53 protein-coding genes and 1 tRNA gene (1 of these 54 only partly in view) are annotated in these 56571 nt (G+C 69.7%); 20 read left to right on the top strand and 34 right to left on the bottom strand.

The annotated features are described in order from the left end of the window. Nucleotides 1-44: 44 nt before the first annotated feature. The 3 genes from ACWF9G_RS28035 to ACWF9G_RS28045 form a co-directional block, all read right to left on the bottom strand. Nucleotides 45-1202, bottom strand: coding sequence for a branched-chain amino acid ABC transporter substrate-binding protein (locus tag ACWF9G_RS28035; protein WP_379310096.1), 1158 nt, complete (start codon nt 1200-1202; stop codon nt 45-47). Nucleotides 1203-1475: 273 nt separating this feature from the next. Continuing rightward, nucleotides 1476-2093, bottom strand: a complete 618-nt coding sequence (locus ACWF9G_RS28040) for an ANTAR domain-containing response regulator (protein WP_189033992.1) — start codon at nt 2091-2093, stop codon at nt 1476-1478. A gap of 241 nt (nt 2094-2334) precedes the next feature. Further along, nucleotides 2335-2421: transfer RNA gene (locus ACWF9G_RS28045), tRNA-Leu, on the bottom strand. A gap of 425 nt (nt 2422-2846) precedes the next feature. Between ACWF9G_RS28045 and ACWF9G_RS28050 the strand changes: the two genes are divergently transcribed. After that, nucleotides 2847-3467 carry an arsenate reductase/protein-tyrosine-phosphatase family protein gene (locus ACWF9G_RS28050; RefSeq protein ID WP_379310097.1) on the top strand — a complete coding sequence of 207 codons (621 nt, stop codon included), beginning with the start codon at nt 2847-2849 and terminating at the stop codon, nt 3465-3467. A gap of 95 nt (nt 3468-3562) precedes the next feature. After that, nucleotides 3563-3970: an RNA 3'-terminal phosphate cyclase-like family protein gene (locus ACWF9G_RS28055; protein WP_379310098.1), complete on the top strand. Its 408-nt coding sequence runs from the start codon at nt 3563-3565 to the stop codon at nt 3968-3970. Between the two features lie 9 nt (nt 3971-3979). On the opposite strand, the gene ACWF9G_RS28060 is transcribed toward ACWF9G_RS28055, so the two are convergent. From ACWF9G_RS28060 to ACWF9G_RS28110, 11 genes are all read right to left on the bottom strand, one after another. Beyond that, on the bottom strand, nt 3980-4849 hold the full coding sequence (locus ACWF9G_RS28060) for an acyl-CoA thioesterase (protein ID WP_452501147.1): 870 nt from the start codon (nt 4847-4849) through the stop codon (nt 3980-3982). Nucleotides 4850-4890: 41 nt separating this feature from the next. After that, nucleotides 4891-6309 (bottom strand): pyruvate kinase, encoded by a 1419-nt coding sequence (pyk, locus tag ACWF9G_RS28065; RefSeq protein WP_379310099.1) that lies wholly within the window; start codon nt 6307-6309, stop codon nt 4891-4893. A 146-nt stretch (nt 6310-6455) separates the two neighbouring features. Beyond that, nucleotides 6456-7127 (bottom strand): amino acid ABC transporter permease, encoded by a 672-nt coding sequence (locus tag ACWF9G_RS28070; protein ID WP_452518968.1) that lies wholly within the window; start codon nt 7125-7127, stop codon nt 6456-6458. A gap of 3 nt (nt 7128-7130) precedes the next feature. Further along, nucleotides 7131-7883 (bottom strand): amino acid ABC transporter substrate-binding protein, encoded by a 753-nt coding sequence (locus ACWF9G_RS28075; protein ID WP_379310122.1) that lies wholly within the window; start codon nt 7881-7883, stop codon nt 7131-7133. A gap of 186 nt (nt 7884-8069) precedes the next feature. Beyond that, nucleotides 8070-8606, bottom strand: coding sequence for a TM2 domain-containing protein (locus ACWF9G_RS28080; RefSeq protein WP_452518970.1), 537 nt, complete (start codon nt 8604-8606; stop codon nt 8070-8072). Between the two features lie 224 nt (nt 8607-8830). Continuing rightward, on the bottom strand, nt 8831-9928 hold the full coding sequence (gene lgt, locus ACWF9G_RS28085; RefSeq protein ID WP_379310102.1) for a prolipoprotein diacylglyceryl transferase: 1098 nt from the start codon (nt 9926-9928) through the stop codon (nt 8831-8833). 179 nt (nt 9929-10107) lie between these two features. Further along, nucleotides 10108-10920, bottom strand: coding sequence for a tryptophan synthase subunit alpha (gene trpA / locus ACWF9G_RS28090; protein WP_452518973.1), 813 nt, complete (start codon nt 10918-10920; stop codon nt 10108-10110). A gap of 73 nt (nt 10921-10993) precedes the next feature. Beyond that, nucleotides 10994-12253: a tryptophan synthase subunit beta gene (gene trpB / locus ACWF9G_RS28095; protein ID WP_452518975.1), complete on the bottom strand. Its 1260-nt coding sequence runs from the start codon at nt 12251-12253 to the stop codon at nt 10994-10996. Further along, a complete protein-coding gene (trpC, locus tag ACWF9G_RS28100) occupies nt 12250-13071 on the bottom strand; it encodes an indole-3-glycerol phosphate synthase TrpC (RefSeq protein ID WP_110040403.1) in 822 nt (273 codons plus the stop codon). Before trpC ends, trpB begins: the two co-directional genes overlap by 4 nt. Before the next feature lie 172 nt (nt 13072-13243). Next, a complete protein-coding gene (locus tag ACWF9G_RS28105; protein WP_379310107.1) occupies nt 13244-13930 on the bottom strand; it encodes a TIGR02234 family membrane protein in 687 nt (228 codons plus the stop codon). A gap of 70 nt (nt 13931-14000) precedes the next feature. Further along, entirely contained in the window at nt 14001-15539 is a 1539-nt protein-coding gene (locus ACWF9G_RS28110) for an anthranilate synthase component I (protein WP_379310123.1), read from the bottom strand. Between the two features lie 135 nt (nt 15540-15674). On the opposite strand from ACWF9G_RS28110, the gene ACWF9G_RS28115 reads away from it, so the two are divergent. The 6 genes from ACWF9G_RS28115 to ACWF9G_RS28140 all read left to right on the top strand — a co-directional run bounded on the left by ACWF9G_RS28115 (nt 15675) and on the right by ACWF9G_RS28140 (nt 20749). Then, complete coding sequence (locus ACWF9G_RS28115; protein WP_452518976.1) at nt 15675-15947, top strand: hypothetical protein; 273 nt, start codon at nt 15675-15677, stop codon at nt 15945-15947. Between the two features lie 119 nt (nt 15948-16066). Beyond that, nucleotides 16067-16537, top strand: a complete 471-nt coding sequence (locus ACWF9G_RS28120; RefSeq protein WP_379310109.1) for a peroxiredoxin — start codon at nt 16067-16069, stop codon at nt 16535-16537. Between the two features lie 67 nt (nt 16538-16604). Then, the gene (locus ACWF9G_RS28125) at nt 16605-17180 is read left to right on the top strand and encodes a permease (RefSeq protein ID WP_452518978.1); all 576 of its coding nucleotides are present in this window, start codon (nt 16605-16607) and stop codon (nt 17178-17180) included. A gap of 63 nt (nt 17181-17243) precedes the next feature. Next, on the top strand, nt 17244-18428 hold the full coding sequence (locus ACWF9G_RS28130; RefSeq protein WP_452518980.1) for a 4-hydroxybenzoate 3-monooxygenase: 1185 nt from the start codon (nt 17244-17246) through the stop codon (nt 18426-18428). A gap of 14 nt (nt 18429-18442) precedes the next feature. Continuing rightward, complete coding sequence (locus tag ACWF9G_RS28135; RefSeq protein ID WP_452518981.1) at nt 18443-20110, top strand: methyltransferase; 1668 nt, start codon at nt 18443-18445, stop codon at nt 20108-20110. Between the two features lie 171 nt (nt 20111-20281). Beyond that, complete coding sequence (locus ACWF9G_RS28140; RefSeq protein WP_379310113.1) at nt 20282-20749, top strand: MarR family winged helix-turn-helix transcriptional regulator; 468 nt, start codon at nt 20282-20284, stop codon at nt 20747-20749. On the opposite strand, the gene hisI is transcribed toward ACWF9G_RS28140, so the two are convergent. Beyond that, complete coding sequence (gene hisI, locus ACWF9G_RS28145; RefSeq protein ID WP_189033976.1) at nt 20746-21090, bottom strand: phosphoribosyl-AMP cyclohydrolase; 345 nt, start codon at nt 21088-21090, stop codon at nt 20746-20748. The genes ACWF9G_RS28140 and hisI overlap by 4 nt on opposite strands. Then, the gene (locus ACWF9G_RS28150; RefSeq protein ID WP_452518983.1) at nt 21087-22394 is read right to left on the bottom strand and encodes a PucR family transcriptional regulator; all 1308 of its coding nucleotides are present in this window, start codon (nt 22392-22394) and stop codon (nt 21087-21089) included. The genes hisI and ACWF9G_RS28150 overlap by 4 nt, the downstream gene beginning before the upstream one ends. A gap of 202 nt (nt 22395-22596) precedes the next feature. On the opposite strand from ACWF9G_RS28150, the gene ACWF9G_RS28155 reads away from it, so the two are divergent. From ACWF9G_RS28155 to ACWF9G_RS28185, 7 genes are all read left to right on the top strand, one after another. Then, a complete protein-coding gene (locus ACWF9G_RS28155) occupies nt 22597-23355 on the top strand; it encodes an ABC transporter ATP-binding protein (protein ID WP_379310115.1) in 759 nt (252 codons plus the stop codon). After that, nucleotides 23352-24086 carry an ABC transporter ATP-binding protein gene (locus tag ACWF9G_RS28160; RefSeq protein WP_379310116.1) on the top strand — a complete coding sequence of 245 codons (735 nt, stop codon included), beginning with the start codon at nt 23352-23354 and terminating at the stop codon, nt 24084-24086. The genes ACWF9G_RS28155 and ACWF9G_RS28160 overlap by 4 nt, the downstream gene beginning before the upstream one ends. Then, on the top strand, nt 24083-24961 hold the full coding sequence (locus ACWF9G_RS28165) for a branched-chain amino acid ABC transporter permease (RefSeq protein WP_379310117.1): 879 nt from the start codon (nt 24083-24085) through the stop codon (nt 24959-24961). The genes ACWF9G_RS28160 and ACWF9G_RS28165 overlap by 4 nt, the downstream gene beginning before the upstream one ends. Further along, on the top strand, nt 24958-26004 hold the full coding sequence (locus ACWF9G_RS28170) for a branched-chain amino acid ABC transporter permease (RefSeq protein WP_379310118.1): 1047 nt from the start codon (nt 24958-24960) through the stop codon (nt 26002-26004). Before ACWF9G_RS28165 ends, ACWF9G_RS28170 begins: the two co-directional genes overlap by 4 nt. Next, complete coding sequence (locus tag ACWF9G_RS28175) at nt 25994-27244, top strand: ABC transporter substrate-binding protein (RefSeq protein WP_379310119.1); 1251 nt, start codon at nt 25994-25996, stop codon at nt 27242-27244. The genes ACWF9G_RS28170 and ACWF9G_RS28175 overlap by 11 nt, the downstream gene beginning before the upstream one ends. A gap of 66 nt (nt 27245-27310) precedes the next feature. Further along, nucleotides 27311-28063, top strand: coding sequence for a hypothetical protein (locus tag ACWF9G_RS28180; protein WP_452518986.1), 753 nt, complete (start codon nt 27311-27313; stop codon nt 28061-28063). Between the two features lie 84 nt (nt 28064-28147). Continuing rightward, nucleotides 28148-29305: an acyl-CoA dehydrogenase family protein gene (locus ACWF9G_RS28185; RefSeq protein ID WP_452518988.1), complete on the top strand. Its 1158-nt coding sequence runs from the start codon at nt 28148-28150 to the stop codon at nt 29303-29305. Nucleotide 29306: 1 nt separating this feature from the next. On the opposite strand, the gene hisF is transcribed toward ACWF9G_RS28185, so the two are convergent. From hisF to ACWF9G_RS28210, 5 genes are all read right to left on the bottom strand, one after another. Beyond that, nucleotides 29307-30122 (bottom strand): imidazole glycerol phosphate synthase subunit HisF, encoded by an 816-nt coding sequence (gene hisF, locus ACWF9G_RS28190; RefSeq protein WP_379308764.1) that lies wholly within the window; start codon nt 30120-30122, stop codon nt 29307-29309. Nucleotides 30123-30127: 5 nt separating this feature from the next. Further along, entirely contained in the window at nt 30128-30949 is an 822-nt protein-coding gene (locus ACWF9G_RS28195; RefSeq protein ID WP_379308763.1) for an inositol monophosphatase family protein, read from the bottom strand. Between the two features lie 8 nt (nt 30950-30957). After that, nucleotides 30958-31689, bottom strand: a complete 732-nt coding sequence (priA, locus tag ACWF9G_RS28200) for a bifunctional 1-(5-phosphoribosyl)-5-((5-phosphoribosylamino)methylideneamino)imidazole-4-carboxamide isomerase/phosphoribosylanthranilate isomerase PriA (protein WP_379088469.1) — start codon at nt 31687-31689, stop codon at nt 30958-30960. A 331-nt stretch (nt 31690-32020) separates the two neighbouring features. After that, nucleotides 32021-33241 carry an RNA-guided endonuclease InsQ/TnpB family protein gene (locus ACWF9G_RS28205; protein ID WP_452518990.1) on the bottom strand — a complete coding sequence of 407 codons (1221 nt, stop codon included), beginning with the start codon at nt 33239-33241 and terminating at the stop codon, nt 32021-32023. Between the two features lie 290 nt (nt 33242-33531). Further along, nucleotides 33532-34134 (bottom strand): maleylpyruvate isomerase family mycothiol-dependent enzyme, encoded by a 603-nt coding sequence (locus tag ACWF9G_RS28210; protein ID WP_452518991.1) that lies wholly within the window; start codon nt 34132-34134, stop codon nt 33532-33534. Nucleotides 34135-34358: 224 nt separating this feature from the next. Between ACWF9G_RS28210 and ACWF9G_RS28215 the strand changes: the two genes are divergently transcribed. From ACWF9G_RS28215 to ACWF9G_RS28225, 3 genes are read left to right on the top strand one after another with little or no spacing between them, the layout of a single operon-like run. Next, nucleotides 34359-35597 carry a DUF2786 domain-containing protein gene (locus tag ACWF9G_RS28215; RefSeq protein WP_452518993.1) on the top strand — a complete coding sequence of 413 codons (1239 nt, stop codon included), beginning with the start codon at nt 34359-34361 and terminating at the stop codon, nt 35595-35597. A gap of 52 nt (nt 35598-35649) precedes the next feature. Next, nucleotides 35650-36426 (top strand): helix-turn-helix domain-containing protein, encoded by a 777-nt coding sequence (locus ACWF9G_RS28220; RefSeq protein WP_452518994.1) that lies wholly within the window; start codon nt 35650-35652, stop codon nt 36424-36426. 54 nt (nt 36427-36480) lie between these two features. Then, nucleotides 36481-37464: an alpha/beta fold hydrolase gene (locus ACWF9G_RS28225; RefSeq protein ID WP_452518995.1), complete on the top strand. Its 984-nt coding sequence runs from the start codon at nt 36481-36483 to the stop codon at nt 37462-37464. A 17-nt stretch (nt 37465-37481) separates the two neighbouring features. Here the strand turns inward: ACWF9G_RS28225 and hisH are convergent, their stop codons facing one another. The 10 genes from hisH to ACWF9G_RS28275 form a co-directional block, all read right to left on the bottom strand. Continuing rightward, nucleotides 37482-38117 (bottom strand): imidazole glycerol phosphate synthase subunit HisH, encoded by a 636-nt coding sequence (gene hisH / locus ACWF9G_RS28230; protein ID WP_452518996.1) that lies wholly within the window; start codon nt 38115-38117, stop codon nt 37482-37484. Further along, nucleotides 38114-38728, bottom strand: a complete 615-nt coding sequence (gene hisB, locus ACWF9G_RS28235) for an imidazoleglycerol-phosphate dehydratase HisB (RefSeq protein ID WP_189033963.1) — start codon at nt 38726-38728, stop codon at nt 38114-38116. The genes hisH and hisB overlap by 4 nt, the downstream gene beginning before the upstream one ends. A gap of 18 nt (nt 38729-38746) precedes the next feature. Next, nucleotides 38747-39874 carry a histidinol-phosphate transaminase gene (locus tag ACWF9G_RS28240; RefSeq protein ID WP_452518997.1) on the bottom strand — a complete coding sequence of 376 codons (1128 nt, stop codon included), beginning with the start codon at nt 39872-39874 and terminating at the stop codon, nt 38747-38749. After that, nucleotides 39871-41208 (bottom strand): histidinol dehydrogenase, encoded by a 1338-nt coding sequence (hisD, locus tag ACWF9G_RS28245; RefSeq protein WP_379308754.1) that lies wholly within the window; start codon nt 41206-41208, stop codon nt 39871-39873. The genes ACWF9G_RS28240 and hisD overlap by 4 nt, the downstream gene beginning before the upstream one ends. Before the next feature lie 153 nt (nt 41209-41361). Then, entirely contained in the window at nt 41362-42960 is a 1599-nt protein-coding gene (locus ACWF9G_RS28250) for a serine/threonine-protein kinase (RefSeq protein WP_379308753.1), read from the bottom strand. Between the two features lie 88 nt (nt 42961-43048). After that, entirely contained in the window at nt 43049-44830 is a 1782-nt protein-coding gene (locus ACWF9G_RS28255; protein WP_452518999.1) for a penicillin-binding transpeptidase domain-containing protein, read from the bottom strand. Nucleotides 44831-44838: 8 nt separating this feature from the next. Beyond that, nucleotides 44839-46920 (bottom strand): acyltransferase family protein, encoded by a 2082-nt coding sequence (locus ACWF9G_RS28260; RefSeq protein WP_452519000.1) that lies wholly within the window; start codon nt 46918-46920, stop codon nt 44839-44841. 131 nt (nt 46921-47051) lie between these two features. Beyond that, nucleotides 47052-47915, bottom strand: a complete 864-nt coding sequence (locus tag ACWF9G_RS28265) for an arylamine N-acetyltransferase family protein (RefSeq protein ID WP_452519002.1) — start codon at nt 47913-47915, stop codon at nt 47052-47054. Between the two features lie 82 nt (nt 47916-47997). Continuing rightward, nucleotides 47998-48987 (bottom strand): TAXI family TRAP transporter solute-binding subunit, encoded by a 990-nt coding sequence (locus tag ACWF9G_RS28270; protein ID WP_452519003.1) that lies wholly within the window; start codon nt 48985-48987, stop codon nt 47998-48000. 33 nt (nt 48988-49020) lie between these two features. After that, a complete protein-coding gene (locus ACWF9G_RS28275) occupies nt 49021-51147 on the bottom strand; it encodes a TRAP transporter permease (protein WP_452519004.1) in 2127 nt (708 codons plus the stop codon). A 157-nt stretch (nt 51148-51304) separates the two neighbouring features. Between ACWF9G_RS28275 and ACWF9G_RS28280 the strand changes: the two genes are divergently transcribed. Next, the gene (locus tag ACWF9G_RS28280; RefSeq protein ID WP_452519005.1) at nt 51305-52483 is read left to right on the top strand and encodes a winged helix DNA-binding domain-containing protein; all 1179 of its coding nucleotides are present in this window, start codon (nt 51305-51307) and stop codon (nt 52481-52483) included. A 51-nt stretch (nt 52484-52534) separates the two neighbouring features. On the opposite strand, the gene nadC is transcribed toward ACWF9G_RS28280, so the two are convergent. The 3 genes from nadC to nadA form a co-directional block, all read right to left on the bottom strand. Then, the gene (nadC, locus tag ACWF9G_RS28285) at nt 52535-53395 is read right to left on the bottom strand and encodes a carboxylating nicotinate-nucleotide diphosphorylase (RefSeq protein ID WP_379308746.1); all 861 of its coding nucleotides are present in this window, start codon (nt 53393-53395) and stop codon (nt 52535-52537) included. A 97-nt stretch (nt 53396-53492) separates the two neighbouring features. After that, entirely contained in the window at nt 53493-55148 is a 1656-nt protein-coding gene (locus tag ACWF9G_RS28290; protein WP_452519008.1) for an L-aspartate oxidase, read from the bottom strand. A 38-nt stretch (nt 55149-55186) separates the two neighbouring features. After that, nucleotides 55187-56224 (bottom strand): quinolinate synthase NadA, encoded by a 1038-nt coding sequence (gene nadA / locus ACWF9G_RS28295; protein WP_379308744.1) that lies wholly within the window; start codon nt 56222-56224, stop codon nt 55187-55189. A 78-nt stretch (nt 56225-56302) separates the two neighbouring features. Between nadA and ACWF9G_RS28300 the strand changes: the two genes are divergently transcribed. Further along, nucleotides 56303-56571, top strand: partial view of an NUDIX hydrolase gene (locus tag ACWF9G_RS28300; RefSeq protein WP_379308743.1) — the start only. 460 nt of this gene lie beyond the right edge of the window; the window shows 269 of its 729 coding nt (coding positions 1-269); the start codon lies at nt 56303-56305; its stop codon lies off the right edge, out of view.

Here is a 56571-nt window from a genome sequence, read left to right on the forward strand (position 1 = left end):
GCGCGTGGCATGGCCACGCGCACCGCTACACACTCTCGTGGGGACTACTTGACCTCGTACATCCAGATCTGGATGTTGGCCAGCTCGCCGGTCCCGCTCCACTGGTACTGGCGGGCGACACCGGTGCCGTTGTAGTTACGGACGTAGTCGACGAGCTCGGCGCGGGTGACCTTGCCCGAGTCGATGCCCTTGAGCAGGATCGTGGTCAGGTCGTAGCCTTCGACGGAGTAGACGCCGGGCGCCTGGCCGTTGAGCGCCTTGTACTCGGTCGCGAACTTCTCCGGCGCCGGGCTGCACGGGCACGACAGCAGCGCGCTCTCCGAGGAGCTACCGGCCTGGCGCACGAACTCGGGGTCGTTGCTGCCGTCGGCGGAGACGAAGGTCGCGGTCACGCCGCCGGACCGCAGCTGCTGCACGAACGGTGCCGCCTCCGCGTAGTAACCGGCGTAGAAGATGGCGTCGGGCTTGGCCGCGGACAGCTTCGACACCGCGGCCGAGAAGTCTTTGTCACCTTCCTTGACGCTGACCGCGCAGGACGCGTCGGCGGCCGGGCCTGCGGCGGTGTTGAACGCCTTGGCCAGACCGGCGCCGTAGTCGGTGTTGTCCTGCACGACGCAGATCTTCTTGTAGCCCTTCTCGCCGGTCAGGTAGTTGGCGACGGCCGGGCCCTGCGAGTCGTCGTTGCCCAGGCCGCGGAAGAAGGTCTTCCAGCCGTTCTGGGTCAGCGTCGGGTTGGTGGCCGATGCGGTCAGCGTGGGCATGCCCGCCTCGCTGAGGATCTGGCCGGTCGCCTTGGTCTCACCCGAGAAGGTGGGGCCGACCAGCGCGACGATGCTGGGATCGCTGACGATCGTCGGGATCACCTGGCTGGCGATCTGCGGCTTGCCCTCGGTGTCGAACTGCTTGACCGACACCTGACAATCCGGGTTGGCCTTGTTGTGCTGGTCGAGCGCCAGCTTGACGCCGTTGATGATGTTGATGCCGAGCGCGGCGTTACCGCCGGTCAGCGGGCCCGCCATCGCGATGGTCTGGGGCGCGCACTTGGCCTTGCCGTCACCCGCGGGATCGGCGGCCGCGCCCGCGTCGGTCTGCGCGACGGCCTTACCCTGGGTGTCGAGCTGAACTACCGGCTGGATCGAGAGATCGGTGTTGCCGCCACCGCCGCCGTCGGACGACTTGTCGCTGCATCCGGACAACACCAACGACGCGGCAGCTCCGATTACCAGAACTCCTCGCGTCGAACGACTGCGCCATGTCGAACTGAGCACGTCTCACCTCTATGTCCTGTGCTCCCCGGGGTCACCGAGGGGGCCGACCACGTTCAGCCCGGACAGAACATATCGCCGGTTTGTTAGATCCGCATCACATTCGCATCATGTCGGACGCTTCGAGTCCAGTCGTAGTTCACATTATTGTTTCGCTTACGTAAAGTTTTTCGGCTTTCGACGCGAGACCCGAAGCGGCGCGTTCCGGCGTCACTGCGGGGTGAGGTTCTCCAGCACGACTTCGGCGACCGCCTTCATGGTCGTGCGCCGATCCATCGCGGTGCGCTGAATCCATTTGAACGCCTGCGGTTCCGACAGGCCCTGGGTCTGCATGAGCACACCCTTGGCCCGCTCGACCAGTTTGCGCGTCTCCAACCGGTCCGACAGATTCGCGACTTCTGTTTCCAGCGCGGTGATTTCGTGGAAACGGCTCGCCGCGAGTTCGATCGCGGGCACCAGATCGGATTTGGTGAACGGCTTGACCAGATAGGCCATCGCGCCGGCGTCGCGGGCCCGCTCGACCAGGTCGCGCTGACTGAACGCGGTCAGGATTACCACGGGCGCAACACGTTTCGACGCGATCTCGGCGGCGGCGTCGATGCCGTCGCGGCGCGGCATCTTCACGTCCATGATCACCAGATCGGGGCGCATCTCCTCGGCCAGCTCGACGGCCTGCTGACCGTCGCCCGCCTCACCGACAACCTCGTAGCCCTCTTCCTTGAGCATCTCCACGAGGTCCATCCGGATGAGGGCCTCGTCCTCGGCGACGACGACGCGCTTGGCCGCGGCCTCACGCGTAGCGCCGGCGCCCGCTGCATTCGTGCTCATAGGTTCGACCCCTCTGGATTCCGATGCCTGTCGATCACACCACGACAGACGACGGCACCAACCGGGCGAGCCGGCCGGGAACCCGTCGTGGGTGACCGAGTGATGTAAAGAGTACCTTTCGCTTCCGCACAGAATGCAGTGAGCGGTCCGAAACCGCCGGTGAACGCGAGCGCGGTGACGTCGCGCACACCCCGCGACCGATACTCCCCCGCGGAGCGCGGCCGATGCCGCGCTACCGCCGTGGTGCCGAGTGTGGGACTCGAACCCACACGTCCTTTCGGACAACGGTTTTTGAGACCGTCGCGTCTGCCAGTTCCGCCAACCCGGCGCACCGCGGTCACTATAGCGCCTCGGCGCGCCGGGAAGCGAACCGCCGGTCGAACCCGCGTGAACGGCCACGTCGTCGCACCAGCTCGGCACGCGCCGGTGGCACCTCGGCCGGCGGGCCGCGTCCGCCCCCGAGGCGCCCGTGCGTGGCCGGATGTTCCCACTCGCGGCCGGGCGCACGGCGCCGCACCCTCAGCGCCGCCGGTTATTACCGAATCGAATTATTACACCACAAAAGAGTGATGATCGACACATATCGCTCGCAGGTTTCCGGTTCATATCTCGCGGGTATCACGGTCACGCACAACGGATTTCGCACCGCATTCATGTACAGGATTCAACCGAGAGGTGAATAAGTAGCGCCGCGCCTGTGATGGTTGTAATTCTGACCCACTACACGACAATCGACCCGATTACGGTATCGGTATGCACGTGTTGTTCGTCTGCAACTCCAACGTCTGCCGGTCGGTGATCGCCGAACGGCTCACCCGGGCGTTCGCGGCGGACAACGGCCTACCCGGGCTGACCGCGGAGAGCGCGGGGACGCGCGCGCTGGTCGGCTTCCCACCGGAACCGCTGGCCGCGGAGACCATCGCCAGCCTCGGCGGTGACGCCACCGGATTCAAGGCACGCAAACTCAAGCCAGAGATGGTCGACCGCGCCGACCTGGTGCTCGCGATGACCGAATCGCTGCGCGATCAGGTGGCCGAGCTCGCCTTCGGCGTCGCGCCGCGCACTTTCGCCCTCGCCGAGGCGCACCGCATCGCCAAGGTCACGGGCGCGAAATCCATTGCCGCACTGGACCGCGCCCGCAACGATCTGGCCTACGTCGGCCGGGAGAACATCGCCGACCCGATCGGCCTGTCCCCCGAGGCCTTCCTCGAGGTCGGCGACAAGATCGCCGACCTGCTTTTCCCCCTGTTGGAGGCGCTCGCGCCGCACGAGCAGACCACACTCACCGGCAACGACGAGCGCCCCGGGCTGGTCATCGAACCGGCGCCCGCGCGTCCGCTCTCGGCATTTCTGGCCGCCCAGCGCAGGCGCTGAGCGCAAGGCTGTTCGCCGGAGGGCCCGAGGGATTACACTTCGGCGCGGACGTGCTGTTCCCCTTGCTGGTTCGACACACGACAGGAACTTCAGACATGCCGAAACGCATTTCGGATGTTTCGCTCCATGTGTATGTGACACCGGAAATTCTCGACCGCATCGTCGCCAGTGTCCGGACGGTCCTCGACGACCACCTCCAGGACCGCGATGTGTTCGCCTGGCGGTTCACCCTGCCCGTCGACGCGGCCGATCCCGTCCATCAGGAACTCGAATCACACTGGCGCGGTGCGCATCCCGGCGCCGAACCGGGCGCCGAGACCACCTCCGAGATCGCGCTCAGCCTGGTCGGCGATCCGGCCGACCTCACCGACACCGATATCGCCGGCCTCGAGCACGGCCTGGCGCTGGCGGTGTACGGCGCGGCCACCGACGCCGTCCCGTTCGTGCTGCGCGCCCACCAGCGCACCGATGTCGAGCTCGAACTCGACCGCGAACACCGCTGAGGTGCTCGCTCAGCGGGCCGGGAAGTGCCGGATGACGCCTTCCTGGACCGTGGTCGCGAGCAATTCCCCACTGCGCGAATAGAATCGGCCGGTCGCCAGGCCACGCGAGCCGGCCGCGACCGGTGATTCGGTGGCGTAGAGGGTCCAGTCGTCGAAGCGGAACGGGCGATGGAACCAGATCGAATGGTTCACCGTGGCCGCCAGGATCCGGTCCAGACCCCACGACAATCCGTGCGTGGTGATGATCGAATCGAGCACGGTGGTGTCGGAGGAGTAGCCCAGCGCGGCCACGTGCAGCAGCGGATCGTCGGGCAGCGCGCCGTCGGTGCGCATCCACACGCGGTTGTGGTTGAGCTTCTCGCCGGTGCCCTTGAGGATCCACGCCGGATCGTTGGTGTAGCGCATGTCGACCGGGTGCGGGGCGTTGATGAACATCTCCAGCTTGTCCTCGAAGCCGGCGAAGCTCTCCTCGATCCGGGGCAGCGTCTCCGGATCGGGCACCTGCGGGCCCTCGTGGGCGTGCTCGAGGCCCTTGCCCCAGTCCTGGAACGCCGCCAGCATGACGAACAGCTCCTGGCCGTCCTGGCTGGCGGTGACCGTCCGGTTCGCGAGCGCGCGGCCGTCGCGATGCCGCTGCACGTGGTACTCGATCGGCTTCTTCACGTCGCCACCGCGCACGAAATGCGCGTTGATCGCGTGCAGCGGCCGCTCACCGGCGGTGCGTCCGGCAGCGACGATCGCCTGCGACACCAGCTGCCCGCCGAAGGTGCGGCTCCACACCTTCTCGGGATGGTTGCCGAGGAAGACGTCCTCGCCGATCGGTTCGAGGTCGAGCAGGTCGAGCAGCACCCGCAGATCGGGGGACGGCTCGCCCTGCACTGTCTCGACCTCGATCGATCCGCCTGCCGAACTACTCACGACTAGTGGTCCTCCTCGCCGATGCGATGAACGTGGATCAGGTTGGTGGAACCGACGGTACCCGGCGGGGAACCGGCCACGATGACCACCAGGTCACCCTTGCGGTACCGATCCATCGACAACAGCGCCTGGTCGACCTGATGAATCATCGCGTCGGTGCTCTGCACCATCGGCACGATGAAGGTCTCGGTGCCCCAGGTCAGCGTCAGCTGGCTGCGCACCTCCGGCAGCGGGGTGAACGCCAGCAGCGGCAGCGGGGTGTGCAGGCGGGCCAGGCGGCGCACGGTGTCACCGGACTGGGTGAAGGCCACCAGGGCCTTGGCGTTGAGCCGCTCGCCGATGTCGCGGGCGGCGTAGGAGATCACGCCACGCTTGGTGCGCGGGACGTGGGTCAGCGGTGGCACCCGGTGCGTCTCGGACTCCACCGCGGTGACGATGCGGCTCATGGTGCGCACCGCGTCGATCGGCCACGCACCGACGGAGGTCTCTCCCGAGAGCATCACCGCGTCGGCGCCGTCGAGCACCGCGTTGGCGACGTCGGAGGCCTCGGCGCGGGTCGGGCGGGAGTTCTCGATCATCGACTCCAGCATCTGGGTCGCGACGATGACCGGCTTGGCGTTCTCGCGCGCCATCTGGATGGCCCGCTTCTGCACCAGCGGGACCTGCTCGAGCGGCAGCTCGACGCCGAGGTCGCCGCGGGCGACCATCACCGCGTCGAAGGCGAGCACGATCGCCTCGAGGTTGTCGATCGCCTCCGGCTTCTCCAGCTTGGCGATGACCGGCACCCGGCGGCCTGCCTTGTCCATGATGTCGTGCACCAGCTCGATGTCGGACGGCGAGCGCACGAACGACAGCGCGATGAAGTCCACGCCCAGCTTCAGGGCGAATTCGAGGTCTTCGATGTCCTTCTCGGACAAGGCGGGCACCGACACGTCCATGCCGGGCAGCGACAGGCCCTTGTTGTTGCTCACGGGGCCACCCTCGGTGACCCGGCAGACGACGTCGTTGCCGTCGATGCTCTCCACCGTCAGGCCGACCTTGCCGTCGTCGACGAGCAGGCGGTCGCCTGCCTTGGCGTCCTGCGCGAGCTGCTTGTAGGTGGTCGAGACACGGTCGTGGGTGCCGTCGACGTCGTCGACGGTGATCCGCACCTGCTCGCCGTTGGCCCAGGTGGTGCGGCCGTCGGTGAACCGGCCGAGGCGGATCTTGGGGCCCTGCAGGTCGGCGAGGATGCCGACCGCGCGACCGGTCTCGTCCGAGGCCGCGCGGACCATCTTGTAGTTGTCGGCATGGTCGGCGTGCTCACCATGGCTGAAGTTCAGCCGGGCCACATCCATGCCGCTTTCGACGAGCTCACGAATACGGTCCTGGGTGGCCGTAGCCGGTCCGAGGGTGCACACAATCTTCGTCCGTCGCATCACACCGGCAAGCCTAGTACTGTCCCGCCGCTCCGCGTACTTCGCCGGTCGGGGGGTGCAAGGCCCCTACTCGACCGGACCGGCGGATATCGGCGGGGCATGGGCCGGGCGTTCCCGGCGAGTTACCCAGGTGTTCACGAAATGAGTTGTCACCGAACGGCGACGTGCCTCGACAGCCGCGTTTCCAAGCGGGTCTGGCCGACACCGAGGATCAGGCAGATGACCCAGTAGTAGAGGGCCGCGACGCCGTAGAGGGCGAAGAAGTCGAAGGTGGGCGCGGCCGCCAGCTGGGCGGTGCGCAGCAGTTCGGTGACCAGGATGGTCGAGGCCAGCGAGGTGTCCTTCACCAGGGAGATGAGCGTGTTCGACAGCGGCGGCACCGCGATCCTGGACGCCTGCGGGAAGACGACGTACCAGAGCGTCTGCGGGTAGGTCATGCCCAGCGACTCGGCCGCCTCCCACTGCCCGTGGGCGACGCTCAGGATCGCCGAGCGCACCACCTCCGCGGCGTACCCGCCGACATTGAGGCTGAACGCGATCACCGCCGCCGGGAACGGGTCGATGACGATCCCGAACTGCGGCAGCGCGTAGAACACGATGAACAGCTGCACCAGCAGCGGGGTGCCGCGGATGATCGAGATGTAGAAGCGGGCGGGCAGTGACAGCGCCCGCTTCGACGACATCCGCGCCAGCGCGACCCCGACCGCGATCGCCAGGCCGATGACGAAACTGATCGCCGTCAGCGGCAGCGTCGCGGTCACCGTGGCCTTCAGCATCGGCCACAGGTTGTGCCAGATCAGCTCCCTGGTTGCGGGATCCATCCGCTATTTGCTGACGTCGGTGCCGAAGTACTTCTCCGACAGCCTGGTCAGCGTGCCGTCGGCGCGCAGCTGTTCGAGCGCCTTGTCGATATCGGCGATCAGCGCCGCGTCGTCCTTCCGGGCGGCGAAGGCCTGCTTGCTGGTCTCACCGGTCCTGGCCGCGATCTTGATGCCGGTGTCGCCGGTCTTCTTGGTGTACTCACCGACCGCCAGGGTGTCGTTGACCGTGGCGTCGACGCGACCGGCCTTCAGCAGCTGCACCGCCTGCACGAAGCCTTCCACCGCTTCGACTTTCGCACCGGCGCCCGCGGCGACCTTGCTCCAGTTGCTGGTCGCGGACTGCGCGGTGGTCTTGCCCGACAGATCGGCCAGCGAGGTGATGGTGGTGTTGTCGGCCTTGGTGACGATCACGCCCTCGGAGGTCGTGTACGGCTGCGACAGCGAGTACTTGGCCGTGCGCTCGGGGTTGACGGTGACCTGGTTGGCGACCAGATCGAAGCGCTTGGACTCCAACCCGGCGAAGATCGAATCCCACGGCGTCTGCACGAATTCCACCCGCTTGCCGAGCTTCTCGCCGATCGCCCGCGCGACCTCGACGTCGTAACCGGTCAGCGTGCCGCTGTCCTGGTAGCTGAACGGCGCGTAGGTGCCTTCGGTGCCCACCTTCAGCACATTCGGGTCGGCATCGGACGAGCAGGCCGACAGACCCGTCGCGGCGACAACGGCGAGTACGGCGGCGGCAAGCAGTTTGCGCACGGTCAATCCCTTCCTTCGCTGCGCGCATCAGGGCACGCGCAGGCCAAGCGACGCTACGGCGCCACCACAGACGGAGACAGAGTATCGCTCACCGTGATCGCAATTCCGGTGGGGAAACACACTGAGCTTATTCGAGAAACGGGCACTCCGCGCGACGCGGAGCACCCGTTCGACGGTGCCGGGCGATCAGTCGCGCAGCGGACGGCCCTGCGCGTCGGGCACCTTGCCGGTGAGCATCATGATGCCGTCGATCAGCGGCCAGATGGCGCCGATGCCACAGGTCAGCCAGACGACCGCGATCTGGGCGATGCCCAGACCGGTGTAGCCCAGGTAGAAACGGCCGACACCGAAGCTGCCGAGGAAGATCTCCAGCAGACCGGCCATCAGCTTCTGCTTGTCCGAGAACGGGACGCCGTACATGTCACGGCCGTACGGCGCTTCCGGATCGGCCGGGTTATAGCCCTGCGGCATGGCGCCGTACGGCGCGGCGCCGTAGACGGGCTGCGGCTGGGCGTACGGGTCGGCGGGCTGACCGTACTGGGGCTGGCCGTACTGCGGCTGACCGTACCCCGGCTGCTGCTGCTGGCCGTAGCCCGGCTGCTGCGCGTACGGATCCGAGGGCTGGCCGTAGGCGGGCTGGCCGTACTGCGGCTGGGAGCCGGAGTCGGGCTGCTTGCTCAGGTCGGGGCCGTACTGGGGATTGGGGTTGTAGGGGTCGGTCACTCATGTCCTCCATCATTCGTGCGGGTACCCGTCGTGGCCCCCGGCCAGTGGCGATCGGCCGAACGGCGGTGCGCCCGCGACGATCACCGGTCATTGTGGTCATAAGGACCGGCCGTTGTCTCCTCGGGCCCCTACGATCGGTCCTCGACACTCTGCCCGGAATATCGCGACGGGCGCCCGGAATGTTGCCGGACGCCCGTCGTATTCGAGTCGAAAGCTGTCGATCAGGCCTTCTTCGCGCCGGATTGCTCCGGCTCAGCGGTGTCTGCCGCGTCGTCGGCGGTCGGCGCCGGGTCGGTCTTCTTCAGCTCCGGCTCGGCGTCGGCGCCGTCGGCCGCGTCATCGGCGGAGTCCTTCGCGGTGTCCTCGGTGGAATCCGTTGCCTCGGTGGACTTGCCCGCCGCCCCGGCGGCACGCAGCGCCGAGAACTGCCACGGCCACGGCCGCGGCTCACCACCGGGCTGCAGCTGCGCCGGTGTCTCGCGGCCCTTGGTCGCCAGCGCGAAATAGGCCATGGCGCCGAGGAATACGAGGGCGGCGGTGAACGAGTTGATCCTGATGCCGAGGATATGGGTGGCTTCGTCGCTGCGCATCAGCTCGACGAAGAAGCGCCCGAAGCTGTAGCCGGCGACGTAGAGCGCGAACAGGCGGCCGTGGCCGATCTTGTAGCGCTTGTCCAGCTGCACCAGCGCGACGACGACCAGCACGTTCCACACCAGCTCGTACAGGAACGTCGGGTGCACGACCTCGAGTACCCGGCCGGTCGACACGCCGTTCATCATGTCGCGCGCGCCGGTCTCCGCGTCGAAGCGCTCGTAGATCTCGAGGCCCCACGGCACCTCGGTGGTGCGGCCGTAGAGCTCCTGGTTGAAGTAGTTGCCGAGGCGGCCGATCGCCTGCGCGAGCAGCACCGCGGGCGCGATCGCGTCGCCGAGCGGGGGCAGCGGGATCTTGTAGACCCGGCAGCCGATCCAGGCGCCGATGCCGCCGAGGAACACCGCGCCCCAGATGCCGAGGCCGCCCTGCCAGATGTAGAGCGCCTCGATCGGGTGCTTGCCGGGACCGAAGTACTTCTGCCAGTCGGTGGCCACGTGGTACAGCCGGCCGCCGATCAGGCCGAACGGCACCGCGAACATCGCGACGTCGAGCACAGCGCCCTGCTGGCCGCCACGCTGTTGCCACCGGCGCTCACCCCACCAGATGGCGACGACGATGCCGAGAATGATGAACAGCGCGTATGCCCGGAGCGGGAAGGGCCCGAGTTGCCAGACACCCTGCGGCGGACTCGGAAGGTAGGCCAGGACTGAGTTCACGGCCCCCACGTTAGTTGAGTGCCGTACCAAGGAGTGACCGTGACCCTGACGTGGGTGGTCCACCACATGAAGAGGGCACCGATACAGGCTCCGCACAACCCATTTCGCGAGAACATGGGTAACTCACCGGGGACGGGCTCCCCCGCCTCCCGCCTGACCGCCGGCCGCGTGGCCGTCCGACCCCGCGCCTAGATCTGGCCAGAAGTCGCGGGGAGGCGGGACCGCACGCCTTCGGCGAGCTCGCTGGTCAGGGCGCGTACGGCGTCGAGACCCTCGGCCGCGGCCGTCACCAGCGCCGATCCGACGATCACGCCGTCGGCGTACGCGGCGATCTCGGCGGCCTGGGCACCCGAGCGCACGCCCAGGCCGACGCCGATCGGGATGTCGGAATGCGCGCGGACCCGCGCGCACAGCGCGGGCGCGGCCGAGGAGACCACGTCACGCGCGCCGGTCACACCCATGGTCGAGGCGGCGTAGATGAATCCACGCGAGGCCTCCAGCGTCTTCACCAGGCGCTCCTCGGTCGACGACGGCGCGACAAGGAAGATGCGGTCCAGGTTGTGCGTGGCCGAGGCGATGAACCAGTCGTCGGCCTCGTCGGGGATCAGGTTCGGCGTGATGATGCCGGCGCCACCGGCCGCGGCCAGGTCGCGGGAGAAGGTGTCGACGCCGTACTGGAGCACCGGGTTCCAGTAGCTCATCACCACGGCCTGACCACCCGCGTCGGTGATCGCCTCGACGACGGAGAACACGTCGCGCACCCGCACGCCACCGCGCAGCGCCTGCTCGGCGGCGGCCTGGATGGTCGGGCCGTCCATCACCGGGTCGGAGTACGCCACGCCGACTTCGATGATGTCGCAACCGGATTCGACCATGGCCTTGCACACGTCGATGGAACCGGCCAGATCGGGGTAGCCCGCGGGGAGGTAGCCGATCAGGGCGGCCCTGTTCTCCGCGCGCGCGGCGGCGAAGGTGTTGGCCAGACGGGACTGCTGACTCACGGCCGCTCCTCGCTGACGCTCGTCGCGGCCGACGTCATGGACGCTGTGTTGATGGTGCCCTCGCTTCGCTCGGTCACTGCTGGTTCTCCTCGGCGGCGTCGTCGAACAGACCGAACCAGCGGCCCGCGGTGTCCATGTCCTTGTCGCCGCGACCGGACAGGTTGACCAGGATGATCGCGCCCTTGCCGAGTTCCTTGCCGAGCTTCAGCGCACCGGCCACGGCATGCGCGGACTCGATCGCCGGGATGATGCCCTCCGAGCGCGAGAGCAGCAGCAGCGCGTCCATCGCCTCGACGTCGGTGATCGGCTCGTACTCGGCGCGCCCGATGTCCTTGAGGTGGGCGTGCTCGGGGCCGACGCCCGGATAGTCGAGACCGGCCGAGATCGAATGCGATTCGATGGTCTGGCCGTCCTCGTCCTGCAGCAGGTACGAGTAGGCACCCTGGAACGCGCCCGGCGTGCCACCGGTGAAGGTGGCCGCGTGCCGACCGGTCTCGACGCCGTCACCGGCCGCCTCGTACCCGATCAGCCGCACGCCCGCGTCGGGGATGAAGGCGTGGAAGATGCCGATGGCGTTGGAGCCGCCGCCGACGCAGGCAACGACCGCCTCGGGCAGCCTGCCCGTGCGCTCCTGGATCTGCTGGCGCGCCTCGATCCCGATGATGCGCTGGAAATCGCGCACCATCAGCGGGAACGGGTGCGGGCCCGCGGCGGTGCCGAAGCAGTAGTAGGTGTCGTCGGCGTTGGAGACCCAGTCGCGCAGCGCCTCGTTGATGGCGTCCTTGAGGGTCTGCGAGCCGGTGGTCACCGAGATCACCTCGGCGCCGAGCAGCCGCATGCGGGCCACGTTCAGCGCCTGACGCGCGGTGTCGACCGCGCCCATGTAGATCACGCAGTCCAGGCCGAGCAGCGCGCACGCGGTCGCGGTCGCGACGCCGTGCTGGCCGGCACCGGTCTCGGCGATGACGCGGGTCTTGCCCATCCGCTTGGCGAGCAGCGCCTGGCCGAGCACATTGTTGATCTTGTGCGAGCCGGTGTGGTTGAGGTCCTCGCGCTTGAGGAAGATCCGCGCGCCGCCCGCGTGCTCGGCCAGGTTGAGGCACTCGAACACCGGCGAGGGACGCCCGGTGTAGTCGCGCTGCAGCCGGTCGAGCTCGTCGAGGAAGCTGTGGTCGGAGCGGACCTTGTCGTACTCGGCGGTGACCTCCTCGATCACCGCCATCAGCGCCTCGGGGACGTGCCGTCCGCCGTAGACGCCGAAGTGGCCACCCGCGTCGGGTTCGTAGTCGCTGTGCTGGGCGACGCCCGCACTGGCCTGGGGCAGAGCGCTCACCGGATGCTCCGCCTTGCCGGCTTCGGGCAGGACGGGTGGGTGCCCGCGGTCACCAGCTCCGACACCGCCGCGCGCGGGTTGCCGCTGGTCACCAGGCCCTCGCCGACGAGCACCGCGTCGGCGCCCGCGCCGGCGTAGGCCAGCAGGTCGGCGGTACCGCGGATGCCGGACTCGGCGACCCGGATGACCTCCGACGGCAGGCCGGGGGCGATCCGCGCGAAGACGTCGCGGTCCACTTCCAGGGTCTTGAGGTTGCGCGCGTTGACACCGATCACCGACGCGCCCGCTTCCAGCGCGCGATCGGCCTCTTCCTCGGTGTGCACTTCTACCAGGGCGGTCATGCCCAGTGATTCGGTGCGGTCGATCAGCGAGGACAGCACGTCCTGCTCGAGCGCGGCCACGATCAGCAGGATCACGTCGGCGCCATGGGCACGGGCCTCGTGGATCTGGTACGGGCCGACGACGAAGTCCTTGCGCAGGACCGGGATGTTCACGGCGGCGCGGACGGCATCGAGGTCGTCGAGCGAACCACCGAAGCGGCGGCCCTCGGTGAGCACGCTGATGATGCGCGCGCCACCGTCTTCGTAGGCCTTGGCCAGGACGGCCGGGTCCGGGATGTCGGCCAGCGCGCCCTTGGAGGGGCTGGCACGCTTCACCTCGGCGATGACACCGATCCCGTCCTCGTGCAACGCGGCGGCCGCGTTCAGCGGCGCCTTGGCGGCGGCCGCTGCGGCTTTGATCGCCTGAAAATCGAGGAGGGCTTCGCGAGCGGCAACATCCGCCCGAACCCCGTCGAGAATCGAGTCGAGTACCGTCATCTGGCTCGAATCCTTTCTGGGGAGACGAACTTCTCACCTGAGAGTCCCCTCAGGCGCTGTCTCACCGATGCTGGACAAGAATAAATGGCCGCCGCGCGTGTCACTGCGGCGGGGGTGCCGGGGGTCACTGCCGCGGAGCAGGCCGGCGTCACTGTGGTGGATCCGTGGCGGGTCACGGCGTGCCGCCGGGCGACTTGCCGTCGTCGTCCGGTCCCTCGGCGGTGTCGGTCGGGTCGGTGCCCGCGTCGAGCGCGTCCCACAGCACGCGGTCCGACAGCGGCGCCGCGGTGCCGGTCTCGTCGCGCTGCTTGCTCACCTGGGCGCTGGCGTCGGCACGCCGGAAGACCGGGTTGTCGTAGGCGCCGGAGAGCTGGGCGTTCTCCCCGGTCCGGCGGGTGAGCAGGACTCCGGCGAACAGCGCGAGCGCCGCCGCGACGATCGATAGCACCGCGGGCGCCGGGTGCACGTCGGCGCTGCTGACGACGGCGCGCACCGGCAGCTCGGCCAGCTGGCCCGCCCGCTCCGCGGTCCGGCCCTCCCCCACGACCAGCGCGAACCCCGGCACGGCGGCGACCGCGGCGACCACCGCGATCACCACACCGAGCAGCTGGCGCAGTCCGCCCTTCACCGCGAACACCGCGGCGATCGAGGCGACCAGCACCAGCGCCAGCGGGGTGAGCGCGCCGAACCAGGTGGCACCGTCGAGATCGTCGGTGCGCGGTTCGGTGAGCCCGTCGGCGGAGTGCACCGTCACCCAGGTCATCCGCGACGACGCCCACAGCCCCGCCGCCGCCAGCGCCAGCAGCGCCACCGGGACGACCGGTTTGGCGGCGGGCGCGGGGGCGGCAGCGTCGGTCATGCTGTCTCCATTCGGCATGCTCGGGCGCCCTGCGTGGTTACGCAAGCTGCCTCCTCCGGGCGCTGACCGCTCATGCCAGGCCGCCCTCGTAGGTGCGCAGGGTCTGGGCCGCCGCGATCGCCTTGAGCACCGCCATGGCCTTGTTGCGGGCCTCGGTGTCCTCGTAGACCGGATCGGAGTCGGCGACCACGCCCGCACCGGCCTGCACGTAGGCCGTGCCGTCCTTGAGCAGCGCGGTGCGGATGGCGATGGCGGTGTCGGCGTCACCGGCGAAGTCGAGGTAGCCGACGACGCCGCCGTAGATGCCGCGCCTGGTCGGTTCCAGCTCCTCGATCAGCTCCATTGCCCGCACCTTCGGCGCGCCCGACAACGTGCCGGCCGGGAAGCAGGCCTGCACCGCGTCGAGCGCGATCTTGCCCTCGGCGAGCTGTCCGGACACCGTCGAGACCAGGTGCATGACGTGGCTGTAGCGCTCGACGTGGCGGTACTGGGTGACCCGCACGGTGCCGGGGCGGCAGACCCGGCCCAGGTCGTTGCGGCCCAGGTCGACGAGCATCAGGTGCTCGGCGTTCTCCTTCTCGTCGGCGAGGAGGTCCTTCTCGAGCAGGATGTCGTCCTCGGCGCTGTGCCCGCGCCAGCGGGTGCCCGCGATCGGATGGGTCGTCGCGACCCCGTCCTTCACGGTGACCAGCGATTCGGGGCTGGAGCCGACGATCGAGAACGCCGTGCCGCCGTCGCCGTCGGGGATGTGCATCAGGTACATGTACGGGCTCGGGTTCGAGGCCCGCAGCATCCGGTACACAGCCAGCGGCGAGCCGGTGTAGTCCATCTCGAAGCGCTGCGAGAGCACCACCTGGAACGCCTCGCCCGCCTCGATCTCCTTGATCAGCCGCAGCACGCCCGCACCGAATTCCTCGGTCGTGCGCCTGCGCAGGAACTGTGGCTCCGGCTGGTCGAAGACCGACACCGTCGACGGCGCAGGCGTGGCCAGCGCGGCGGTCATCCGGTCGAGCCGGGCGACGGCGTCGTCGTAGGCGGCGTCGGCGTTCTCGTCGGTGCCGTTCCAGTTCACCGCGTTGGCGATGAGGGTGATCGCGCCCTCGTGGTGGTCGAACGCGGCCAGGTCGGTGGCCAGCATCAGGACGAGTTCGGGCAGTTGCAGATCGTCGGTGGCCAGCTCGGGCAGCCGTTCGATCCGGCGCACCGCGTCGTAGCCGAGGTAGCCGACCAGGCCGCCGGTCAGCGGCGGCAGACCGGGCAGGCGCTCGGTGCGCAGCAGTTCGAGGGTCTCGTGCAGCGCGCGCAGCGGATCACCGCCGGAGGGAGCGTCGGCCGGTACCGCGCCGAGCCAGGTCGCCTCGCCGTCGACGACGGTCAGCGCCGACGGACTGCCCGCGCCGATGAACGACCAGCGCGACCACGATCGCCCGTTCTCGGCGGACTCGAACAGGAAGGTGCCCGGCCGGTCGTCGGCCAGCTTGCGGTAGGCCGAAAGCGGAGTTTCGGAGTCCGCCAGCACCTTTCGGGTCACCGGGACGACCCGGTGCTCGGCGGCGAGCAGCCGGAACTGGTCGCGGGTCGTGGTGGTTGGTGTCGACGCGCCCTGCATGAACCCATCATCCCAGGCGTGCCGCAGCACCTGTGCGCTGACCCGACCCGCGCCGCGAGACGGGGTGATCGGCATCACTACACTCGCGCGCGTTCCATGTCGCATGCGGTATCCCTTTTCCCGAGAGGAGCACTGTTGAATCCCTCGCTTCAGGGCGCACAGGACGGCCGGCCGGCCGTCATGTCGCAGCAGCACTTCGGTCCCCGTCAGCAGTCCACGGCCAGCGCACTCACGTCGTTCGTCACCTACGCCAAAGAGGTGCAGGACCTGGACGAGAAGATCTACCCGGACGAGTACGCCGCGCACTGCCACCTGATCCGGCAGCTCGAGCCGATGCTGCGTGTCCACGGCATCCTCGACGTGATGGAGATCCGCAACCCGGCGATCGCGGCCCTGCTCGAGCGCTAGGCACCGCTCGGCGGGTGCGGTCCGTCGGGGGCGGTGCCCGCCGATCACGAATTCGATCCCCGTTCGTCTCGGCGGACGGGGATCTTTCGCGCTCGGCGGCAGGTCGATAGGGTCGGGTCATGCAGCCAGGCCAGCGCGCTCCGCAGTTCGAGCTCCCCGACCAGTCCGCCCAGCTCCGCACGCTCGACGGCTTGCTCGCCGACGGCCCGCTCGTGCTGTTCTTCTACCCGGCGGCCAACACCCCGGTGTGCACGGCCGAGGCCTGCCACTTCCGCGATCTGAGCGCGGAGTTCGCCGCCATCGGCGCCTCGTGCGCGGGCATCAGCACCGACAGCACCGAGGTGCAGGCCGGTTTCGCGACCAAGCAGCGCCTGGACTACCCGGTGCTCTCCGACGCCGACGGCGCGGTGGCCGCTGCGTTCGGCGTCAAGCGCGGTCTGCTCGGCAAACTCGCCCCGGTGAAGCGGCACACCTTCGTCATCGACACCGACCGGACGATCCTGAAGGTCGTGACCGGCGAACTCCGCGCGGCCGTGCACGCGGACGAGGCGCTGGCCTTCCTGCGCGCCCGCACGACTACGGGCGAGTAGCAACCTATCCGGAAACGCCGGGCGCCGGATCGGCGTCCGGCCCTATGACCGCATCTACGCTGAGGACATGACAACCGGCGAGGTGCGGTCGAGCGGTCAGAAGCCGACCGCGACGGTGTGGCGCAATCGGGCGACCGTCACGGTCGCCACGGCCGCTGTCCTGGTGATCGCCTACTTCATCCTGTCGTCGTTCATCCCGCGCTGGTGGGCACAGCGGCTGGCGAGCCTGGTGCACGGCAGCTTCAGCCAGGGCATCTGGTGGGGTCTGGTCTACGGCCTGGTGTTCACGCTGGTGCCGCTGCTGCTGTTGCTGCTCGCGGTGCGGATGTGGAACCGCAAGGGCGGCAAGTTCATCGCGGGCGCGGCGGTGATCATCGCCCTGCTCGGCGCGCTGCCCAACCTGATGACCCTCACGATCGTGCTCGGCGGCAACAACGCCGCCCATGCCGGTCAGCGCATCCTCGATGTCGACGCCCCCGCCTTCCGCGGCGCCTGCCTGGTCGGCGCCGTCGTGGCAGCGGTGATCTTCCTGCTGGTCCTCGCCCTGATGGGCAAACGGGGCCTCACCCGCCGCAAGGCGGCCAAGTCCGCCGCGACGTCGTCCACGCTGACGCCACCGGCGCGAGATAGCAATGTCACATAAGCCCGGCAACACGCCCTCGCGGCGCGCTTCCGATTCCGCCGAGGTGTCCTAAGCTCCGGTCTCATGCGCGTGGCGAGCACCGATCGCACCACCGCGGTCCTGGTCCTCGGCGCTGGTCCCGCCGGCTTGGTCCTCGGCAATATCCTGCAAGCGGCCGGGATAGATTCCGTGATCCTCGAACGGCGCGATCGCGCGCACATCGAGCAGCGAGCGCGGGCCGGTTTCCTGGCGCCAGGCAGTGTCGCGGTCCTGCGTGAGCACGGCCTCGACACCGGCTTGCGCGAGCGCGGACGCACCCATGGGACTTGCGAATTCCGTAGTGACACCGGACGTTTCGCGCTGTCCTACGACGAGCTCGGACGACGCGAGGTACACACCGTCTACCCGCAGCAGCACCTGGTGACCGATCTGGCCGCCGAGTATCTGCGCCGCGGCGGCGACCTGCGTTGCCAGACCACCGCCGAACGGATCGGTGACGAGCACGGTGACCGTCCGTGGGTCCTTGCCCGTGCCGCCGACGGCAGCGCGTATCGGATCGCCGCCCGCTATCTGGTGGGTTGCGACGGCGCGCGTGGCGTCGCCAGACACGCCGTCGCCGTTGCCCGATCGACGTGCGACTACGACATCACCTGGCTCGCCTTGCTGGCACAGGCCCCACCGACGTGCGAGACCGTCGTCTACGGCGTTCACGCCGACGGCTTCGCCGGGCAGATGCCGCGCAGTCCGGAGATCACCCGCTATTACGTGCAGTGCTCGCCCGACGAGGATCCCCTGAACTGGAGCGAGGACCGCGTCTGGGCCGCCCTGTCCACGCGACTTCGCGCCGACCGGTACGGGCCGCTGCGGACCGGCCCGATCGTCGAGCGCGGCCTGGTCCGGCTCCGGTCGGAGATCCTCGACCCGATCCAGCGGGGACGGTTGTTCCTCGCGGGCGACGCGGCCTCCTCGATCAGCCCGTCGGCCGCCAAGGGCGCCAATCTGGCCATTCTCACCGCGCAGTCGCTGGCGCTCGCGCTCGCCGCCGCCGTCGAACGCGGGGACGAGTCGGGCCTGCGGCGGCATTCGGCCGTGTGCGTGCCGCGCATCCGCCGGGCCCACGAGTTCTCGCACTGGATGATCGGCCTGCTCCATCCGCCCGCCGGACCACAGGCCGCCTTCGAACGCGAACTCCAGCGTGCCCGGCTGCACAGCCTGGCCACCTCACGGACACACCAGGACTTTTTCGCGGAGAACTACGTCGGCATCTGAATCCAGGAGGACGCGTGACCCGTTCGCCGGCAGTGCAGCCCCGGATCGACCCCCTCGATCACGACCGCGTGGAAGCGGCCGTGCGGTTCGTCAGAACGCAGGACACCGACAGCGTGCTCACCCGGCTGCTGCCCCACCTGGGCGAATCCGAACGCAGAGCGATCGCAGGCCGCTGCCGGTTCGACCATGTGGGGGTGCTGGTGTTTCCCCCCGACCTCGCGGCACTGGACGAGATGCTGGCGATGCACGATCTCGCCGTGGTATCAACCGGCCCCAGCGTGGTTGTCCGCCGGCGATTGGCGGCGCGGCACGGCCTGGATCCGCGGCACGTGCCGGTCCAGATCGTGCGGGCCGCACTGCGGGCCGCCGATGGAACACCCTGCGAGATAGAGATCTTCGCGCTGCTCGACGCACCGGCACAGGTGTCGGCCGCCGAGCGCGCCGACGCGCGCGAAGCCCACATCGCGTTGGCCACCGGCCCCATCGACGACGTCGCCCTCGCCGGGCTGTGCGCGCTGCTCACCGGGCCGGGCGGACTCCGTCCCGACGGCGGCGGCCACAACGACAGGGAGGACGCGACCAGCTTCTATTTCGCCCGGCCCGGCGCGGGAACCGACCGGATGGAACTCCACGTCGCCGGTGCCAACCCGCGCGCGCTGGCGAGGCACATCGGCGAGTCCGACGACCCGGCGACACGGCTGCTGCGGCTGCTCACCGGAGCCTGGGCCACCCAGGCGCTGGCCGTAACCGCCGAGTGCGGGATCGCCGACCGGCTCGCCGGGGCACCGGGCAGCCCGGTGAGCGAGCTCGCCGCACAGACCGAGACCGACCCCGGCGCACTCGCCCGGCTGCTGCGCTATCTGGTCCAGCTCGATGTCGTCGAGCCGAGCGGAGCGGGCTACGCACTCACCGATGTCGGCGCGCTCCTCGCCGCGGACGCCCGGCCCTCCCTGCATCCGCTGGCCCGCCTGTACGGCGGCGCGTTCTACGAGTCCTTCGGCGAACTGGGCTACGCCGTGCGCACCGGGCGGACGGCCTTCGACCACCACTTCGGCCTGCACCATTTCGAGTACTTCGGCGCCGACCCCGCCCGCGCGGACCTGTTCGACAGCGCGATGGCCGCAGGCGCGGCGATCTTCGGCCAGGTGGCGGATCAGATCGGTGCCGCCACGGCACGCACGGTGGTCGACATCGGCGGCGGCAACGGCGAACTGCTGGCACGCGTGCTGGCCGCGCATCCGCACCTGCGCGGAATTCTGTTCGAACGGGAGACGACCCTCCCGCGCGCACGAACCACCATCGATCGAGCGGGTTGTCTCCCGCGCTGCGAGTTCATCGGCGGCGACTTCTTCACCGCCGAGGTACCGACCGGCGGCGATATCTATCTGCTCTCGCGAGTACTGCACGACTGGGACGACGCCGACTCCCGGACCATCCTGCTCCGCTGCGCGGCGGCGATGTACGAAAACGCCCGGCTCTACCTCGTCGAACGGCTGCTCCCCGAGGACGAGTCCCGTTCCCTGGTACCCGCCTGGGACCTGCACATGCTGTGCAATGTCGGCGGTCGCGAACGAACCGGCGCGCACTACCGAGCCCTGCTGAAGTCGGCCGGGCTCGACCTGATCACCCGCGAGGAGTTGCCTCTCGGTTTCGCGATGCTGCATGCCCGACGCGCTGGTTGAGCATGCTCGCCGTGCCCCGCTGTGGCCCGTGCGATAGATCGCGCGGGCCGCTGTGAGTGACCTCACGACCACCGCCATCTCGCGGACGCCGCAGCGACGTCGTGGCAAACTTATTCCGGTGCGCGCCCCAGTACACCAGCCCTGCCGTCCGGCCGCGAGGCAGTGCAGGCGATGACCCAGTGGCTCGACCCCGTCGAACAGCGCGCGTGGCAGGCGATCGTGGCGCTCATGACCCGGATCCCGGGCGCATTGGACACCCGCTTGCAACGGGAGTCCGGGCTGACCCATTTCGAGTTCAGGGTGCTGAGCCTGCTGTCCGAGGAAGCGGGCCATCGCCTGCAATTGAGTGACCTCGCCCACAAAGCAAATGCGTCGCTATCGCGCCTGTCGCATGTGGTCTCCAAGCTGGAGCGGCTCGGCTGGGCCCGCCGCGACACGACCGCGGGCAGGCGCGGGGTGCATGCCGTGCTCACCGATGCCGGTTTCGAGAAGGTGCTCGAGGCGGCGCCCGGGTACGTGGACGCCGTGCGCAGACTGGTCCTGGACTGTCTCGACGCCGAGCAGACCGCCCAGCTGGCCGAGCTCGGGGAAACCCTGTCGGACCGGCTGAACCGGGTGCTCGCCGAGGACGGCGACTAGTCGGCGGCGAGCAGCACGTCGGTGTCGAAGCAGGTGTGCGTGCCGGTGTGGCAGGCCGCGCCCTCCTGGTCGACGATCAGCAGGATCGTGTCGCCGTCGCAGTCCAGGCGCACCTCGTGCACGTACTGGGTGTGGCCGGAGGTCTCGCCCTTGACCCAGTACTGCTGACGCGAGCGCGAATAGTACGTGCCCTTGCGGGTTTCGATGGTCCTGGCCAGCGCCTCGTCGTCCATCCACGCCATCATCAGCACGTCGCCGGTCGACTTCTCTTGGGCGACGGCGGCGACCAGACCCGCCTCGTTGCGCTTGAGGCGTGCGGCGATGGCGGGATCCAGGCTCATGCCTCGTTTATAACAGCCGCACCGTGGCGACCCGACTGCCCGGTCTGCAGCTCGATCGCCACCAGCAGTTCGACCAGGTCGTTGACGCTGCGCACATTGCGGCCGGTGAGTTCCTGGATCCGCCCGAGCCGGTACTTGGCGGTGTTCAAGTGGATCCGCAGGGTGTCGGCGGCCTCGCGCAGGTTCATGTCGGCGGCGGCGAAGGCGCGGATGGTCTCGGCCAGCGAGCCGCCGCGGGCGCGGTCGTCGGCCAGTGCGGTGCCGATGCGCGGGTCGACGAGCTGGCGGGTGGTGTCGTCGGCCCGCAGCAGCAGGTACCGGAACGGCGTCATCTGTGGCAGCGCGAGGACGCCGCCGTCCTCGGGCAGCAGGGCGAGTGCGGCCTGGGCCTGCCGGTAGGCGCGCGGGATCTGGGCGACCTCGGTGACCGCGGTGCTCACGCCGACGGCGAGCGCGATGCCCTCGGCGGCGAGTTCCGCGCGCATCGCGCGCAGTCGTTCGCACAGCTGCTCGGCCGAACCGTCGCGCCCGAGCGCGGGAATCGCCACGATCTCGCCGCCGCGCACCACCGAGAGCGTGCGCAACCCGTTGACGCCGACCCGCGCCGCGGCGGCCGACACCAGTTGCCGTGTCTCACTGAGCCCGTCGGCGGACGCGTCAAGCACGACAGCGGTCACGACTACCAGCGGTGTGGTGCGATCGGCGCCGATCCCGTGCGCGGTGGCCACCGACAGATGCGGCCCGCCCGCGGGCAGCGTTCCCTCCAGCAGCGTGTCCATCAGCGCCTGGCTGTCGCGGCCCGACTCGGCCGCCACGTACTGCTGGAACTCCAGGTAGGCGTCGGTGGCCTGAGTGCTGATCAGGTCGGTGTAGCGGGCCAGCGGACCGGCCAGCGACAGCACGGCCTCGCGGCCCGCCTCGGTGTCGCCCGCGTGGGCGAGCAGCGACTTCCAGATGGCGCGCTGACCCAGCCGGAACGCGGCGATGTAGTCGACCAGCGGCAGACCCGAGCGCGCCCTGCGCGCGGCGGCCTGCCTGGCGTAGGTGACATCGGCCGGGGTGACCCGCTTGCGTTCGAGCAGCGCGCCGAGACCGGTGCGGCTGAGCCGGGCCAGCTGGTCGTGCACGTCGGCGAGGAAGCCGGGGTCGGCGGTCCCGTAGCCGGGCAGCTCGGCGCGCAGCTTGGTCATCACGTCGTCGGCGATGTCGTCGGCGTGGTCGTAGGCGCAGGCGACGATCCGGGCACGTTCGGCGTGCAGCGGGTCCGAGACCGACGCGGTGAGCAGATGTGATCCAGCCGACATGTCCGGGGAGTTTGCATGTCCGGTTTCCCGGTGTCAACCAGGCAGTGTCCGATCGGCATGCTCGGGCGGCCTCCGCGGTCACGCTCCGCTATCGCCTCCGGCCGCTCGAGCCGGGACCATGTCCGCAGCGGACGAGATCGCGCGCAGAATTTGGTCCGCAACGTCCGATGTGGCCGGTGACCTGCGAACTTACCGTCATCGCATGCTCGAAATAACCAACCTGACGGTGCGCTTCGGCGGGATCACCGCCCTGCGGGAGGTCGGGTTCGCGGTCGCTCCCGGCGAGATGGTCGGCCTGATCGGACCGAACGGAGCGGGCAAGACCACCCTGTTCAACTGCATGACCCGGCGCAACCGCCCGACCTCGGGCACCCTGCGCTATCGCGACACCGATCTGTCGACCGTCCGGCCCGACGCGCTGGCCGGCCTCGGCATCGCCCGGACCTTCCAGAACCTCGGCCTGTTTCCCCGCCTGTCGGTGCGCGACAACGTCCTCGTCGGCGCGCACCACCGTGCCACCGCCGGTTTCGTCTCCGCGGGACTGCGGCTGCCGAAGGTCCGCCGGGAAGAACGGGCCCTGCGCGCCGAAGCCGACGATCTGCTCGAGCGGCTCGACCTGACCGCGGTCGCCGACCATCCGGCCTCGGGCCTCCCGTTCGGCACGCTCAAACGCATCGAACTGGCCAGAGCGCTCGCGGTCCGGCCGCGGCTGCTGCTGCTCGACGAGCCGGTCAACGGCCTCAGCCACGGCGAGGTCGACGAATTCGCCGAACGCCTGCGCGCGCTGCAGACCGACCTCGACCTCACCGTCGTGGTGGTCGAACACCACATGGGTTTCGTCATGGGCACCTGCGATCGCGTGGTGTGCCTCGAGTTCGGGCAGGTCATCGCCGAGGGCGAACCCGAAGCGGTGCAACGTGATCCGGCCGTCATCCGTGCCTACCTGGGAGCGGCGGCATGAGCGCGCAGAGCGAATTTCTGTCCATCACCGACCTGCACGCGGGTTACGGCGCGGCGAAAGTACTGCACGGCGTGAGCTTTTCGGTCGCCGAGGGCGCGGTCTGCGCGATCCTCGGCCCGAACGGCGCGGGCAAGACGACCCTGCTGCGCGCCCTGTGCGGCATGGTCAAGGTGCGCGGCACCCTGCGGCTGGACGGCACCGAGGTGACCGGCCGCGCTCCGGAGGCGATGGCCCGGCTCGGTGTCGCCCACGTCCCCGAGGGCCGTGGCACCTTCGCACCGCTGTCGGTCGAGGAGAACCTGCGCCTCGGCGCCTACACCCGGCGCGACCGCTCGGGCACCGAGGCGGACCTGCGCCGCATCTACGACTACTTCCCGATCCTGCGCGACAAGCGCCGCGATCCGGCGGGCGGGCTGTCGGGCGGCCAGCAGCAGATGCTCGCCATCGGCCGTGCGCTGATGCTGCGCCCACGGGTGCTGCTGCTCGACGAACCCTCGCTCGGGCTGTCCCCGCTGGTGACCCAGGAGCTGTTCGGGATCGTGCACACCATCAACGAGGAGGAACGCACCACCGTGATCGTCGTCGAGCAGAACGCGCATCTGGCCCTCGGGATCGCCCATCAGGCACATGTGCTCGAGACCGGGCGCATCGTGTTGTCCGGCACCGCCGAACAGATCAGGGCCGATGATCAGGTCACCCGCTCCTACCTGGGAATCCGGGTGCAGCCGTGACCGAATTCGTGCAGCAACTCGTCGAGGGACTCTCGGCGGGCGCGATCTACGCGGGCCTCGCGCTGGCCCTCGTCCTGATCTACCGGTTCACCGGCATCGTCAACTTCGCCCAGGGCGAGCTCGCCATGTTCTCGGCGTTCCTGGCCTGGCAGCTCAGCCAGACCATGCCGTTCTGGGCGGCACTGCCGCTCACGCTGGCGATCTCCTTCGTCGCGGGCATGCTCATCGAGCGGGTGGTGATCCGCCCGGTCGAGGGCGCTCCCGAGATCACCCTGGTGATCGTCACGGTCGGGTTGTTCTTCACCGTGCACGCCGTGGCAGGCTGGATCTGGTCGTACCAGGTGAAGTCGTTCCCGAATCCGTTCCCGGACGGCGCTTTGCGCACCGCGGGCATCAGCGTCGGCTACGGCAGCCTCGGCATCTTCGCTGTTGTCGGTGCGGTGATGGGACTGCTGTATCTGCTGTTCCGCTTCACCGGGATCGGCTTGGCGATGCGGGCGGTGGCCTGTAATCCCCAGTCCGCCAAGCTGGTCGGCATCCGGGTCGGCACCGTCCTCGCGCTCGGCTGGGGCCTGGCCGCGCTGGTCGGCGCGGTCTCGGGGGTGCTGTCGGCCCCGCTGCTGTTCCTCGAGCCGAACATGATGGGCGGCGTCCTCATCTACGCCTTCGCCGCGGCGACCCTCGGCGGCTTCGACTCTCCCGGCGGCGCGGTGGCCGGCGGCCTGATCGTCGGCGTCGCCGAAACCCTCACCGGCGCCTATGTCGACGCGATCGGCACCGAACTCAAGATCGGTGTGCCGCTGGTGATCATCCTGGGCGTGCTGTTGCTGCGCCCGCAAGGTCTGTTCGGACACGCGGCGGTGGAACGGGTATGAGCGAGTTGAACACGATAACGACGACATCGACTTCGGGCGCGCCATCGGCGGCTTCGTTCGCCGACCGGCTCGGACAGCTCCGCTGGCCGGTGATCGCCACCGCGGTGGTGATCCTGGTGGCCTGCGCGGCGCCGTTCCAGCTGGTGCCCTTCCGCACCTTCCAGCTCGCCATGGCCATGATCTACGCCGTCACCCTGCTCGGGTTGAACCTGCTGGTCGGCCACACCGGCCAGATCTCGCTGGGTCACGGGGCGTTCTTCGCGGTCGGCGCCTACACCGCGGCCGTGGCGATGGAACGGTGGGACACACCGTATTTCGCGACCATCCCGATCGCGGCGGCGGTGACCTTCGTCCTCGGCTTCGCGCTCGGCGTCCCGGCGCTGCGGCTGCGCGGGTTGTACCTGGCGCTGGTCACCCTGGCGATCGCGATCTTCCTTGTCCCGCTGCTCAAGCGATTCGACGGGCTGACCGGCGGCTCGATGGGACTCACCGTCACCAAGCCGGTGCCGCCCGCCTGGACCGGGCTGGCCGAGGATCAGTGGCTGTACTTCCTGGCGCTGGTCACCACCGTCCTGAGCTTCGTGCTGGTCGCCGGGATGCTGCGGTCGCGGGTGGGGCGCGCGCTGCACGCGGTGCGCGACAACGAGATCGCCGCCGAAGTGCTCGGCGTGAACCTCGCCCACTACAAGACGCTCGCCTTCGCCTGGAGCGCGCTGCTGGCCGGTGTCGCCGGCTGTGTCTACACATGGGTGATCGCGTTCGTCTCGCCGGACTCGTTCGCTCTGACCCTGTCGGTGACGCTGCTGGCCGGCCTGGTCGTCGGCGGGCTCGGCACCACGTGGGGACCGGTGCTCGGCGGGTTGTTCGTGATGTTCGTGCCCAGCTTCGCTCAGGACGTCAATCAGGCGGCACCCGGCGTCATCTTCGGACTGCTGATCATCGCGGTCATGTACCTCGCGCCCACCGGACTGGCCGGTCTCACCGGCCGGCTGGCGCAACGGCTCGGACATCTCGTTCGGAAAGGGAAAACACATGCGCACTAAGGCGATCCACTCGCTCGGCCTCGCGGCGGCGCTGCTCGCGACACTCACCGCCTGCGGTGGTCGTGGCGCCGACACCGGCACCGTCGGGCTCGGCGACTGCAAGGGGCAGCAGACCACCGGCATCACCGACACCAGCATCAAACTCGGCGGGGTGTATCCGCTGTCGGGTCCGGCCTCGGCGTACAGCGAACTCCCCAAGGGCATCAAGGCCTACTTCGACTACGTCAACGCCGAACAGGGTGGCATCGACGGACGCAAGGTCGAGTACGTGGTGCGCGACGACAGCTACCAGCCGCCCAAGACCGTCGAGGAGACGCGCAGGCTCGTCGAACAGGATCAGGTGTTCGCGGTCTTCCAGACCCTCGGCACTGCCACGTCCTCGGCGGTGTGGGACTACCTCGGCCAGCGCAAGGTGCCGCAGGTGTTCGTCGCCACCGGAGCCACCAAGTTCGGCGCAGGCACCGAACATCCGTGGACCATGGGCTGGCAGCCCAGCTACCGCACCGAAGCCCTCGCCTACGCGACGTACGTGAAGGCGCAGCGACCGACCGCGACCGTGGCGGTGCTCTACCAGAACGACGACTTCGGCAAGGATCTGCTCGCCGCGTTCACCGAGGGGGTCGCAGGCAGCGGCGTCAAGGTCGTCGCGGAGCAGAGCTTCGAGGTCACCGACCCCACCGTCGACGCGCAGGTCCGCAACCTCGCGAACTCGAAAGCCGATGTGCTGCTGAATTTCTCGACCCCGAAGTTCGCCTCGCAGGCGCTGGCCGCCGACGTGCGCAACACCGACTGGAATCCGCTGCACGTGGTGACCCAGGTGTCGAACACGATGGCCACGCTGCGGCCGGTCGGGCTGGAGAACGTCCAGGGCGTGGTCACCGCCGCCTTCCTCAAGGACCCGGCCGACGCGCGCTGGGCCCAGGACGCGGGCATGCAGACCTTCAAGTCGAAGGTGGCGCAGTACGCGCCCGGCGCCGATCCGGAGAACCAGCACACCTTGGCAGGCTGGGCGATGGCCGAGAGCTTCCGCAAGACGATGGAATCGGCGACGTGCCCGACCAGGGAGGGCCTGCGCGATGCGATGCGCTCGCTCGACAACGTCTCGGTCGACCTGCTGCTGCCCGGCATCACGATGAAGACCGGCGCGGACGACGGCTATCCCCTCGAAGCCGTCGGCATCCAGACCTTCTCGGGCAACCACTGGTCGCTCACCGACGGCCTGATCGACACCGGCAAATAGCCCCCGCTCGTTCCGCGGCACGCCGCGAAACACCCGAAGAACACCCCCGATCGATGAGGATCACCGATGAAGATGTCCACCACGCTCGCGACCGCCGCCCTGACGGCGCTGGCCCTCTGTGTCGGCACCGGCACCGGCCACGCCGACCCGGCACCGGCGCAGACCGACGTGCACTACGAGGTCAGCAGGCAGGGCGATACCGCCGTCGTCACCACCAGTGACGGCAAACTCCAGGTCGTCGGCGACCAGCTGGTGCTCACCACCGGCGCCGATGTCCCGGTCGCCGCGCTGCCGCTGTCCTACCGCATGGACGACAAGGTCTTTCCGATCGCCGCCACGATCGACGGCGGCAAAGCCACGCTGACACCGTCCAAGGACGGCGGTGCCCCGGCCGCCGCAGCGACGAACGTGATCACCCAGGACTCGGCCGTACAGCAGGTCGCCGAATCCTTCACCCCACGTGACCAGACGGCGCTCGGCATCTTCGCCCAGCGCCTGACCATCGGCAGCGCCGTGGCGGCCATCATCGGCGCCGTGCTCGGCGGCGGTATCGGCTGTCTGGTCGGTGGCGCGGCGGGTGCGGCCATCGCCAGCCCGGTGATCGTGCTCCTGGTCCCGTGGGTCGGCGCCACGGTCGCCGGGTGTGTGCTCGGCGCGGCCACCCTCGGCGCGGTCGGCGGCATGGTCGGGCTGGTCACGGTCGGCGGGCCGCTGGCGCTGTTCTCGGCCTACCAGTACTTCTCGACGATCGTCGCGCCGTGCCCGGCCGAACTCGGCGCGTACTGCAAGGACCCCACGGTGCCTGCCCCCGCGAAGTAGCACCGTCCGCACTCCGCCGGCCCGCCCGAACCACGATCGGGCGGGCCGGCTCGTGGCCGTTTCCCGGCCGGTAAGGAATTCCTGATGCGCAGAACAGTTTTCGACGCCGATCACGCCGCGTTCCGGGCGACGATGCGCGCGTTCATCGAATCCGAGGTGGTACCGAGCTTCGGCAAGTGGTACGACGACGGGCTCGTGCCGCGCGAATTCTATTACCGGCTCGGCGAACTCGGCGTCTTCGGGCTCGAGGCGCCGGTCGAGTTCGGCGGGGCAGGTCGCGAGTCGTTCGGGTACCGGACCGTGCTCGCCGAGGAGATCGCGCGGGCCGCTGTCTCCTTCGGTGGTTCGAGCGCCCACGTCACCCGGTGCCTGCCGCTGGTCAAGACGCTGGCCACCCCGGCGCAGCAGGCGCGGTGGATGCCCGGCATCGTCACCGGCGACATGATGTTCGCGCTGGCGGTGGCCGAGCCGGGCACCGGTGCGGAACCCGGCGAGATGCGCACCACCGCACCGCTGTCCGTCGACGGCGGCACGTATGTGGTGAACGGATCGAAGACCTACGTGACCGGTGGCGTGCACGCCGACCGGGTCATCGTGTGCGCGCGCACCGCCGCGCCCCGCCCCGACGACCCGTCCTACGGCCTGTCCCTGCTGGTCGTTGACGCGACGGCCGCGGGCTTCCGGGTCGGGCGCCAGCTCGACACGCTGGGCCGCAAGGTCAGCGGCACCGCCGAACTGACCTTCACCGATGTGCGGGTGCCCGCCGCCGACCTGCTCGGCACGCCACACCAGGGGATCACCCATCTCTCCGGGCAACTGCCCCAGGAACGCCTCGGCATCGCCGTCGGCGCCTACGCCCAGGCCAAGGCCGCGATCCGCTTCGCGCGCAAGCACACCCAGGACCGCGTCGCGTTCACCCACCCCGTCTCGGCCTTCCAGAACACGAAGTTCGAACTCGCCGCCTGCCAGACCGAGGTCGACGCCGTCGAGGCGGTCGTCGATCGCGCGCTCGCCGCACACGACCGCGGCGAACTCGGCGCCGCCCACGCCGCCTCGGCGAAACTGTTCGCCACCGAAACCGCGGGCCGTGTCATCGACCGCTGCCTGCAATTGCACGGCGGCGCAGGCTATCTCACCGACTCCCCCATCGCCCGCCTCTACGCCGACCACCGCATCGACCGCATCCAGGGCGGCAGCAGCGACGTGCTGCGCACGATCATCGCCGCCGAAATGGGGCTGTAAGTCAGCGGACGGTGATTCCCTCGGCGCGCATCGCGGCCTTGACCTGGCCGATGGTGAGGTCGCCGAAGTGGAACACGCTGGCGGCCAGGACCGCGTCGGCACCCGCGTGCACGGCGGGCGGGAAGTGCTCGACCGCGCCCGCGCCGCCGCTGGCGATCACCGGGACGCTCACCGCGGCGCGGACCGCGGCGATCATCGGCAGGTCGAAGCCCGTCTTGGTGCCGTCGGCGTCCATCGAGTTCAGCAGGATCTCGCCGACGCCGAGTTCGGCGCCGCGGATGGCCCATTCGACCGCGTCGATGCCGGTGCCGCGCTTGCCGCCGTGGGTGGTGACCTCCCAGCCCGACGGGGTGTCGGGCTGGCCGTCGGGCACGGTGCGCGCGTCGACCGAGAGCACGATGCACTGGGCGCCGAAGCGCTGCGACATCTCGAACAGCACCTCGGGGCGGGCGATGGCGGCGGTGTTCACCGACACCTTGTCCGCGCCGGCGCGCAGCAGCCGGTCGACGTCGGAGACGGTGCGCACGCCGCCGCCGACGGTGAGCGGGATGAAGATCTGCTCGGCGGTGCGGGTCACCACGTCGAGCATGGTGCCGCGATCGCCGGTGGAGGCGGTGACGTCGAGGAAGGTCAGTTCGTCGGCGCCCTGGGCGTCGTAGGTGGCGGCCAGTTCGACCGGGTCGCCCGCGTCGCGCAGGTTCTGGAACTTGACGCCCTTGACCACCCGGCCCGCGTCGACGTCGAGGCAGGGGATCACGCGGACGGCCAAGGTGCTCGGCGCCGCCGTCTCCGGCCGTTCCTCGGTGCGCGGTGTCATGGTGTTCACCCTCGTTCTTCTTCGGTGACCGTGCAGATCATGTCCAGGAGTTCTTCGTGCACCCCGGGCGCGGCGGCCAGCACCGAACCGGAGGTGATCGTCCACGGCGCGCCTGCCAGGTCGGTGACCACGCCACCCGCGGCCCGCACCAGCGCGACACCGGCCGCGTTGTCCCACGGATGGTGCCCGAACACGACCGCGCCGCCGAGCACGCCGGAGGCCGTGAAGGCCAGGTCGATGCCGGTGGCGCCGTGCATCCGCACCCGTGAGGACAGCCTGCTCAGCGCGCCGAGCAGGTCGAACCGGAACTGGCCGGGGATGCGGCCCGCCGAGTCGAGATTGAACGCGCCGAACCCGATCATCGCGTCGGCGAGCTTGCCCGGCTCCAGCGGCGGCATCGCGACGCCGTCGACGAGCAGCGGACCGCCGGCGACCGCGGAATAGCGGTGGCCGAGCAGGGGCAACCAGGTCAGGCCGATCACCGGTTCGCCCTCGTGCACCAGCGCGAGCAGCGTGCCCGACATGGGGTGGCCGGAGGAGTAGTTGAAGGTGCCGTCGATCGGGTCGAGCACCCACGCCGTGCCCGAGGTGAGCGCCGGGCCGCCGAATTCCTCGCCGTGCACCGCGATTCCGGTGCGCTGCTGCAGTTCGGCGGTGATGGTGCGTTCCAGCTCGAGGTCGAGTTCGGTGGCGAAGTCGTTGCGGCCCTTGGCGACCGCGCTCGGCGCACCGATCCCCTCGACGAAGCGCGGGACGACCCCGTCCAGTACCTGGGTGGCGACGGCCAGCAGGTCGGTCAGTTCGGCGGTGCTCGGTGCGGCGGTCATCGTGGGGGTCAGCGCACCGCGGCCAGGGCTTCGGGCAGGGTGAACCGGCCCGCGTAGAGCGCCTTGCCGATGATCGCGCCCTCCACGCCCTCCTCGGCAAGGCCCGCGATGGCGACGAGGTCGTCGAGCACCGAGATACCGCCGGAGGCGACCACCGGTGCCTCGGCGGCGTTGGCGACCTCGCTCAGCAGCTCGAGGTTGGGGCCGGTCAGCGTGCCGTCCTTGGAGACATCGGTGACGACATAGCGCGCGCACCCGTCGCGCTCGAGGCGTTCGAGCACCTCCCACAGATCGCCGCCGTCGGTCACCCAGCCGCGACCACGCAGCCGCCATTCCCCGTCGATCTGCTTGACGTCGAGCCCGACCGCGATCCGGTCGCCGTACTCACCGAGCACCCGCGCACACCACTGCGGGTTCTCGATCGCCGCGGTACCGATGTTGACCCGCGCGCACCCGGTGGCCAGCGCCGCCTTCAGCGAGTCGTCGTCGCGGATACCGCCGGACAGCTCGACCTTGACATCGAGCTCACCGACGACCTGGGCGATCAGCTCCCGATTGCTTCCCTTGCCGAACGCCGCGTCCAGGTCGACCAGATGCACCCACTCGGCACCGGCCTGCTGCCATGCCAGCGCCGCGTCCCGCGGCGACCCGTAGCTGGTTTCGCTACCGGCCTCCCCCTGCACGAGGCGCACGGCCTCACCATTGGCGACATCGACAGCGGGCAACAGCACAAGACTCACAAGGGCAGCTTAGTAGGTCCGGACTCCGGTTCCCTTCATCGGTCTGCCGAGGTGAGGCCCGTGTCACCCGGGCAGCGGAAGCCGTGTGACGTTCACCCAGGTGGGCCGCAGCGGTTTGCAGAGTTCAGGTATTCCACCGCCGATCAGCTCGTCGAGGACGACGCTGCGGCCACCGACCGAGAGGGTGATGGCCTCGCCTCCCCTTCCCCGAGCCTCCAGTCCGTCGCCCCACGACAAATGGATGTCGGAGGCCACGAATTGCAGCCCGGGAAAAGCACAAGACTCACATGTTGACGTCCTCCCGCGGCTGAAGCCGGGGATTCCAACCTACCTAGACGGTAGTTGGGTGGTATCGCCTCGCGGTTTTCCCACCTGGTTCCTGCTTCGCAGACCGGGTAGCCCCGAGGTCTCCACAGGCCGACACGGCATGCCCTGCCGCGTACAGAATATTCTTGGCCGCGTTAACATCCGCGTTCTCACTGTGCCCGCAGTTAGTACACCTGAACACCGCTTGGCTCTCACGGTTTTCCGGGTCCACACTGCGGCAGCCCGAACACGTCAAAGACGTATACGCCGCCGGTACCTTCACGACCTGAGCGCCCGTGTACCGGGCGACACCGTACAGAGCCGACTCGAAGGCATACCAACCCTTGTCCAGAATGGAGCGGTTGAGCCCGGCCTTCTGCCTGACCTCGCTGCCGGGATGTTCTAGCGTTCCCTTCGCAGAGGCGGTCATGCTATGGATACGCAGATCCTCGAGCGCGACGAGGGCATGCCGTGTGGCGAGCCGGCTCGAGGTCCACGCACAGAAATCGGCCCTGCGGTCACGCTCGCGTCGCCGAATCACCCGCAGCGCGGCAAGCGTCTTCTTCCGGTTCGCGCTGACTTTGCGCTGCCGGGCCAACTGCTGCTGCAACCGCCGATACCGGACCGCCTCACCCCGGGTGCGGAACTGCCGGTCCCACAGGGTGCCGTCTGACACCGCGACCGCCACCTTGACACCACGATCCACACCAACCGCCGAAGTCCCGACATGTTGGGGCGGGGTGGTGTGGCCGTCCTCGACGAGGAACGAAACAAACCAGCGCTGTCCGTCTCGCGATACCGTGGCCGACCGCACCATCCCACCCAGACTGCGTGACCAGCGGAACCGCACCCACCCCAGCTTCGGCAACTTCGCTCGCCCCCACCGCTTACCGAGCCGCTCGACAGCAATCTGTTTTCCGGCGGGAAACCGGAACGACGGCGACCATGCCCGGCCGGACCGCCACCGCACCTGAAACGTACCGTGCTGGCGGCAGGCTCGATCCAGATCCATCAAGGTTTGCTGCAACACGTGCGACGGCGCGGTCTTCAACCAGTCATGGGTGTTCTTGGCACCGGCGAGTTGCGCAGCCTGCTCGTGGTAGTTGATCCACGAGCCGCGGCGGCGGTACTCGCGTCGCTGCTCGAGCCCGGTGTTCCACACCGACCGGCAGATCGCCCCGATCGTTTCGGCGAACTCGGCCTGCCCGTGCGTGAACTCGACCCGATACTTACGTCCGGTAAGCACGGCTCACCTCGAATCCCCGAGATCTCCCCTCCCCAAGCATTCGCCCATTCTCACTGCTGCCGCGAGGAATCCAAAATCACTGGCGATGCGGCTTGCAGCTACCTGAACAAACCTTGCGCTCGACCCGGGCGTCCTGGTGATCCAGGCCTAGTTTCGGAGGGAACACGGTGCGCAAGGCTGGGTCGATTGACATAGGTGGTCTCCGCCCCGACGTCTTGGGTGCGGGTGGTCGACGTACGCCACCGCACTCCCAATGCGTCCGGGTACTGCGGGCGGAAAGCCGGCCGAAGTCAGCTGCAGCGGCGGCGGAGTTCGGGAACGCCGCCGCCGGTGAGTTCGTCGAGGACGACGGTGCGGCCGACGACAGCGAGGGCGATGGCCTCGCCGGGGCCGCGGACTTCCGGGCCGTCACCCCAGGACCATCCGATATCGGTGGCCACGAACCGCAGGCCCCTGGTCCGCTTACCCGGGGAGGCGAACGGGTCCGGATAGGACAGGACCGCGATCAGGCGATCAGCGGGAATGGTGCGCGGGCGCCGCAGTGGCCGCCGGATGTCCTGCTGGTGCACCATCAGATCCGACAGCATGAGCCGCGGCGAGAATTTCGACAGCTTGCCCGATTCGTGTTCGAACTTGTGCACCAGCTGCGCGGTCGGCAAGGTCGCGAACGAGGCGGCGAGCGCGTTGTTGATCCGGTCCACCGAACCGCGGTTGCGCGCCGCGGCGGCCGCGTAGTCGAGTGGGCCGAGCGTGTCCGTCAGCAGGTGACCGACGACGTCACGCACCCGCCAGCCCGCGCACAGCGACGGTGTCTCCCACTCCTGCTCGGTGAGCCCGCGTAGCAGTTCGACCAGTTCCCGACGTTCGTCGGCCAGCATCCCCCGATAGCTCATGTCGTCACCCTAAGCCAGCGCGGCGCGATCTGGAACCGCTTCGGCTCGGATCCCCTTGGGCGAGAAACGAAGTCGATTCGCCGGCGCCGGGCACTCCCGAACGTTGCTGATCGACCGGATGAGCACGCCGCGCCACCGGGGCCGTACGGGACAATGGACGACGCGAACAATTCGCTGCTGCCCCCGCCCGGCAGTTCCTCCGACGGACAAGGATCCCGCAGCTCGTGGCCAAGCAGAACCGTCGTCGCCGCACAGGACGGCGACCGGCGGCCGCCGCCGGACTTCCGGTCGAGGCCGCGCTGTCGGGTGATCCAGCGCAGGTCGCCGACGCGATCGCGACCGTCGCCTTCCTCGCCGCCCAGGGTGACACCACCGCGATCGAGCGCTTCGCCGAGCAGGTCGCCGGTGCGGACCTGGCTCGGGGAGTCGAGCTCGCCGGTGCCCGGATCATCGACAGGGCGTTCGAGTTCGGATGGTTGCCCGCCGACATCCATGCCGCCGCGCGCAGGCGGGTGGACGAGTTCGCGGCCGGTTATCTGACGGATCTGATGGCCGCGCACCGCGTCGACTTCGCCGCCGAAGCCGTCGACGAGATCTGGCAGTCGCAACTGGACGAGGTGGGCGCCACGGTGTGGTGGACAGCGCAGCGCTCGCACCTCGCGCAGTGGGCCGACCGCACGCTGCTCACCGCTTCCGAAGCGCTTGTCGCCGCACTGACCGCCCTCGCCCTGCTCATCCGCCTGCCGAAACTCGAACAGATCCTGCCGCTGCCCGGCACCGCGCGCAGGCACGCGCACCACCATGTCGACGAGAAGACCCTCGGCCGGGTCCGCGGGCTCCTGGCCAAAGCCGAGTCGACCTCCTTCGCCGAGGAGGCGGAAACCCTCTCGGCCAAGGCGCAGGAACTCATGACCAAATACGCGATCGACCGCGCCTTGCTCGACCACGGAACCCCCGGCCACGACCTCCCCGCCGCCCGCCGCATCTGGCTGGAAACCCCCTACACCGACGCCAAAGCCCTCCTCGTCGACATGGTCACCCGCGCCAACCGCTGCCGCGCGATCTTCCTCGCCGACTGGGGCTTCGTCACCATCGTCGGCGACGACACCGACCTCGACGCCGTCGAACTCCTGTCGACCTCGCTGCTGGTCCAAGCCACCCGCGCGATGATCGAGACCACGACCACCGAGGAATCCCGCTCCCGCCACTACCGCAAGGCCTTCCTCACCGCCTACGCCGCCCGCATCGGCGAGCGCCTCACCAAGGCCGCCGAGGCGACGATCGCCGAATCCCCCGACCCGGACCGCCTGCTCCCGGTCCTCGCGTCCCACCAGCAGCGAGTGGACAAGGCCTTCGACACCTACTTCCCCACCGTCCGCACCAGGGGCATCACGATCCGCAGCGAGCAGGGCTGGGACGCGGGCACCGAAGCCGCCGACCGCGCCCGCTTCGACAACCACTGACCCGTTGCCGGGACGGCCACCACGCTCGTAGTCTCGAACGGTGCGGCCGATCATGTCCGAACGTGAACTCGCGGGCTGGGAGGTAGCCGGACCGAGCGCACCCTCGATCGATGGGGTGGCGATGGGCGGTTTTCGCGATCGGGTCGGCACCGGGGCCGACATGCAGGTCGTCGCCCGGCCGGACGTCATCGTGGTCGTCCAGTTCGGCGAGAGCAGACTCGCCGTGGGAAATACCCTCGGGCAGAACAGCTTCGGTGGTGTGGTCGCCGGCCTGTCGCCGGGACCGCACCGTGTCGGCACGCACCGATTCGAATGTCTCGAGGTGCGTTTGTCGCCGATCGCCGCCTACCGGCTGCTGGGTGGTGTACCCGGCGATCTGCGCGACACTGTGGCCGATATCGGCGACGTCTGGGGCACGGCGGCAACACTGCTCCGCGAGCAATTGGCCGAAACGGCAACGTGGGCAAACCGATTCGCTCTGACGACCGGGTTCCTCACCGACCGGGCATCGACCAGGTCAGCCGACCCCGAAGTCGCCGCCTGCTGGCATCGCGTCGTCGCGAGCAACGGTGACGTGCGGGTACGGGACCTGGCCGAGCTCACCGGATGGAGTCGCAAACGCGTGTGGTCGAGATTCACGGCGCAGGTCGGGGTGACGCCCAAACGTGCCGCGATGGTGGTCCGGTTCAGGTCGGCGTTCGACCTGCTGGTGTCGGGCCGCTCCCCCGTCGATGTGGCGGTGGCCTGCGGATATTCGGACCAGTCACATCTGCACCGTGATGTCTTGGCCTTCGCCGGGATCACGCCGGGCGTGCTCGCGGCGCCCTGACCGCCGGAACATTCGTTCAAGACGCCGCCCGCACCCGAGCCCGACAGTAGGTGCATGAGCAAATCCCAGGGACTCGAACACCGGATCCGAGCGGCCGAACAACGGGTGGCCGGCACCTACGGACTGACGATCACCGAACGCCTGGTCACACTCCGCGACCCCTCGGTGCAGGTCCGCGTCCTGACGACAGGATCCGGTGACCCTGTCGTCCACATCAACGGCATCTCGGCGCCCGTCATGGGCATGGCACCCCTCGTCGCCCAGTTGCCCGGGTTCCGGCACATCCTCGTCGATCTGCCGGGCCACAGCCTCGCGCCCCCGTATTCCTGGCAGGGACGGACCGTCCGCGAGCTCGCGATGGGCGTGCTCACCGGAACTCTGGACGCGCTGGAGGTGGAACAGGCCGCGTTCGTCGGCAGTTCGCTGGGCGGCCTGTTCACCCTGTGGGCGACGCTGGACGCACCGGACCGGCTGACGCGAGCGGCGATCGTCGCCACCCCGGCCACCGCACTACCCGGATCCCGGGGCATCGCCGAGATGGCATCGCTGACCTCCCCGATCCGTGGCGGTCTCGACCAGCGCCTGATGCAACTACCGTCCCCTCGGTTCGTCGCCCGCTTCGCCCTCACGGAGGCGATCGGCGCCCCCGCGGCACGTGCCATGTCCGACGACCTGCTCGACCTGCACCGCCTGCCACTGCGCCTGCCCGGCCAAGCCGCGTCGTACCGCGCCCTGCTGTGCCGACTCATGCGCGGCCGCACCCCGCATCCCGAAAACGTCCTGACCGACGAAGAACTGGCACGGATCGACACCCCGGTGCGGTTCGTCTGGGGCGAGCACGACGTGTTCAGCTCACCCGATCTGGCACGACCATCGGTGACGAGGATTCCCGGCGCGCGTCTCGTCGTCGTCCCCGGTGGCCACGCCCCGTGGTTCGACGACGCTGCCCGCTGCGCAGCACCGATCGCGGGCTTCCTGGCAGGCGAACCGCTCAGGCCCGCGACCGCGGAAGAAAGCCACCGCACAGGGAGCCGCTGAGCAGAGCAGCGTCCGAGCTACAGCGACCCGATCCAGTTGCGCAGCAGCTGAGCACCCGCGTCACCGGACTTCTCCGGGTGGAACTGGGTGGCCGAGAGGACACCGTTCTCGACGGCGGCGAGGAAGGGAACGCCGTGCTCGGCCCAGGTGAGCTTCGGGGGCGCGATGTGCTCGTTCTCGGGGAGTTCCCACTGCTGGGCGGCGTAGGAGTGGACGAAGTAGAGGCGGGTGTCGGCGTCGAGGCCGACGAACAGGGTGCTGTCGGCGGGGGCCTTGACCGTGTTCCAGCCCATGTGCGGGAGGACGGGGGCGTCGAGACGGGCGACGGTGCCCGGCCACTCGCCGCAGCCTTCGGTTTCCACGTCGAACTCAACCCCGCGGTCGAACAGGATCTGCATTCCGACGCAGATGCCGAGGACCGGTCGGCCACCGGCGAGGCGCTGGCCGATGATCCGCTCACCACGCACCTCACGCAGCCCGGCCATGCAGGCCGCGTACGCGCCGACACCGGGGACGACCAGCCCGTCGGCGGCGAGCGCGGCCTGCGGGTCGGCGGTGACCTCCACCTGCGCACCGGCCCGCACCAGCGCGCGCTCGGCGGAGTGCAGATTGCCGGAGCCGTAATCCAGCAGGACGACGGATTTCGAACTCACAGCACACCTTTCGTCGACGGAACGCCGCTCACCCGCGGGTCGATCTCGACGGCCGCGCGCAGAGCCCGCGCCACCGCCTTGAATTCGGCCTCGGTGATGTGGTGCTGGTCGCGGCCGTAGAGCACCCGCACGTGCAGCGCGATCCTGGCGTTCTGCGCGATCGACTCGAACACGTGCTTGTTGAGCACGGTCGAGTACGAGGCGCCGGGGCCGGCGCTCGGAATGATGGTGTGCACCAGGTGTTCCGGCTCACCGGTGAACACGCAGTACGGCCTGCCGGACACGTCGACGGCGGCGTGCGCGAGGGTCTCGTCCATCGGGATGAACGCGTCGCCGAAGCGGCGGATGCCCTTCTTGTCGCCCAGCGCCTTGCCCAGCGCCTGACCGAACACGATCGCGGTGTCCTCGACCGTGTGGTGTGCCTCGATCTCGATGTCGCCCTCGGCCCGCACGACCAGGTCGAACCCGGCGTGCGCGCCGAGCGCGGTCAGCATGTGGTCGTAGAACGGGACACCGGTGGAGATCTCGGTCTGCCCGGTGCCGTCGAGGTTCAGCTCGACCAGAATGCTGGATTCCTTGGTGACGCGCTCCACCCGCGCTGTTCTGCTCATATCGGTTGCCTCCAGCGGTCAGTGGGTGAGGTCGGTGCCCGCGATGTCGCGGCTCACGCGCAGGAACTCGTCGTTCTCCGCGGCGAGCCCGACGGTGGCGCGCAGGTAGCCGGGGATGCCGACGTCGCGGATGAGCACACCGGCATCGAGGTAGTGCTGCCAGGCGCGTCCGGCGTCGGTGAACCGGCCGAAGAGGATGAAGTTGGCGTCGCTGGGAATCACCGCGAAGCCCTGCTCGGCCAGCGCGGCGGCGACCCGGTCCCGCTGCGCCGCCAGTTCCGCGACGCTGCCCAGGGTTTCGTCGGCGTGCCGCAGGGCGGCGCGCGCGGCGGCCTGGGTGACCACCGACAGGTGGTACGGCAGGCGAACCAGCAGGATCGCGTCGATCACGGCGGGCGAGGCGGCCAGGTAACCGAGGCGCCCGCCGGCGAAGGCGAACGCCTTGCTCATGGTGCGGGTGACGACAAGCTTGGTCGGGAACCGGTCGATCAGCGTGATCGCGCTCGGCGCGGCCGAGAACTCGCCGTACGCCTCGTCGACGACGACGATGCCGGGCGCCGCCGCGAGCAGGCGCTCGAGCTCGTCGATCGGGATGCTGTGCCCCGTCGGGTTGTTCGGGCTGGTCACGAACACCACGTCGGGGTGGCGTTCGGTGATCTGCGCGACGGCGTAGTCGATGTCGAGGGAGAAGTCGCCGCTGCGCTTGGCCTCGATCCACTCGGTGTCGATGCCCTCGGAGATGATCGGGTGCATCGAGTACGAGGGCACGAAACCCAGTGCGCTGCGGCCCGGTCCGCCGAAGGCCTGCAGCAGCTGCTGCAGGATCTCGTTGGAGCCGTTGGCCGCCCACACATTGACGGTGTCGACGGCGACGCCGGTCTGACGGGTCAGGTACGCGGCGAGATCCGCGCGCAGGGCGACGGCGTCCCGGTCCGGGTACCGATGCAGGTCGGCGGCCGCGGCGCGTACCGATTCGGCGACGTCGTCGATCAGCGCCTTGCTCGGCGGGTGCGGGTTCTCGTTGGTGTTGAGCTGCACCGGCACCGTCAATTGCGGTGCGCCGTACGGGGATTTGCCGCGCAGGTTGTCGCGCAGCGGCAGCTGGTCCAGGGTCGCCGAGGCGCCGGGAACGGTGGGAGTACTCATGACAGCGCCTCGAAACGCGCCCGCACGGCCTGGCCGTGCGCGGGCAGGTCTTCGGCGTTGGCCAGGGCGACGACGTGTCCGGCGACATCCTTCAGCGCGGCCTCGGTGTACTCCACGATGTGGATGCCACGCAGGAAGGTCTGCACGCTCAGGCCGGACGAGTGCCGCGCGCAGCCCGCGGTGGGCAGCACGTGATTGGAGCCGGCGCAGTAGTCGCCCAGGCTGACCGGCGCCCACGGGCCGACGAAGATCGCGCCCGCGCTGCGCACCCGCGCCGCGACGGCCGCGGCGTCGGCGGTCTGGATCTCGAGGTGCTCGGCGGCGTAGGCGTCGACGACGCGCAGGCCCTGGGCGATGTCGTCGACGAGGACGATCCCGGACTGCTTGCCGCTCAACGCTTCCCGCACCCGCGCGTCGTGCTTGACCACGGTGAGCTGGGCGTTCAGCGCCGCGTCGACCGCATCGGCCAGCGCGACGGAGTCGGTGACCAGCACGCTGGCGGCGAGCACGTCGTGCTCGGCCTGGCTGATCAGGTCGGCGGCCACGTGCACCGGGTCGGCGGTGGCGTCGGCGAGCACCGCGATCTCGGTGGGGCCCGCCTCGGCGTCGATGCCGACCAGCCCACGGCACAGCCGCTTGGCCGCGGTGACGTAGATGTTGCCGGGTCCGGTGATGAGGACGACCGGTTCCAGCGCGGCGCCGTCGGTGTCGGTGCCGCCGTAGGACAGCAGCGCCACGGCCTGCGCGCCGCCGACCGCCCACACCTCGTCGACACCGAGCAGCGCGGCGGCCGCCAGGATCGTCGGGTGCGGCAGTCCGCCGAACTGGGCCTGCGGCGGCGAGGCGACGACCAGCGATTCCACGCCCGCGGCCTGGGCCGGGACGACGTTCATCACGACCGAGGACGGGTAGACGGCATTGCCGCCGGGCACGTACAGCCCGACCCGCTCCACCGGCACCCACTTCTCGGTGACGGTGCCGCCGGGCACCACCTCGGTGACGGTGTCGGTGCGGCGCTGGTCGGCGTGCACCTTCCTGGTCCGCTCGATGGCGACCTCGAGCGCGGCACGCACGGCCGGGTCCAGCTCCTCGAGTGCCTTGGCCAGCTCGGCGACGGGGACGCGCACCGCGGCGGGGCGAACGCCGTCGAACTTCTCGCTGTAGTCCAGCGCGGCTTCGGCGCCCCGGTCGCGGATGTCCTCGACGACCGGCCGCACATGATGCAGCACCGAGTCGACGTCGACCCCTCCGCGCGGCAGCGCGGTGCGCAGCTCGGCAGCGGAGGGAGTACGACCGCGCAGATCGACGCGGGCGAGCTCGATGCGGGGAGTCATATCGGGGTGCAGTCCTGTCTGTGCGTGGCTCAGGTCAGGTACCAGCCTAATGGGCGCCCGCCATCGCTTTTCCGGCACATCCCGCCGAAGACGACGGACCCGGCAGGGTTGTCCCCGCCGGGTCCGTCATCGATCCGTTGTCCGAGCCGGCTGTCAGCGGGTGTCGCCGTCGATCCGCAGGCTGCCGCCGGAGTTCACGACCCGCATGACCATGGCCTTGGTCTGGCCGTTGATGGTGATGCTGGCCAGGCGCATGTCGGTCGAGCCGTCGGCGTTGTTGCCCTTGACCGCGGTGATGCTGGCGAAGGTGTCGACGGTGCGGTCGTTCCAGTACTCCCGGAACGCGGCCTCACTGCCGTAGACCTTCTGCGCGGCCGGGGTGAGCAGCGACCACGAACCGGCCGGGTTGGAGAAGAAGTCCTCCACCAGCAGGCCCGCCGAGCCGATGTCGACGGTGCCGACGTTGGTGGTCTGGCCGAGCGCGGCCGGGACCGCGCTGGGCGACGCCGGACCGGCCGAGGCCTGCACCGAGGTCGACGGGTTCGCCTGCACCTGCGGCGAATTCGAGTCTGAGCTGTTCATCGCGCTGACCGCGACGGCGATGGCGGCGATCACGGCGCCGACACCGGAACCGATCAGCACCGCACGGCCCTTGCCCGCCTGCTTGCGCGGCAGGGGCGCGGGCTGGGTGGTTGTCGGCGGGTGCGCGGCGGTGTCGTGGCGCATCGGCGGGCGCGGGTTCGACCGGATCTGCCTGGTCGTCGCGGTGGAGGCGCCCGCATGCGAGGTCCGGTGCCCGGACTGCCGGATCACCTGGGTCGCGGCCGACGAGTTGCGGCGGCCGTAGGCCTCGCTGGCGGGCACGAACCCGGCGGGCACGGCATCGGCGTCGGCGAACGCGGCCAGCGCGTCGCGGGACTCGGTCATCGTCGGCCGGTCCAGCGGGTCCGGGCTGAGCAGGTCGAGCAGGAAGTCGGTGGCCGGGCCCGCATTGCGCGGCTCGCGCACCTGACCGTTGGCCGCCGCGTAGAGCACGGCTAGTGGATTGGCGTTGGCGCCGTAGGGCGGTTCACCCTCCAGCGCGTGGAACAGCGTCGCACCCAGCGCGAACACGTCGGCGGCCGGCGTCGGATCGGCACCGCGCGCGACCTCCGGCGCCAGGTAGGCGGCGGTGCCGCAGATCAGGCCCGTCTCGGTGAGGGTGACGTCACCGGCGGCGCGGGAGATGCCGAAGTCGGTGATCTTCACCTCACCGTGCTCGCCGAGCAGGATGTTGCCCGGTTTCACGTCACGGTGCACGAGTCCGGCCTGGTGGGCGGCGATCAGCGAGGACGCGACCTGCTCACCGATGCGGGCGACCTCGGTCAGCGGCAGCGGACCCTTCTGCCCCAGCTCGGCGGCCAGGCTGACCGACTTGAGGTACTCCATCACCAGGCACGGGTCACCGTTGTGCTCGGTGATGTCGAAGACGACGATGGCGTTGGGATGCTGGAATCGCGCCGCGTTGCGGGCTTCCCGAATCGCACGCTGGCGCAAGACATCCCGCTCACCCTCGGGCAGGCTGGGCTTGATGTGGATCTGCTTCACAGCCACGGAGCGTTGGAGGCGTTCGTCGACAGCGCGCCATACAACGCCTGTGCCGCCGCTACCAATACGCTCGACCAGGCGGTAATGCTCCGCGATCTTCTGACCGGTATCGATGGCGCCTACTCCGAACCTTCTCGAAATTGTGACATCCCGCGTATTGACCATGGATATGGTCCGTCGACGAGTGTAGCTGGCCCGGTGCGGACCGCGTGCGGCAGCGGGGGGATTGCCCGCCCACCTAGGGTGACATAGATCATTGTTTGGCTCTCAGCATCCGTCCGGCCGCCTCCACCGCGGGCCCCGAACTGCCCGCGTCGGCGACGAAGACCGCGAACGCGAGGTCACCGTCGATGCCGACGAACCAGCCGTGCGCGTGCTTGTCGTCGAGGTATTCGGCGGTGCCGGTCTTGCCGAGCAGCCCCGGAATATCGCGTAACGCGGTGGCGGTTCCGGCGGACACCGTCTCCCCCATCATGGTCTCTATCTGCGACGTCACGTCGGCGGGCACCGCCGCGGACGCCCGGTCCGCGGTACCGGGCCGCCCGCGCACGATGGCGGGCGCCGGCGCGGAGCCGTGCGCGAGCGAGGCGGCGACGAGCGCCATCCCGAACGGCGAGGCGGTGACTGTGCCCTGCCCGATGCTCGACTCCACCCGCTGGGCCGGGTCCTGCGCGGGTGGAACCTTCCCGGTGACGGTCGTCAAGCCGGGTGTCACATAATCCACCCCCAGACCGAGCTGCGCGGCGGCCGCGGTGAGCCCGTCGGCGGGCAAGCGCACGCCGAGTTCGGCCATCGTGGTGTTGCAGGAGCGCGCGAACGCGGTATGCAGCGGCACCGGTCCGAGATCGAAGCCGTTGTCGTTGGGAATCGTGCGGCCCTCGATGGTCGCGCGGCCAGGGCAGGGCAGCACGGTGTCGATGTTCACCCCGCCCGCCTGCAGCGCGGCCGAGACGGTGACGGTCTTGAAGGTGGAGCCGGGCGGGTAGAGGCCGGTGAGCGCGATCGGGCCTTGCGCGTCGGCCGGTGCGTTCTGCGCGACGGCCAGGACTTCTCCGGACGACGGCCGCAGGGCCACGATCGCGGCGGGCTGGGTCAGCGGTGTCAGGGCGGCCTCGGCGGCGTTCTGCAGGTCGATGTCGACGGTGGTCGCGATGTCGGTGGTCGGGGTCGGGTCGGGTCCGGCGATGCGCTGGGTGCCCTGGGCGGTCTGCGCGCGCACCGCCCACCCCGCCGCGCTGTCGGCCTGCTGCTGCCAGAGTTCGGCCAGACCCGATGTCGTCGGTCCGGCCAGGGACTTGTCGACGGTGAGCAGCCTGGTCTGCGGTGCGAGCGTCACGCCGCGCACTCCGCTCAGCGCCTGCTGGACCGGGGCGATGTCGGCTTCGCGCAGGGCGACCGCGGTGATCGGTTTGCCCTGTGCCGCAGCCAGATCCGCCCGCAACGTGGCCTCGCTGACACCGTGCGGCGCGAGCAGCGCGGCCGCGGCGGCCAGATCGGCGTCGGGTGCGACGGTCACCAGCGTCACCACCTGCTGGGTCATCAGGTCACCGCCCGAGGAGTCCAGCACGCGCGCGGGTTTCGGATAGACGGGGCTGTAACCGAGCGGTCCGAGCTCGAGCCCGGGGGCGACGGTCGCGGGATTCCAGTCGATCTTCCAGCCGTCGGTGTCGGCGGCGGTGCCGGTGCTGGTGTAGGTCCACTCGTTGCGGCCCTCTGGGCCGAATTTCCAGGTCGATTCGAGGGTGAAGGAGCTGTCGTCAGTAGCCGACACCCGGACCGAGTCGTTCTTTCCGAGGTTCTCGAACAGGGTGGTCAGCACCGGACGGGCCTGGTCGGGAGCGTCGGTGATGGCCGCGGCCGCGGCGGCGTCACCGCTGCTCAGGGCGGCGGCGAAAGCGTCGGCGACGGTCTGTGGCTGATCGGGTCCCGATGAGCACGCGACCGGCAACAAGGCGAGCGCGAGGAGCAGGACCGGTGTCTTGCGGGAGATGCGCACAGGGCCGAGGGTAGCCGGAGTCGCGGCGTCGGTACGCATCTCGCTCGTTACCACCAGCCGGTGATCGCCCCGATCTGGCGCCCGAGCTCGGGGGCGAGCGAGCGCGCGTAGCTGGCGGTCAGGTGGTGTTCGTCGCGGTAGATGAGCACATTGCCCTCGACGACCCGGCACCGCTGCGGCCTGCACACGGCATCGGAGAGATCGAGCAGAGAGACGTTCGGGTACCCGGCCGCCGGTTCCGCGGCCGGGTCGACGGCGTCGAGCGCGTCGGCACGGTCCAGTCCGCAGCTGTCGGGATCGCCGCGGTGGGCCAGGCAGTCGGTGGCGCGGTAGAGGACGCCGTCGCGGCGCAGTCGCGGAGTATCGCGCAGCGCCAGCACATTCAGGCCGCGGTCCTGCATCGCCGACCACACCTCGAGGTATTCGCCGGGCACTTCGTCACCCAGACCGTCCTTGCGATACCGCGTCGACAGGGTGAGCACCCAGTCCGGCGGCTCGGCGGCCAGCCGGTCGAGCACCTCCACCGACCATTCGTGGCATTCGGGGAACGGCCATTCGGCATACGAGGGCTGATCGGCGAGGGTGACCGGGCATCCCTCCTTGAGATAGGAGACCACCCGGATGCCGTGCTCGACGCCGAGCAGTTCCAGCGCGGGAATCCAGTGCTCGGAGTGCGATCCGCCGACCACCGCGATCGAGCGGGTGGCGGTGTGGTCGCCGTAGGTACAGGTGCGGACCTCGCGGTTGGGGGTGATGCAGCCGTCGGTCGTCGGCGGCGGCGAGTCGGCCTGCCCTTCGAACACGGTGGGGCGCATCGGTTCCGGCGAGTACTCCGCGCCCGACAGCAGGGCGGCCGCCCCCGGATACCGGTCGATGTCGAGTGCCTGCGGCGGCACCGCAGGATTGGCCCGCAGCACCAGCTGCCAGCTCAGCGCCGAGGCGAGCACGGCGACGGCGAGCGCGCCGACCAGCACCCCCGTCGGCCGATGCCTGCCGACGGGGCTGTCCTGGCCGGTCGGCGGCAGCCGCAACGGCGTCTCGATCAGGCGGGTGGTGGCATACGCCAGCACCAGCGAGACGCCGATCACGATCAGCCCGTCGGCAAGCCCGGCGTGCGCGCGGCCGGATTCGGCCAGATAGAAGATGAGAATCGGCCAGTGCCACAGATACAGCGGGTAGGCGATGGCGCCGAGTTCGGTGCAGACCCGCCCGGCCAGCACCCGGTTCGGCCACGCCGCCACCCCCGCGACACCGAATCCGGAGGCGATCACCAGGCACGCCGCGGCTACCGGCCACAGCGCCGCCACCCCGGGAAACTGGATGGCGCCGTCGAAGATCGGTCCGCACGACAGCACCATCAGCAGACCCACCGCGGCGGCGAATCCACGCATTCGCCGCGGCAACCGCAGCCACGGCGCGGCCACGGCCAGCGCCGCACCGGCCAGCAGTTCCCAGCCGCGCGCGACGCTGTCGTAGTAGGTCCACGCCTGATGCTGCGCGGAGCCGGACGCGGCGTACCAGAACGAGAGCAACCCCACCCCGGTCAGCACCATCAGCAGCGCGGGCCGACCGGCCGCGCCACGTCGTCGCAGCCACGCCCACCCGGCCAGGACCGCGAGGATCACCAGGTAGAACTGGCCCTGCACCGACATCGACCACAGATGCTGCAACGGACTGACCGACGGATCGGGCGCCAGGTAGTCGAGTTCGGCGGTCGCGAGATACCAGTTCTGCACGTAGAACATCGAGGCCAGCGTCTGCGCCGCCGTCTCACCCAGCTGGGTGTACGGCCGCAGGGCGACCGTGGCGAGCACGATGGCCGCCAGCACCACCACCAGCGACGGCATCAACCGGCGCACGGTGCGCCGCGCGGTCACCCGGGCGGACACACCACCACGGCGTTCGACCCCGCGCACCACCGCGCCGGTGAAGAAGAACCCCGACAGCACGAGAAACACGTCGACCCCGCCGGACACCCGGCCCGCCCACACGTGGAACGCGACGACCAGCGCGATCGCGACACCACGCAACCCGTCCAGGTCCTGCCGTCGCCCGGCCGAGGCGACGACGGGTCGACGAAGAACCGCCGTCTCCGGCGCAACCGCGGACGCGGACTGAACTTTCGGCACGAACGACCCCAACGATTCGGACCCCACAGCACACAGCGGGGGTTGTTTCCCGGCAAGTAACCATCAATTTGCCGTAGCGTCACGTGGGAAGCAAACCGCCGAGCCGTGGTCGAGGCCCGAGATGTGGGCCGCTAGTGGGTCCGCCAGGGCATCGTCACCAGCGTGGCCGCGTCGGATTCGTCGAGGTCGATGTCGAATACCTCGGTCAGCACCTTGGGCAGTTCGCCCGGTTCGAGTTCCCGCGAGTACCCGGTGCCGTCGGGATATTCGGTGGTCATCGTCATATCGTCGAGAATGTGGTGGACCTCGGGCAGGAACCGCTGCAGGAAGGGCCGGGTGGTGAACGGCGATCGCGGCGACGTCGAGACGAAGTGGTTGCCGACGGCGTAATCGATCCGGTACTGCGGGTTCTCGGTGAAGGTGTAGCGATCGATCCAGCCGTCGCGGCCGAACTGGAACAGCACCCACAGGTCGCCTGCGCGGCGTTCGAGGCGGTAGCGCCACTCGCCGAGACTGAATTCACCACGCCCGTCGACCAATTCGAACGGTTCGAGCGGGCCGAAGCCGAAGCCGACGTCGCAGATCCAGACGCGATCGTCGTCGGGTGTCGTCACCCGCAGCAGAGCGTGGGTGGCGGGCCGGATCGCACCGTCGGCGAGCGCGCCGTAGGTGACACGGCCGCTCAGGCCGGAGACACCGAACCCGAACCGTTCCAGCACGGCGGCGAACACGCCGACGTTCTCGAAGCAGTAGCCACCGCGGCGGCGCCGGATCAGCTTGTCCTGCAACGCCTCCAGCTCGAGCGGAATCCCGCGCCCGAGGATGATCTCGAGATTTTCGAAGGGAATCGACGTGGTGTGGCCGCGGACCAGCGCGCGCAACGTGTCGACGGAGGCGGTGCGCGGTCCGTGGTAGCCGATCCGGGCCAGATAGGCCTCCAGATCCAGGTCCTCGCCCAGCCAGCGGTCGTCGCGTCGCGCAGCAGCCTCGGTCATACGTCGCACAACCGCGCGGCGGCGATCCTTGTTCCCGGCCGTGACCGTCGCGACCGCACCCGCGGACGCGACGGTCCAGCACTCAGCCCAGCGCGACCGCCGACCCGCGGTGCAGCTGCACCGGCTCGGTCTTGCTCGCGGTGTCGGCATCGATGCCCTTCGCGGCCGGATTCGCCTGCTCCAGCTGCGGCTTGCGGTCGAGCAGCGTCTTGGTGAGCACACAGGCCAGGTTCGCGTCCAGGTCGTCGCGGACGACGAGCAGGTTGGGCACCACGATGGTGGGCACGTCGGCGGCGAGGCCGTAGGTGGCGGCGGGAATGGCCGCCGTCTCGTACACCGGGTTGATCTCCTTCAGCTTGGGCAGCACCCCGGTGATGTCGAGGAAACGGACCTTGTCCCTGGCGGTGGTGAACAGGTCGGTGATGCCGGGCGTCGGCAGGCCACCCGACCAGAACATCGCGTCGATGGAACCGTCCTTGAGGCCGTCGACGGTTTTGGTCAGGTCGAGGCGTTGCGCAGAGACATCGCTGTCGGGATTGAGACCGGCGGCTTGCAGCACGCGCTGCGCGATGACCTCGGTGCCCGATTTGGGCGATCCGGTGGACACCCGCTTGCCGCGCAGGTCGGCCAGCGAGTTGATCCCGGCGTCGGCGCGCACGATCACCTGGGTGTAGTTGTCGTAGAGCCGGGCCAGCGCGCGCACCGGCTGCGGGCTGGTGAAGCTGCCCTTGCCCTGCACGGCGTCGGCGGCGGAGTCGGCCAGCGAGAAGCCCACCTGGTAGGTGCCGCCGACGACCTGCTGGATGTTCTGCACCGACGCGCCGGTCTCGGCGGCGGTCGCCTTGACCGTGCCCCCGGTGGCGGCCGAGATCTGCTCGGCGTAGGCATTGCCCAGCGCGAAGTACACGCCGGTCGCGTTGCCGGTGGCGATGCCGATCCTGGTGTCCTGCTTCACTTCACAGGTCACCTCGCCGCCCGCGTCGGCGGTCGGGGTGTCCTGCCGCCCGCCGCATCCGGTGAGCAAGGCCGCCGCGGCGGATACCGCGACCACGGCGACAACTGTTCTGACCATGAGGTCCCTCTCGTCGGAGCTGATGTCCACGGATCACGATGTGTCCGTGGCTGTTCGGCGTCGCATCCGGTCGACGACGCCCGCGAGTACGGCGACGAGCAGCACCGCGAGCCCGATGCCGGTCGCGGTCGGATTCGGGTAGAGCAAGGTCAAACCGGCCACCGCGGCCAGCCCGCGCGGGACCGGCCCGACCGCGCCGATGCCGAACAGCCAGCCGCCCGTCGCCGCCGCCAGCGCCGCCACGCCGACACAGGCGGCCGCGCTCACCCACAGCACGTCGAGCAGGGCGCCGCGGCCGAGCAGGTGCTGGCCGGAGTCGGTGAGCACGAACATCAGCGGCACCAGGAACGCGGGCAGCGCGTATCGCAGGGCAGCCCACATGGTGGGCATGGCTTTCGCTCCGGTGACCGCGGCCGCGCCGACGGCGGCCAGCGCGGTCGGCGGCGTCACCTCCGAGAGCACCGAGAAGTAGAAGACGAACATCGCGGCCGCCGGCGCGGCGACGTCCAGGTCGAGCAACGCGGGCCCGATGATCACCCAGCCGATGACGAACGACGCCGTCACCGGCACCGCCAGCCCCAGCAGCGACAGCGCGATCGCCGCCAGCACCGCGGTCGTCGCCAGGACCACGGCGGGGTCGTCGGACAGCACCGACCCGGCCCGCACCAGCAACGACGCCAGTTGCGCGCCGAGGCCGGTCTTGGTGGTCATCGCCGTGATCACGCCCGCCGCCGCACACACCGCGACCACGGGCAGCGCCGAGCGCATGCCGAGCGACAGCGCGCGCAGGGCCTCCAGCGCGAACTGCCCGATCTCCTTGCCCGACCACCGCCGCCCGTCGGCACTCGGAACAGCTTGTTGGCCAGCTACTTTCGCGTCTTCGTCGCCGGATGCCGCCCGCGCGCGCAGCATCCGGTCCGGCACGGCCAGGATCAGGGCGAGCACCGTGGCGTAGACGACGGCGCGGGTCGCGCTCATCCCGGCCAGCAGCAGCACGACGATCACGATCAGCGAGGAGAAGTGATACCCGAAGCGCCCCAGCAGTTTCCACCACGGCGTCGGCAGCGGCCCCTCGGCGAGGTCGGCGGGCGAGCGTCCCTCGGCGTGGATGCGGCGGGCGTCGATCTCGACCGACAGCAAGATGCCGAGGTAGTAGAGCAGCGTCGGGATCAGCGCCCAGCCGAGCACCGTCACGTACGACACGTCGAGATATTCGGCGACGATGAACGCCGCGACGCCCAGCGTGGGCGGCGACAGGATCGCACCGACACCGGCCGCGGCGAGCATGCCGCCCGCCTGTTCGGGCCGGTAGCCCGCCCGGCGCAGGATCGGCCAGGTGACCGCGCCGGTGCTCACCGCGGTCGCGGTGCCCGACCCGGAGACGGTGCCGAGCAGGAACCCCGACACCACCGCTGTCCGTCCCGCCGCGCTGTGCGATCGACGGAACAGCGAAACCGACAGATCGACGAAGAACCGTGCGGCACCGGAGAATTCGAGGACGGCTCCGTAGAGGGTGAACAACACGATGTAGCTGGCCGCCACGTCCAGCGGCGTCCCGTAGAAGCCGCTGCCGGAGTTGTACAGGGCGTCGACGATCTGGTCGACATCGAGTCCGGCGTGCGCGATCGCCCAGTCCTGCGGCAGCAGTCCGCCGTAGTAGCCGTAGGCGAGGAACACCAGGCACACCGCGGGCAGGATGATCCCGGTGGTGCGCCTGCACGCTTCCAGCACCAGTACCAGCAGCAATCCGCCCATCACCACATCCAGTGGCGCCAGCATCCCCTGCCGGTCGAGGAACGCGTTGTAACCGCCACCCGCGTCGCCGATGCGCACCGGCAGGATCGGATACAGGCACACCAGCAGCGCGACCGCGGCCAGCACCCAGTCGAGCACGGCGGGACCGTCGGCGCGATCGAGCCTGCCCCACCAGGACCGGTAGCTCAGGTACACCAGCGGCAGCGCGACCGCGAGAAACACCACCAGGTAGTACTGACTGCCTTCGGCCAGCGGCCGGAACACCTGCCACACCGACAGCAGCGCCAGCCCGAGCGCGACCACGGCGACCAGGCGGCCCGCGAACCCGGACAGCACCCGCGCAGGCCGCTCCTCGTCGTCCACGCCCAGTTCAGCGGCAGTGACGACCGGTGGCGCTGAGCTCATGAGCGGACCATAGCAACGGGATTCGCGCGTCGGAGTGAAAACGACGACCGCGCGGTCTGCACAAAATGGACATTTCGCGCCGGTCGATTCGGCCGCCGATCAGCGCAGCGAACCCACGGATGGCGAGACTGTCGGTGCCCCCACCTACGATCCGGACATGCTCTCGATCGATGTCGCGCAGCGACGCGCACGCCTGGCGACCCGGCATCGCCTCGCGCCGTCGGCTCGCTCGACCGACCCCGTCGACATCGCCCGCTCGATGGTGGTGCTGCACGCCACCGATCCGGCGACGGTGTACCTGTCGGTCGGCGCCCGCGGCATCGATCTCACCCCGGTGGATGTCGAGAAGGCGCTCTACGACGACCGCACCCTGCTGCGGCTGCTCGCCATGCGCCGCACCATGTTCGTCGCGCCGACCGAATTGCTGCCGGTCCTGCAAGCCTCCACCTGCGATGCGCTCGCGCACAAGCAGCGTCGCGCCTACGGCCGCTATATCGAACAGGCCGGGGTCGTCGACGGCGACATCCAGTCCTGGCTCAGCGATGTCGAGGCCGAGACGCACACCGCGCTGCTGGCCCGCGGGGCGGCGACCGGCGTGCAGTTGAGCAAGGACGTGCCGCGCCTGCGCACCCAGATCGATACGGCTCCCGGCAAGTCGTATTCGAAGCCGACCAGCATCACCACCTGGGTCCTGGTGGTGCTCGGCGCCGAGGGCCGGATCGTGCGCGGGCGCCCGAACGGCAGCTGGGCCAGTAGCCAGTACACCTGGGCGCCGGTCGAAACCTGGCTGCCACAAGGGTTCTCCCCTGTTCCGGCCGAGCAGGCCCGGGTGGAACTGGTGCGCCAGTGGCTCCGCGCCTTCGGTCCCGCTCCTGTCACCGACCTGAAGTGGTGGACCGGCTGGACCCTCGGTGAGGTCCGAAAAGCCTTGGCGCACCTGGATACCGTCGAGGTCGACCTGGACGGAGTCACCGGCATCCTCCTCGCCGACGACCTCGACCCGGCGCCCACCCCGGAGCCCTGGGCCGCCCTGCTCCCCGCCCTCGACCCGACTCCCATGGGCTGGCAGTCCCGCGACTGGTTCCTCGGCCCGCACGCCGAGGCCCTGTTCGACCGCAACGGCAATATCGGCCCCACCATCTGGGCCGACGGCCGCATCGTCGGCGGCTGGGCCCAACGCTCCGACGGCGAAGTGGTGACCCGGCTCCTCGAGGACATCGACGCCGACACCCGGAAGCTGATCGATGCCGAAATAGACCGCACCACAACCTGGTTCGGCGAAGTCCGCGCCATCCCCCGCTTCCGCACCCCACTACAACGCGAACTCACCGCCTGATCCTGCCCGCCGTCGAGGCGGGCGCCTCGGAACCGGTGACCGGTTACCTGCTCACATATCGAGGCCGAGGTCGAGCACGCGGACCGAGTGGGTGAGGGCGCCGATGGCGAGGTAGTCGACGCCGGTGCGGGCGTAATCGGCGGCCTGTTCGATCGAAAGCCCGCCCGAGGACTCGAGTTTCGTGTTCGGGGCGGCGGCGTCGCGGCGCTGGACGGCGGCCTGGGTCTGCCACAGCGGGAAGTTGTCGAGCAGGACCAACTCGACGTTCTCGGCCAGCACCGCGTCGAGCTGTTCGAGGCTGTCCACCTCGACCTCGCAGGCGATGTCGGGAGCGAGCTCACGGACGGCACGCAGGGCGTTGACCACCGAGCCCGCGGCGACCACGTGGTTGTCCTTGATCAGCGCCGCGTCACCCAGCCCCATCCGGTGATTCACACCGCCACCCACGCGCACCGCGTACTTCTGCAGCGCCCGCAACCCTGGCAGCGTCTTGCGGCTGTCACGGATCTCGCAGTCGGTGCCGTCGACCTCGTCGACCCAGGCCGCGGTGGCGGTGGCGATGCCGGACAGGTGGCACACCAGATTCAGCATGGTCCGCTCGGCGGTGAGCAGGCCGCGCGTCGGGGCCTCGATGCTCAGCACGGTGGTGCCCGGCTCCACCCGGGTGCCGTCGGCGACCCGGTCGGTGACGGTGTAGTTCCCGGCGCCGATCACCTCGTCGAGCACGAGCAGCCCGACATCGAGCCCGGCCACGGTGCCGTGCTGGCGCGAGACCACCGAGGCCTTGCTCACCGCGTCGGCGGGCACCGTCGCGACCGTGGTGACGTCGGGTCCGTAACGCAGGTCCTCGTCGAGCGCGGTACGGATCAGCGTCACCAGCTCGTCACGATCCAAGGCGGCATCCAGAGCCATCACTGCACTCCTGTTCTCGGGCGCACCGTGCGCCGGTTCGATAAGGCGGAGGACATGATCCGTCCACCGGTCTTGCTCGGGCGACCGCGCCCGGTACTCATCGCGCACAGACCGGCACCGCGACGACATCGACGGTGGACAATTCGAGCCCGCCGTCGTCGCCCAGCCGCACCGCGGTGCTGTGTCGCCGGTCCTCGACCTGGCCCGGGTACTCCGAGCGCGTATGGCAGCCCCGGCTCTCGGCGCGGTCGGCGGCCGCGACCAGCAGCGCTCGGGCGGTCAGCGTCAGCGCGGCGTCCTCGATCCGGCGCAATGAGCGCGGGGCGTCGAAAACCCCTTCGCCGGAGCCGGTTCCGTCGAGCGGCTGGACAGCCCGCGGCGAGGCGTTGTCCAGCGGCGAGGCCACCGACCGCGCCGCCTCGATCCGCGCCAGTGCGGAACCGAGCCCGGCACCGTCACGCACGACGGAGGCGTGCTCGGTCATCACCTGCTGCACCAGGGCCCGATCGGCGAATTCCACCGTCCACGACGGGATCTCCTCGATCCGCGAGCGCACACCGTGCCGTTCGGCGGCGGCCACACCGGCCCGTTCGCCCACCACCAAGCCCTCGAGCAGACTGTTGGAGGCCAGCCGATTCGCACCGTGCAGTCCGGTCCTGGCGACCTCTCCCGCGGCATACAGCCCGGGAACCCCGGTCCGCCCGTGAGTGTCGGTCAGCACCCCACCGCACTGGTAGTGCGCACCGGGAGCGACCGGAATCAGTTGCGCCACAGGGTCGATCCCGGCCGCCAGACACGAAGCGGTGATCGTCGGGAACCGCTGCGCGAAGCCATCGATCCGGCGCGCGTCGAGGAAGACGTGATCGGTCCCCGTCGCCCGCATCCGCTCCGCGATGGCCCGCGACACCACATCCCGCGGCGCCAGATCACCCCGCGGATGCACGCCCGCCATCACCGAGTCACCTTCGCGATCAACAAGAATCGCGCCTTCACCGCGCACGGCCTCGCTGATCAACGGCCGCCTGCCCACTCCGCCGGGCGTATAGAGCACCGTCGGATGGAACTGCACGAACTCGAGATCGGCCACCGCCGCCCCGGCCCACAGAGCCAGCGCCACACCGTCACCGGTCGCGCCGGGCGGATTGGTACTCGAGGCGTAGAGCTGTCCGAGCCCGCCGGTCGCCAGCAGCACCGCGGGCGTGCGCACGACACCGAAACCGTTGTCCGACACCGCGACGACGCCACGCACACCGTCGGGCCCGGTCACCACGCGCAGGGCGGCGGCGCCGAACAGCACCGGCAGGCCCGCCGCGTTGAGCGCCCGCTGCACCTCGGCCCCGGTGGCGTCGCCACCGGCGTGAATGATCCGGCGGGTGCTGTGCCCGCCCTCGCGGGTCCGCGAGATCTGGCCGTCCCGACCGAGATCGAAGACCGCGCCGAGGTCGGTCAGCGCCGCCACCGCCGCCTGCCCGCCCTCGACGATCGAGCGCACCGCGTCGACCTCGCACAGCCCGGCGCCGGCTTCGACCGTGTCGTGCACATGGGAATCAACCGAATCACCCTGTGGCGCAACGACAGCGATTCCGCCTTGCGCATACTGCGTCGAGGTGTCGGTGGGCCCGCCCTTGCTCAGGATGAGCACCCGCAGTCCGCGCAGCGACGCCGTGCGCGCGGCCGTCAGCCCCGCGACGCCACCGCCGATGACCACCAGGTCGACCTCGGCCTCCCAGGAGACCGGAACCGTCGCCGTCATGGTCGTTTACCGGCTCGACCACGCGGCGAAGGGCGCGGTCACTCCCCACCGCCGGGGTTGCCGATCGCGATCATCCGCTGCACCGAGGCGCGACCGGCCTCGGCCATCGCCAGGTCGACGTGCACCTCGTCGGCGCCCTCGACCAGGCAGCGCAGCAGCGCGGCCGGGGTGATCATCTTCATGTACTTGCAGGAGGCGCGATCGTTGACGGCCTGGAAGTCGATGCCGGGCGCTGCCTTGCGCAGCTGGTGCAGCATGCCGACCTCGGTCGCCACCAGCACCTGGTTCGACGTCGAGTTCTTCGCCGCGTCGATCATGCCGCCGGTGGACAGGATGTGCACCCGCTCGGCCGGGAACGCGCCCTCGCCCGCCAGGTACAGCGCCGAGGTGGCGCAGCCGCACTCCGGGTGCACGAACAGCTCGGCGTCGGGGTGGGTGCGCGCCTGCTCGGTGAGCTCGTCACCGTTGATGCCGGCGTGCACGTGGCACTCACCCGCCCAGATGTGCATGTTCGCGCGGCCGGTCTCGCGCTTGACGTGCGCGCCGAGGAACTGGTCGGGCAGGAACAGCACCTCGACGTCGGGGTCGATCGAGGCGACCACGTCGACGGCGTTGGAGGACGTGCAGCAGATGTCGGTGAGCGCCTTCACCTCGGCGGTGGTGTTGACGTAGGACACCACCTTCGCGTCGGGGTGCTCGGCCTTCCAGGCCCGCAGTTCCTCGGCGGAGATGGAATCGGCCAGCGAGCAGCCCGCGCGCTGATCCGGGATGAGCACCGTCTTGGCGGGGCTGAGAATCTTGGCGGTCTCGGCCATGAAATGCACGCCGCAGAACACGATGGTGTCCTCTTCGGCCTCGGCCGCGATCCGCGACAGCGCCAGCGAGTCGCCGACGTGGTCGGCCACGTCCTGGATCTCGGGCAGCTGGTAGTTGTGCGCGAGGATCGTGGCGTTGCGCTCACGTGCCAGCCGCCGCACCTCCTGCGCCCACTCCGGCGTCGCTTCGACACCCGTGTACCCCGTGGGTCCGTCGAAGACCGAACCCATCAGCGTCGGCTGTGTAGTCGTCGTCGCCATGGTGGCTCCCTTCCTCGTGCGAACGGCTCCATCGCCTCGATTCGCACCAAACCAGGTTTTCGACTTAGAATCGAAAACGTGCCCCATAGTAACACCATCCACGAATCGCTCACCGCGGTGTTCCAGGTTCGCCGCTTCCCCGCCGACGTTTCCGCAGGTGGCGGTGCTGCGGGTCGTTCCAGGCACCCAGAACTCGCGGTGCTGCTGTGGGAGCGGGCACTCGACCCACAGAAGGGCACCTGGTCGCTACCCGGCGGCAGGCTACGCGACGACGAGGATCTCGACGCCTCGGCCCGGCGCCAGCTCGCCGAGAAGGTCGACGTCCGCGAGCTGGCCCACCTGGAACA

This window comes from Nocardia sp. NPDC055029 (assembly GCF_053608525.1).

Coding starts and splice junctions, on each gene's coding strand:
- trpC (WP_110040403.1), bottom strand. CDS start 13,071: ATGACGGTACTCGACTCGATTCTCGACGGGGTTCGGGCGGATGTTGCC.
- ACWF9G_RS28125 (WP_452518978.1), top strand. CDS start 16,605: ATGACAACCGGCGAGGTGCGGTCGAGCGGTCAGAAGCCGACCGCGACG.
- ACWF9G_RS28055 (WP_379310098.1), top strand. CDS start 3,563: ATGCCGAAACGCATTTCGGATGTTTCGCTCCATGTGTATGTGACACCG.
- nadC (WP_379308746.1), bottom strand. CDS start 53,395: ATGGCTCTGGATGCCGCCTTGGATCGTGACGAGCTGGTGACGCTGATC.
- hisI (WP_189033976.1), bottom strand. CDS start 21,090: ATGAGCCTGGATCCCGCCATCGCCGCACGCCTCAAGCGCAACGAGGCG.
- ACWF9G_RS28270 (WP_452519003.1), bottom strand. CDS start 48,987: ATGGTCAGAACAGTTGTCGCCGTGGTCGCGGTATCCGCCGCGGCGGCC.
- ACWF9G_RS28250 (WP_379308753.1), bottom strand. CDS start 42,960: ATGGTCAATACGCGGGATGTCACAATTTCGAGAAGGTTCGGAGTAGGC.
- ACWF9G_RS28175 (WP_379310119.1), top strand. CDS start 25,994: ATGCGCACTAAGGCGATCCACTCGCTCGGCCTCGCGGCGGCGCTGCTC.
- ACWF9G_RS28225 (WP_452518995.1), top strand. CDS start 36,481: ATGAGCAAATCCCAGGGACTCGAACACCGGATCCGAGCGGCCGAACAA.
- ACWF9G_RS28255 (WP_452518999.1), bottom strand. CDS start 44,830: ATGCGTACCGACGCCGCGACTCCGGCTACCCTCGGCCCTGTGCGCATC.
- ACWF9G_RS28120 (WP_379310109.1), top strand. CDS start 16,067: ATGCAGCCAGGCCAGCGCGCTCCGCAGTTCGAGCTCCCCGACCAGTCC.
- ACWF9G_RS28070 (WP_452518968.1), bottom strand. CDS start 7,127: ATGGATCCCGCAACCAGGGAGCTGATCTGGCACAACCTGTGGCCGATG.
- ACWF9G_RS28210 (WP_452518991.1), bottom strand. CDS start 34,134: ATGAGCTATCGGGGGATGCTGGCCGACGAACGTCGGGAACTGGTCGAA.
- ACWF9G_RS28240 (WP_452518997.1), bottom strand. CDS start 39,874: ATGAGTACTCCCACCGTTCCCGGCGCCTCGGCGACCCTGGACCAGCTG.
- ACWF9G_RS28280 (WP_452519005.1), top strand. CDS start 51,305: ATGCTCTCGATCGATGTCGCGCAGCGACGCGCACGCCTGGCGACCCGG.
- ACWF9G_RS28160 (WP_379310116.1), top strand. CDS start 23,352: ATGAGCGCGCAGAGCGAATTTCTGTCCATCACCGACCTGCACGCGGGT.
- ACWF9G_RS28220 (WP_452518994.1), top strand. CDS start 35,650: ATGTCCGAACGTGAACTCGCGGGCTGGGAGGTAGCCGGACCGAGCGCA.
- nadA (WP_379308744.1), bottom strand. CDS start 56,224: ATGGCGACGACGACTACACAGCCGACGCTGATGGGTTCGGTCTTCGAC.
- ACWF9G_RS28130 (WP_452518980.1), top strand. CDS start 17,244: ATGCGCGTGGCGAGCACCGATCGCACCACCGCGGTCCTGGTCCTCGGC.
- hisF (WP_379308764.1), bottom strand. CDS start 30,122: ATGACACCGCGCACCGAGGAACGGCCGGAGACGGCGGCGCCGAGCACC.
- ACWF9G_RS28140 (WP_379310113.1), top strand. CDS start 20,282: ATGACCCAGTGGCTCGACCCCGTCGAACAGCGCGCGTGGCAGGCGATC.
- ACWF9G_RS28105 (WP_379310107.1), bottom strand. CDS start 13,930: ATGACCGACGCTGCCGCCCCCGCGCCCGCCGCCAAACCGGTCGTCCCG.
- ACWF9G_RS28170 (WP_379310118.1), top strand. CDS start 24,958: ATGAGCGAGTTGAACACGATAACGACGACATCGACTTCGGGCGCGCCA.
- ACWF9G_RS28275 (WP_452519004.1), bottom strand. CDS start 51,147: ATGAGCTCAGCGCCACCGGTCGTCACTGCCGCTGAACTGGGCGTGGAC.
- ACWF9G_RS28265 (WP_452519002.1), bottom strand. CDS start 47,915: ATGACCGAGGCTGCTGCGCGACGCGACGACCGCTGGCTGGGCGAGGAC.
- ACWF9G_RS28110 (WP_379310123.1), bottom strand. CDS start 15,539: ATGCAGGGCGCGTCGACACCAACCACCACGACCCGCGACCAGTTCCGG.
- hisB (WP_189033963.1), bottom strand. CDS start 38,728: ATGAGCAGAACAGCGCGGGTGGAGCGCGTCACCAAGGAATCCAGCATT.
- ACWF9G_RS28290 (WP_452519008.1), bottom strand. CDS start 55,148: ATGACGGCGACGGTTCCGGTCTCCTGGGAGGCCGAGGTCGACCTGGTG.
- ACWF9G_RS28050 (WP_379310097.1), top strand. CDS start 2,847: ATGCACGTGTTGTTCGTCTGCAACTCCAACGTCTGCCGGTCGGTGATC.
- ACWF9G_RS28155 (WP_379310115.1), top strand. CDS start 22,597: ATGCTCGAAATAACCAACCTGACGGTGCGCTTCGGCGGGATCACCGCC.
- ACWF9G_RS28180 (WP_452518986.1), top strand. CDS start 27,311: ATGAAGATGTCCACCACGCTCGCGACCGCCGCCCTGACGGCGCTGGCC.
- hisD (WP_379308754.1), bottom strand. CDS start 41,208: ATGACTCCCCGCATCGAGCTCGCCCGCGTCGATCTGCGCGGTCGTACT.
- ACWF9G_RS28040 (WP_189033992.1), bottom strand. CDS start 2,093: ATGAGCACGAATGCAGCGGGCGCCGGCGCTACGCGTGAGGCCGCGGCC.
- ACWF9G_RS28195 (WP_379308763.1), bottom strand. CDS start 30,949: ATGACCGCCGCACCGAGCACCGCCGAACTGACCGACCTGCTGGCCGTC.
- ACWF9G_RS28150 (WP_452518983.1), bottom strand. CDS start 22,394: ATGTCGGCTGGATCACATCTGCTCACCGCGTCGGTCTCGGACCCGCTG.
- ACWF9G_RS28185 (WP_452518988.1), top strand. CDS start 28,148: ATGCGCAGAACAGTTTTCGACGCCGATCACGCCGCGTTCCGGGCGACG.